The 55,489-nt window shown below is 70.4% G+C and carries 52 protein-coding genes, 4 tRNA genes and 1 pseudogene (1 of these 57 cut by a window edge); 23 read left to right on the top strand and 34 right to left on the bottom strand.

Annotated elements, in window-relative coordinates; all coding sequences use genetic code 11:
* Positions 1–143, top strand: the 3' end of a protein-coding gene (locus AC3E6M_RS14450) for a cyclase family protein (protein ID WP_490530335.1). The gene continues 871 nt to the left of window position 1, outside the view; the window shows 143 of its 1,014 coding nt (coding positions 872–1,014); its start codon lies beyond the left edge, outside the window; the stop codon is at positions 141–143.
* Between the two features lie 21 nt (positions 144–164).
* Entirely contained in the window at positions 165–911 is a 747-nt protein-coding gene (locus AC3E6M_RS14445) for an IclR family transcriptional regulator (RefSeq protein WP_138173132.1), read from the top strand.
* Positions 912–1,025: 114 nt separating this feature from the next.
* On the opposite strand, the gene AC3E6M_RS14440 is transcribed toward AC3E6M_RS14445, so the two are convergent.
* The gene (locus tag AC3E6M_RS14440; RefSeq protein WP_490530334.1) at positions 1,026–2,084 is read right to left on the bottom strand and encodes a zinc-dependent alcohol dehydrogenase; all 1,059 of its coding nucleotides are present in this window, start codon (positions 2,082–2,084) and stop codon (positions 1,026–1,028) included.
* Positions 2,085–2,222: 138 nt separating this feature from the next.
* Between AC3E6M_RS14440 and AC3E6M_RS14435 the strand changes: the two genes are divergently transcribed.
* Entirely contained in the window at positions 2,223–3,059 is an 837-nt protein-coding gene (locus AC3E6M_RS14435; protein WP_138173136.1) for a universal stress protein, read from the top strand.
* A gap of 67 nt (positions 3,060–3,126) precedes the next feature.
* Here the strand turns inward: AC3E6M_RS14435 and AC3E6M_RS14430 are convergent, their stop codons facing one another.
* Positions 3,127–3,663, bottom strand: coding sequence for a pyridoxamine 5'-phosphate oxidase family protein (locus tag AC3E6M_RS14430; RefSeq protein WP_490530333.1), 537 nt, complete (start codon positions 3,661–3,663; stop codon positions 3,127–3,129).
* Positions 3,664–3,825: 162 nt separating this feature from the next.
* On the opposite strand from AC3E6M_RS14430, the gene AC3E6M_RS14425 reads away from it, so the two are divergent.
* From AC3E6M_RS14425 to AC3E6M_RS14415, 3 genes are all read left to right on the top strand, one after another.
* Complete coding sequence (locus AC3E6M_RS14425; RefSeq protein ID WP_490530332.1) at positions 3,826–5,505, top strand: sensor histidine kinase; 1,680 nt, start codon at positions 3,826–3,828, stop codon at positions 5,503–5,505.
* Entirely contained in the window at positions 5,502–6,137 is a 636-nt protein-coding gene (locus tag AC3E6M_RS14420; protein WP_490530331.1) for a response regulator, read from the top strand. Before AC3E6M_RS14425 ends, AC3E6M_RS14420 begins: the two co-directional genes overlap by 4 nt.
* Positions 6,138–6,208: 71 nt before the next feature.
* Positions 6,209–7,039 carry a universal stress protein gene (locus AC3E6M_RS14415; RefSeq protein ID WP_490530330.1) on the top strand — a complete coding sequence of 277 codons (831 nt, stop codon included), beginning with the start codon at positions 6,209–6,211 and terminating at the stop codon, positions 7,037–7,039.
* Between the two features lie 66 nt (positions 7,040–7,105).
* Here the strand turns inward: AC3E6M_RS14415 and AC3E6M_RS14410 are convergent, their stop codons facing one another.
* The 4 genes and pseudogenes from AC3E6M_RS14410 to AC3E6M_RS14395 form a co-directional block, all read right to left on the bottom strand.
* Positions 7,106–7,570 (bottom strand): hypothetical protein, encoded by a 465-nt coding sequence (locus AC3E6M_RS14410; protein ID WP_490530329.1) that lies wholly within the window; start codon positions 7,568–7,570, stop codon positions 7,106–7,108.
* Positions 7,567–8,412 carry a universal stress protein gene (locus tag AC3E6M_RS14405; protein ID WP_490530401.1) on the bottom strand — a complete coding sequence of 282 codons (846 nt, stop codon included), beginning with the start codon at positions 8,410–8,412 and terminating at the stop codon, positions 7,567–7,569. The genes AC3E6M_RS14410 and AC3E6M_RS14405 overlap by 4 nt, the downstream gene beginning before the upstream one ends.
* Positions 8,413–8,505: 93 nt before the next feature.
* Positions 8,506–8,631: pseudogene (locus tag AC3E6M_RS14400) on the bottom strand (L-lactate permease); the annotation flags it as partial.
* A 141-nt stretch (positions 8,632–8,772) separates the two neighbouring features.
* A tRNA-Ser gene (locus tag AC3E6M_RS14395) sits at positions 8,773–8,863 on the bottom strand.
* A 125-nt stretch (positions 8,864–8,988) separates the two neighbouring features.
* Here AC3E6M_RS14395 and AC3E6M_RS14390 point away from each other — a divergent pair.
* Positions 8,989–9,942, top strand: coding sequence for an L-lactate dehydrogenase (locus AC3E6M_RS14390; RefSeq protein ID WP_490530328.1), 954 nt, complete (start codon positions 8,989–8,991; stop codon positions 9,940–9,942).
* Positions 9,943–10,101: 159 nt separating this feature from the next.
* Positions 10,102–11,469, top strand: coding sequence for a DNA repair protein RadA (gene radA, locus AC3E6M_RS14385; RefSeq protein WP_490530327.1), 1,368 nt, complete (start codon positions 10,102–10,104; stop codon positions 11,467–11,469).
* 633 nt (positions 11,470–12,102) lie between these two features.
* Here the strand turns inward: radA and AC3E6M_RS14380 are convergent.
* From AC3E6M_RS14380 to AC3E6M_RS14365, 4 genes are all read right to left on the bottom strand, one after another.
* On the bottom strand, positions 12,103–12,513 hold the full coding sequence (locus tag AC3E6M_RS14380) for a dehydrogenase (RefSeq protein WP_138176101.1): 411 nt from the start codon (positions 12,511–12,513) through the stop codon (positions 12,103–12,105).
* Between the two features lie 128 nt (positions 12,514–12,641).
* Positions 12,642–13,298 carry a hypothetical protein gene (locus AC3E6M_RS14375; protein ID WP_490530325.1) on the bottom strand — a complete coding sequence of 219 codons (657 nt, stop codon included), beginning with the start codon at positions 13,296–13,298 and terminating at the stop codon, positions 12,642–12,644.
* Between the two features lie 45 nt (positions 13,299–13,343).
* Positions 13,344–13,853: an amino-acid N-acetyltransferase gene (locus AC3E6M_RS14370; RefSeq protein ID WP_138176103.1), complete on the bottom strand. Its 510-nt coding sequence runs from the start codon at positions 13,851–13,853 to the stop codon at positions 13,344–13,346.
* Between the two features lie 76 nt (positions 13,854–13,929).
* Complete coding sequence (locus AC3E6M_RS14365; protein WP_138176105.1) at positions 13,930–16,455, bottom strand: ATP-dependent Clp protease ATP-binding subunit; 2,526 nt, start codon at positions 16,453–16,455, stop codon at positions 13,930–13,932.
* Positions 16,456–16,645: 190 nt separating this feature from the next.
* Here AC3E6M_RS14365 and AC3E6M_RS14360 point away from each other — a divergent pair, with 190 nt between their 5' ends.
* From AC3E6M_RS14360 to AC3E6M_RS14350, 3 genes are read left to right on the top strand one after another with little or no spacing between them, the layout of a single operon-like run.
* A complete protein-coding gene (locus AC3E6M_RS14360; RefSeq protein ID WP_490530324.1) occupies positions 16,646–17,272 on the top strand; it encodes a hypothetical protein in 627 nt (208 codons plus the stop codon).
* Positions 17,272–17,886, top strand: coding sequence for a hypothetical protein (locus tag AC3E6M_RS14355; protein ID WP_490530323.1), 615 nt, complete (start codon positions 17,272–17,274; stop codon positions 17,884–17,886). Before AC3E6M_RS14360 ends, AC3E6M_RS14355 begins: the two co-directional genes overlap by 1 nt.
* On the top strand, positions 17,883–18,116 hold the full coding sequence (locus AC3E6M_RS14350; protein ID WP_138176111.1) for a helix-turn-helix domain-containing protein: 234 nt from the start codon (positions 17,883–17,885) through the stop codon (positions 18,114–18,116). Before AC3E6M_RS14355 ends, AC3E6M_RS14350 begins: the two co-directional genes overlap by 4 nt.
* A 1-nt stretch (position 18,117) precedes the next feature.
* Here AC3E6M_RS14350 and AC3E6M_RS14345 read toward each other — a convergent pair whose 3' ends face one another.
* From AC3E6M_RS14345 to AC3E6M_RS14335, 3 genes are all read right to left on the bottom strand, one after another.
* The gene (locus tag AC3E6M_RS14345) at positions 18,118–18,840 is read right to left on the bottom strand and encodes a hypothetical protein (RefSeq protein ID WP_490530321.1); all 723 of its coding nucleotides are present in this window, start codon (positions 18,838–18,840) and stop codon (positions 18,118–18,120) included.
* A 40-nt stretch (positions 18,841–18,880) separates the two neighbouring features.
* Complete coding sequence (gene cls, locus AC3E6M_RS14340; RefSeq protein WP_490530400.1) at positions 18,881–20,344, bottom strand: cardiolipin synthase; 1,464 nt, start codon at positions 20,342–20,344, stop codon at positions 18,881–18,883.
* A gap of 67 nt (positions 20,345–20,411) precedes the next feature.
* On the bottom strand, positions 20,412–20,597 hold the full coding sequence (locus AC3E6M_RS14335) for an olfactory receptor family 2 protein (RefSeq protein ID WP_138176116.1): 186 nt from the start codon (positions 20,595–20,597) through the stop codon (positions 20,412–20,414).
* Between the two features lie 138 nt (positions 20,598–20,735).
* On the opposite strand from AC3E6M_RS14335, the gene AC3E6M_RS14330 reads away from it, so the two are divergent.
* Positions 20,736–21,893 carry a DUF4192 family protein gene (locus AC3E6M_RS14330; RefSeq protein WP_490530320.1) on the top strand — a complete coding sequence of 386 codons (1,158 nt, stop codon included), beginning with the start codon at positions 20,736–20,738 and terminating at the stop codon, positions 21,891–21,893.
* Here AC3E6M_RS14330 and lysS read toward each other — a convergent pair.
* From lysS to tilS, 13 genes are all read right to left on the bottom strand, one after another.
* Positions 21,844–23,370, bottom strand: coding sequence for a lysine--tRNA ligase (gene lysS / locus AC3E6M_RS14325; protein WP_138176120.1), 1,527 nt, complete (start codon positions 23,368–23,370; stop codon positions 21,844–21,846). The genes AC3E6M_RS14330 and lysS overlap by 50 nt on opposite strands.
* Before the next feature lie 90 nt (positions 23,371–23,460).
* Entirely contained in the window at positions 23,461–24,315 is an 855-nt protein-coding gene (panC, locus tag AC3E6M_RS14320; RefSeq protein ID WP_490530319.1) for a pantoate--beta-alanine ligase, read from the bottom strand.
* Complete coding sequence (locus tag AC3E6M_RS14315) at positions 24,312–25,043, bottom strand: DUF2520 domain-containing protein (protein ID WP_138176124.1); 732 nt, start codon at positions 25,041–25,043, stop codon at positions 24,312–24,314. Before AC3E6M_RS14315 ends, panC begins: the two co-directional genes overlap by 4 nt.
* Positions 25,040–26,560 carry a PH domain-containing protein gene (locus AC3E6M_RS14310; RefSeq protein WP_490530318.1) on the bottom strand — a complete coding sequence of 507 codons (1,521 nt, stop codon included), beginning with the start codon at positions 26,558–26,560 and terminating at the stop codon, positions 25,040–25,042. The genes AC3E6M_RS14315 and AC3E6M_RS14310 overlap by 4 nt, the downstream gene beginning before the upstream one ends.
* Before the next feature lie 245 nt (positions 26,561–26,805).
* Positions 26,806–27,405 (bottom strand): PH domain-containing protein, encoded by a 600-nt coding sequence (locus AC3E6M_RS14305; protein ID WP_490530317.1) that lies wholly within the window; start codon positions 27,403–27,405, stop codon positions 26,806–26,808.
* Positions 27,347–27,844 (bottom strand): DUF3180 domain-containing protein, encoded by a 498-nt coding sequence (locus AC3E6M_RS14300; protein WP_138176128.1) that lies wholly within the window; start codon positions 27,842–27,844, stop codon positions 27,347–27,349. Before AC3E6M_RS14300 ends, AC3E6M_RS14305 begins: the two co-directional genes overlap by 59 nt.
* Positions 27,841–28,368 (bottom strand): 2-amino-4-hydroxy-6-hydroxymethyldihydropteridine diphosphokinase, encoded by a 528-nt coding sequence (folK, locus tag AC3E6M_RS14295; RefSeq protein ID WP_490530316.1) that lies wholly within the window; start codon positions 28,366–28,368, stop codon positions 27,841–27,843. Before folK ends, AC3E6M_RS14300 begins: the two co-directional genes overlap by 4 nt.
* Complete coding sequence (gene folB, locus AC3E6M_RS14290) at positions 28,365–28,733, bottom strand: dihydroneopterin aldolase (RefSeq protein WP_490530314.1); 369 nt, start codon at positions 28,731–28,733, stop codon at positions 28,365–28,367. Before folB ends, folK begins: the two co-directional genes overlap by 4 nt.
* Positions 28,733–29,524, bottom strand: coding sequence for a dihydropteroate synthase (gene folP / locus AC3E6M_RS14285; protein WP_490530313.1), 792 nt, complete (start codon positions 29,522–29,524; stop codon positions 28,733–28,735). Before folP ends, folB begins: the two co-directional genes overlap by 1 nt.
* A complete protein-coding gene (gene folE / locus AC3E6M_RS14280) occupies positions 29,521–30,111 on the bottom strand; it encodes a GTP cyclohydrolase I (RefSeq protein ID WP_490530312.1) in 591 nt (196 codons plus the stop codon). Before folE ends, folP begins: the two co-directional genes overlap by 4 nt.
* A gap of 6 nt (positions 30,112–30,117) precedes the next feature.
* A complete protein-coding gene (gene ftsH / locus AC3E6M_RS14275; protein WP_138176138.1) occupies positions 30,118–32,121 on the bottom strand; it encodes an ATP-dependent zinc metalloprotease FtsH in 2,004 nt (667 codons plus the stop codon).
* Positions 32,122–32,269: 148 nt separating this feature from the next.
* Positions 32,270–32,821, bottom strand: a complete 552-nt coding sequence (gene hpt, locus AC3E6M_RS14270; RefSeq protein ID WP_490530311.1) for a hypoxanthine phosphoribosyltransferase — start codon at positions 32,819–32,821, stop codon at positions 32,270–32,272.
* 23 nt (positions 32,822–32,844) lie between these two features.
* The gene (tilS, locus tag AC3E6M_RS14265; RefSeq protein WP_490530310.1) at positions 32,845–33,846 is read right to left on the bottom strand and encodes a tRNA lysidine(34) synthetase TilS; all 1,002 of its coding nucleotides are present in this window, start codon (positions 33,844–33,846) and stop codon (positions 32,845–32,847) included.
* A gap of 219 nt (positions 33,847–34,065) precedes the next feature.
* Here tilS and AC3E6M_RS14260 point away from each other — a divergent pair, with 219 nt between their 5' ends.
* Positions 34,066–34,599 (top strand): inorganic diphosphatase, encoded by a 534-nt coding sequence (locus AC3E6M_RS14260; protein WP_138176144.1) that lies wholly within the window; start codon positions 34,066–34,068, stop codon positions 34,597–34,599.
* 55 nt (positions 34,600–34,654) lie between these two features.
* On the opposite strand, the gene AC3E6M_RS14255 is transcribed toward AC3E6M_RS14260, so the two are convergent.
* Positions 34,655–36,094 (bottom strand): peptidoglycan DD-metalloendopeptidase family protein, encoded by a 1,440-nt coding sequence (locus AC3E6M_RS14255; RefSeq protein WP_490530309.1) that lies wholly within the window; start codon positions 36,092–36,094, stop codon positions 34,655–34,657.
* Positions 36,095–36,309: 215 nt separating this feature from the next.
* Here AC3E6M_RS14255 and AC3E6M_RS14250 point away from each other — a divergent pair.
* The 3 genes from AC3E6M_RS14250 (at position 36,310) to AC3E6M_RS14240 (ending at position 36,619) form a co-directional block, all read left to right on the top strand.
* Positions 36,310–36,382 (top strand) — tRNA-Glu (locus tag AC3E6M_RS14250).
* A 26-nt stretch (positions 36,383–36,408) separates the two neighbouring features.
* Positions 36,409–36,482, top strand: a tRNA-Asp gene (locus AC3E6M_RS14245).
* Between the two features lie 64 nt (positions 36,483–36,546).
* A tRNA-Phe gene (locus AC3E6M_RS14240) sits at positions 36,547–36,619 on the top strand.
* A gap of 73 nt (positions 36,620–36,692) precedes the next feature.
* On the opposite strand, the gene AC3E6M_RS14235 is transcribed toward AC3E6M_RS14240, so the two are convergent.
* The 3 genes from AC3E6M_RS14235 to AC3E6M_RS14225 form a co-directional block, all read right to left on the bottom strand.
* Positions 36,693–38,276, bottom strand: coding sequence for an AMP-binding protein (locus AC3E6M_RS14235; RefSeq protein WP_490530308.1), 1,584 nt, complete (start codon positions 38,274–38,276; stop codon positions 36,693–36,695).
* Between the two features lie 102 nt (positions 38,277–38,378).
* Positions 38,379–39,572 carry a chromate efflux transporter gene (chrA, locus tag AC3E6M_RS14230; RefSeq protein ID WP_490530307.1) on the bottom strand — a complete coding sequence of 398 codons (1,194 nt, stop codon included), beginning with the start codon at positions 39,570–39,572 and terminating at the stop codon, positions 38,379–38,381.
* Positions 39,573–39,616: 44 nt separating this feature from the next.
* Positions 39,617–40,573, bottom strand: coding sequence for a Gfo/Idh/MocA family protein (locus AC3E6M_RS14225; RefSeq protein ID WP_490530306.1), 957 nt, complete (start codon positions 40,571–40,573; stop codon positions 39,617–39,619).
* A 106-nt stretch (positions 40,574–40,679) separates the two neighbouring features.
* Between AC3E6M_RS14225 and AC3E6M_RS14220 the strand changes: the two genes are divergently transcribed.
* The 7 genes from AC3E6M_RS14220 to AC3E6M_RS14190 all read left to right on the top strand — a co-directional run bounded on the left by AC3E6M_RS14220 (position 40,680) and on the right by AC3E6M_RS14190 (position 48,029).
* Entirely contained in the window at positions 40,680–41,837 is a 1,158-nt protein-coding gene (locus AC3E6M_RS14220; protein ID WP_490530305.1) for a polysaccharide deacetylase family protein, read from the top strand.
* Between the two features lie 147 nt (positions 41,838–41,984).
* The gene (locus AC3E6M_RS14215) at positions 41,985–43,112 is read left to right on the top strand and encodes a glycosyltransferase (RefSeq protein WP_490530304.1); all 1,128 of its coding nucleotides are present in this window, start codon (positions 41,985–41,987) and stop codon (positions 43,110–43,112) included.
* Between the two features lie 60 nt (positions 43,113–43,172).
* The gene (locus AC3E6M_RS14210; protein ID WP_138176550.1) at positions 43,173–43,427 is read left to right on the top strand and encodes a glutaredoxin family protein; all 255 of its coding nucleotides are present in this window, start codon (positions 43,173–43,175) and stop codon (positions 43,425–43,427) included.
* Between the two features lie 7 nt (positions 43,428–43,434).
* Positions 43,435–44,370 (top strand): amidohydrolase family protein, encoded by a 936-nt coding sequence (locus AC3E6M_RS14205; RefSeq protein ID WP_490530302.1) that lies wholly within the window; start codon positions 43,435–43,437, stop codon positions 44,368–44,370.
* A complete protein-coding gene (locus AC3E6M_RS14200; protein WP_490530301.1) occupies positions 44,360–45,607 on the top strand; it encodes a kynureninase in 1,248 nt (415 codons plus the stop codon). The genes AC3E6M_RS14205 and AC3E6M_RS14200 overlap by 11 nt, the downstream gene beginning before the upstream one ends.
* 46 nt (positions 45,608–45,653) lie before the next feature.
* A complete protein-coding gene (locus AC3E6M_RS14195) occupies positions 45,654–47,399 on the top strand; it encodes a cation:proton antiporter (RefSeq protein WP_490530299.1) in 1,746 nt (581 codons plus the stop codon).
* 156 nt (positions 47,400–47,555) lie between these two features.
* A complete protein-coding gene (locus tag AC3E6M_RS14190; RefSeq protein WP_230005972.1) occupies positions 47,556–48,029 on the top strand; it encodes a dehydrogenase in 474 nt (157 codons plus the stop codon).
* A gap of 176 nt (positions 48,030–48,205) precedes the next feature.
* On the opposite strand, the gene AC3E6M_RS14185 is transcribed toward AC3E6M_RS14190, so the two are convergent.
* The 4 genes from AC3E6M_RS14185 to AC3E6M_RS14170 all read right to left on the bottom strand — a co-directional run bounded on the left by AC3E6M_RS14185 (position 48,206) and on the right by AC3E6M_RS14170 (position 55,375).
* On the bottom strand, positions 48,206–50,551 hold the full coding sequence (locus AC3E6M_RS14185) for an ATP-binding cassette domain-containing protein (protein ID WP_490530297.1): 2,346 nt from the start codon (positions 50,549–50,551) through the stop codon (positions 48,206–48,208).
* Between the two features lie 232 nt (positions 50,552–50,783).
* Positions 50,784–52,328, bottom strand: a complete 1,545-nt coding sequence (locus AC3E6M_RS14180; RefSeq protein WP_138176540.1) for a DEAD/DEAH box helicase — start codon at positions 52,326–52,328, stop codon at positions 50,784–50,786.
* A 182-nt stretch (positions 52,329–52,510) separates the two neighbouring features.
* The gene (locus AC3E6M_RS14175; RefSeq protein ID WP_138176538.1) at positions 52,511–53,083 is read right to left on the bottom strand and encodes a DNA-3-methyladenine glycosylase I; all 573 of its coding nucleotides are present in this window, start codon (positions 53,081–53,083) and stop codon (positions 52,511–52,513) included.
* Positions 53,084–53,272: 189 nt separating this feature from the next.
* Complete coding sequence (locus tag AC3E6M_RS14170; protein WP_138176536.1) at positions 53,273–55,375, bottom strand: acyl-CoA dehydrogenase family protein; 2,103 nt, start codon at positions 55,373–55,375, stop codon at positions 53,273–53,275.
* Positions 55,376–55,489 lie beyond the last annotated feature (114 nt).

The following is a 55,489-nucleotide window of genomic DNA, read 5'->3' as shown; positions in this document are numbered from 1 at the left end:
TGGCCATGGGGGAGCTCTGGCGACTCGACGAGCTCGCCGCGGACTGCGCAGCAGACGGCCGATACGAATTCCTCCTGACCGTGAAGCCGCTCCATCTCGTCGGCGGCGTCGGCTCACCACCGAATGCGATCGCCATCAAGTGATGCGGATGATTGACTTGGCCCATGCGCAGCAGCACCACCCCGAATGCGGATGATCGAGGACCGATCCAGTCGATCGACCGCGCCGCGGCAGTGCTCGCCCTCTTCGACGAGAACACCCACGCCCTCACTCCCGCACTCGTCGCCGACCGCCTCGGGCTGAACCGTTCGACCGCTCATCGCTATTTGCACGCGCTGCAGACGGCGGGGTTTCTCTCCGCGGGAAATGGGCTGGGGCCGCTCGTGGACCAGCTCGCGGCCCTGGTCTCCACCCGGCAGCAGCTGGTCACTCTCGCGCCGCCCGTGCTGCGCCGGCTCTCCGACCGCGCCGGCCTGACAGCGGTGCTCAGCCTGCCGGGGCGAGGCGGGGCGATCGCCACACTCGTCGAAGAGGCCCCCGACGACACCATCCTGCTCACCGTGCGCCCGGGCACCGTGCTCGAACCCCGCGCCGCACAATCCCGCATCCTCCTCGCGTACCAGACCGACCCGAACGCCGTCGCGCGCGCGCTCGCAGCTTTGCCCCCCGCCGAGGCCCGAACGGAACAGGCCGAGCTCGCCAAGGCACGCCGGGACGGGCTGGCGTGGGCCGATCTGCGGCGCCCCGGGCTGGAGTCGGTGGCCGTACCCGTGTTCGGCGGTGGCCATGACGCCGTGGCCGCGATCGGCCTCATCGGCACGACCGCGCTCCTCGTCGGCGACGAAGCAGCTCCGAGAATCGACGCCCTCCGTGCCGCCGGAGAGGAATTGAGTTCTCTGCTCGCCCCCTGAGTCCGTGCGCATCCGATTCGTGGCGCACGGTGCTCACTCTGTTCCTCGACGCGGCGCGTTCGCCGGGCTCTCGCGTCGTGGGGTCGCGACCGACGCCCGTATGAAGCCCCTGCTCTACTCGGCGGCGTCCGCAACCTTCGCGACGGGTACGAGATCGGCCGTGTGGTAGGCGAAGACCAACCGGGCGGGCACGCTTCCTGCCAGCACCTCGTCGACCGAGCGGTTGACGTCCGCGAGGTCGCGGGTCTCAGTGATCACGCGGGTGCGTCCGAGCGCGTGCAGGGCGAACACCTCGGCGAGATCCTGACGGGTACCCACGATCGAGCCGATGATGCTGATGCCCTTGAGCACGGTGTCGAAGATCGGGACGGTCAGTTCGCCGCCCGCAGGCAGCGACACCAGCACGAGTCGCCCTCCGCGGTTGAGCGAGTCGAACGCCTGCCGGAACACCGCGGGAGCGACGGCCAGAACGATCACGGCATCCGCTCCTCCGTACTGCCGGATCGCCTCCACCGGATCCGTGGTGAGTGCGTTCACCACGTGATCCGCCCCCAGTTCGGAGGCGAGCCGCAGCTTGTCTTCGGTCACGTCGACGGCGATCACCTTCGCCCCCACGAGACGCGCGTACTGCACGGCCAGGTGACCGAGCCCGCCGACGCCGAACACCGCGACGGTCTCGCCCGGCGTGATCCGGGCGTTCTTGACGGCTGCGTACGTCGTGACGCCAGCGCAGGTCAAGGGCGCAGCGTCGAGAGGAGTCACACCGTCGGGCACCGGGACGGCGAAACGCGCGTCGGCGAGCATGTATTCGGCGTACGCCCCATCGACGCCGTAGCCGTTGTTGAACTGCTGCTCGCACAGGTTCTCCCGCCCGTCGACGCAGTAGCGGCACTCACCGCACGCGTGGCCGAGCCAGGGCATCGCGACGCGCTGCCCGACCGTGCGCGAGCTCACCCCGGCGCCGAGCTCCTCGATGATGCCGACGCCCTCGTGCCCGGGAACGAGCGGGAGACCGGGCTTGACCGGCCAGTCCCCGTTCATCGCGTGGATGTCGGTGTGGCACAGCCCGCAGGTCTCCAGCCGGACGAGCACCTGTCCCGGACCGGGGTGCGGGATCGGCCGCTCCTCCACTGCCGCGGGCGAACCGAACTCTTGGACGACTGCTACTCGCATGACCTCTCCTTCGATCGTGGCCTCCCTCGAGTCTTCGCGGTCGGGGACCCCGTCGGCGGGTCGAAGGTCCCGCCGGACGCGATCGGCCGGCGGCAGAGTGGGGCGTAGCCGACGAGCGGCACGAGCAGAGGAGCGATCATGAGCGAGACCATTGCGGTCGGTGTGACCGATGCATCGGGAGCCCGGAGGGCCCTCCAGTGGGCGATCGAGCGTGCGGTGGCACGACGGGAACGGCTGTTGCTGGTGTCCGTCGTGGGGTCCGGAAGAGGGGTCGGTGGCGAGGAGCCGCTCCTCGACCATGCGACGCAGGTGACCGAGGCGATGCTGGAGTCGGCGGCGGCGCAAGCGCGCTCGGCCGGGGCGACGACCGAGACACTGCTCGAGCGGGGCGATCCCGTCGCCCGGCTCCTCGATGTCTCGCAGCGGGTCGACCTGCTCGTCCTCGGCAGCGACTTCGCGCACGGCGGCTCTCACCTGCGCGGCGTGCGGGGCGTACGGATCACCGCCGCGGCGCACTGCCCGGTAGTCGTCGTTCCCGACGACGCCGGAGACGGACGCACCGGAGTCGTGGTGGGGGTCGACGGGTCGGAGTCGTCGGAGAAGGCCGTCGCTTTCGCCGCAGCGGAGGCGGATCGTCTCGACGAACCCCTGACCGCGGTGATGACGTGGTCGCCCGTTCCCGTGCCGTTCGAGATGGAGACCTATCCGCCGGGATATCTCGAGCGCATGCAGGACCTCACGGCGGAGGCTCTCGCGATCTCCCTCGCCGGGCTCCGGCAGGACTACCCCGACCTCACGGTGCACACCGTGGTCGAGTCCGGATATCCGGCGGCGGTCATCGCCCGCACGGCTCACCGCGCGCGGCTGCTCGTCGTCGGGAGCCACGGGCGCGGAGCGATCGCTCGCTTCCTCCTGGGCTCGACCAGCCAAGCGCTTCTGGATCAGTTGCCCACGGTCACCGCCGTCATCCGGTGAGCGCCTCGGCGATCCGCCGGCGAGGGCCCCACGCCCCGCCGGCGGATCCGTAGTCTTCCCGCGCCGGTCAGTCCTCGTTCAGCGGCGTGAAGCTCGGGATCGGGTGCGGGCGTCGCCCGGCAGGGGGAAGCGACTCGGCCGTCGGAACGATGATCCGCGCACGCATCGGCGCCTCCGATTCATCGCTGCCGCGCTCCGGGAATCGGCGCCCCGTCACGCTGCGCGGATGGAGTCGGATGACGTAGGGCTTGGGCGTCGGGCTCATCGAACGCAGATCGGTCTCTCTGCTGGTGCGGATCTCCGCGTCCGCATCGACCCGGGCCGCTTCTCCGCGCAGCACGACGCTCCACCGTTCGTCGCCGTCCTGCCCATCGACTTCGAACGCGACCGTCGGGCGCGCCCGCAAGAAGCGCAGCTTCGCGTCGTTCGCGCTGCGGATGTAGAGGACGCCGTCGCGACTGGCGAAGTTCACCGGGTAGATCCGCGGCTCCCCGGCAGCGTCGATGAGCGCCAGTCGTCCCAGGCGCTGGGTCTCGAGCAGCCGCCAGCACTCGGAGGTGCTCAGGGTCGCGACGGATGAGGCGTCGGTCGGCTCGTGGCTCATGATGGCCCTCCTTCCTCGAGTACACCGCGGAAGGTGGCATCCGGGCGGGTCGAAGGTCCTGCTGTCCTGGTCAGCAGGCGAACTCGGTCGTAGATTGGACTCCGGAAGAGGGGGCCTCCGATGACGCGCGAAGACCACCTATCGTTTCCCGACGCACCTCGGGTGGAACTGGACGAAGCGATAGCGGAGCTGATCGCCCAGGCCGAGCGCGTGCGGTCTTCGCAGGGACGTCTGCGCGGGCTCTTGCGCGCCGTGGAGACAATGGTCGGCGAGATCGAGCTGCCCGTCGTCCTGCGGCGTGTCGTGGAGGCAGCGGTCGAGCTGGTCGATGCCGAGTTCGGCGCACTCGGCGTCATCGGAGCCGATCGGTCCTCCCTCGATCAGTTCATCCACGTCGGGCTCGCTGCGGGGGACGCTGCAGCCATCGGTCATCTTCCCCGCGGCCACGGCGTCCTCGGGGCGCTCATCGCGAATCCCAAGCCGATCAGGCTCGTGCATCTCGACGCCGATCCGCGCGCCGCGGGATTCCCGAGCCACCATCCGCGGATGGACTCGTTCCTCGGGGTGCCGATCACGGTTCGCGGCGACGTGTTCGGCAACATCTATCTGACCAATGCGCGTCGGGGGTCCTTCTCCGCCGAGGACGAGGAGCTGCTCCGGGCCTTGGCGTCGACGGCGGGATTCGTCATCCAGAATGCGCGCCTCTTCGACGAAGCACGCACCCGCGCGGCGTGGATGACGGCGACGGCGGAGTTGTCCGCGGCCATCCTCTCGACCCCACCGGACAAGGTCTTCGACCTGATCGCGGGACGCGTCGTGGACCTGTCGGCGGGCACGCGGGTGACGATCGTCGTCCCCACCGACGAGGTCGAGGTGCTGCGCGTCGCCGCCGCCCGCGGGCCCCACGAACTCGACCTGCTCGGCACGACGTCGATCGACTCCGGCAGCATCGCGGCGAGGGCGATGGAAGACGGCGGCGTCCGAGTCGCGACCGCGCCGCACGTGTCGAGCCGACCGGATCCGACCTTGCTCACCGTGGATCAGGAGACCGGACCGGCCATGGCCGCGCCGATGCGCGCGCGCCAGCGGACGTGGGGTGCGCTCACCGTCGCTCGCGCACCCGGCGAGCGCGAGTTCACCGCGCTCGAGCTGGAAGTGCTGGGCGATCTGTCCTCCCAGGCGAGCATCGCGCTGGAACTCTCGCGCGCGCGCAGCGAACAGCACAAAGCGATCCTCAGTGACGAGCGTGCGCGGATCGCACGGGATCTGCACGACCATGTCATCCAGCAGATCTTCGGATCGGGTCTCACTCTGCAGTCGGTGGCGCTCACTCTGGACGACCCCCGCGACCGGAGCCGCGTCGATCAGGTCATCGGCCAACTGGACGATGCGATCGCCCAGATCCGCACCGTGATCTTCGCGATCTCCACCCGAGACGGCAGTTCGCTTCGCCATCGACTCATCGATGTCGTCGCAGAGCTGTCGGGGGCGCTTCGCCGACCGCCCGCCCTGCGATTCGCCGGCCCTGTCGACAACACCATCACCGGGCCGCTGGCGGAGGATGTCGTGGGGGTGGCTCGCGAGCTCCTGTCCAACAGCGTGCGGCACGCGCGGGCGCACACCATCTCGCTCGATGTCGGCGTCACGGAGCGGGAGGTGTCGATCATCGTCACCGACGACGGCACGGGCATCCGCAGCGACCGCCGGAGCGGTCTTCACAACCTCGCCGAGCGCGCGGGCGCCCGCGGCGGTGCACTCACGCTCGATACAGGCCCGGACGGTACCCGCGTACAGTGGCGGGTCCCGCTCGACGGACACGACACGGAGGAGTCAGCGCCATGACGCGTGTTTTTCTCGTCGACGACCATGAGATCGTGCGGAGGGGGCTCGCCGACCTCATCGACGACGCCGCCGATCTGGAGGTGGTGGGCGAGGCGGGCACCGTCCGCCATGCGCTGGCCCGCATCGAAGCCGCTCGACCCGACGTGGCCGTCCTCGACGTCCGGTTGCCCGACGGCAGCGGAATCGACCTGTGCCGGCAGATCCGCTCGTCGATGCCCGAGGTCGCGTGCCTGATCCTCACGGCGTACGACGACGACGCCGCGACGTACGCCGCCGTCGTCGCGGGGGCGGCGGGGTACCTGCTGAAGGACATCGCCGCCATGCGCTTGCTCGAAGACATCCGCGCCGTCAGCGCGGGCCGCTCGCTAATGCGCACCGCCGCGGCCGCCCGCGCGGCGTCGAGCCTGCGCGAGCGCTCCCAAGACGAGGATCCGCGACTGGGCTCCCTCGGTCTCCGCGAACGTCAAGTGCTCGCCCTCATCGCGGACGGGCTGACCAACCGTCAGATCGGCGAACGACTCGGCCTCGCGGAGAAGACCGTCAAGAACTACGTGTCGTCGTTGCTGACGAAGCTGGGGATGGAATCGCGCACGCAGGCGGCCGTCTTCCGACTGGGGCACCCCGAGCTCTGACCGCGGGACCTTCTGCCCACCGTCCGCTCAGCGGCCCTCCTACGCTCGAGGCATCCGGAGGGAGTGAGGCCATGGAACGGGTGGTTCTGGGGTATGACGGCAGCCCCGCGTCGGATGCCGCGTTGGAGTGGGCCGCTTTCCGAGCCCGCTCCGAGCAGACAGAGGTCACGGTCATCCTGGTGACCAACATGTTCTCGTCCGACCGCAAAGAAGCGGACAGGGTCCTGGATGCCGCGGCCCGGCGGTGGCACAGCCTGGTTCCAGGCATCCCGGCGAATGTGACGCGCGTCGACGGGCTCATGCCCACCACCCTGACGAAGGCCGCGCGTGACGCGGACCTGCTCGTCCTCGGGGTTCATCCGGGATTCCGGATGCGGACGATACTCAACGGGTGGGCGCCCCTCCGCATGGCCGCCCGCTCCCGGATCCCCACGGCACTCGTTCCGGCCGAATGGTCCGCGAACGACGACCCCGTGACCGTCGGCGTGGATGACGATGACTCGTCGACGACGGCTCTCCTGTTCGCAGCCGAGACCGCCGTTCGGCTCCGTGTGCCGCTTCGCGTGATCCACTCCTGGCTCATGGGCAGTCCCGAAGGAGGCCGGCACTCCGCCGTGCGGCTGAGCCCGCACCAGGTCGCCGCGGAGCACGAGCGGATCCTGGAAGCCGCTGTCGCCCGCGTCCGCGAGCGGTATCCGGACGTCGCCGTCTCTGCGGAGCTGGTGAGGGACAACCCCACGTCGGCGCTGACCCGGGCCGCTGAGCGCAGCAGCACGATCGTCATCGGCACGCACGGGCGCGGCATCGTCGCGGGCGGATTCCTCGGATCCATCGGGTTGGATCTCGTCGGCGCCCTCCGCCGCCCGATCTGCGTCGTGCCGGGCGCCCGCCCGTCGATGTAGCACGGCGAATCGTGCTCGTACAGCAGGGGCGGCCGTCGCGCCGCGTCCGCGAAGAGAAGCGGCGGGTCAGCCGCGTTGCGCGCGTCGCGCCCGGGGCGGGGTCCGGATCAGCCCCGGGACGCAGGCCCGCGTGAGCACATCGGAGTCGATGAGCACCGCCGCCACCTGGACGAGCGCGATCACGAAGTAGACCGCTTGCAGGACCGAGAAGGGGATGTACATCATCTGCACGAAGATCCACACGAACATCACCAACCCGGCGACCGCGGACACGAGGGGTGCCCCTCTCGACGCGCGCAGCTGCATCACGGAGGCCAGTCCCTGAAGCCCTCCGAGGAACAGGACGAGCACGAGGCCGGGAACGAGATACGAGGAGAAGGGCGAACCCTCGAGGTAGTCCGCCGCCGGCTCCCACGTCGAGGCGAAGCCCGAGTCGAGAGCGCCGAGGACGAGGACCGTCCCGCCCGCGATCGCCGTCAGCGAGACCATCGCGTGCAGAACGACCAGCAGCCAGCGCACGGCGCGGTTCACCGTCCGGCGCCCTTCGCCGGAAACCCCGCCGAGGGTGCGACCACGATGGGGCACCCCGCGCGCCAGAGGATGTCCTGAGCGACGGACCCGAGGTACCCGCCGGCGAGAACCCCTTCGCGGTGGGTACCGATCACGATCATCGTCGCGGTCGGGGCGTGCTGCAGAAGAGCGTCGGCCGGGTGCGAGCGCACCAGATCCGATTCGACGTGCACACGCGGGAAGCGGCTCTGCACAGACCTCGTGGCGGCGTCGAGCGCGTCGCGATGCTCCTGAAGGAGCCGGTCCGGCCTCACCAGCAACGCCGCGGAGCCGTCGATCTCGGGCTCCGGCAGGTGCCAGGCGTGCACGATCCGCAACCGGCGCGACGTCTCATCCGCTTCCCTCGCCGCGAACGTCAGCGCCTCCTCCGACGACGAATCGTCGTCGAGGCCGACCGTGACACTGCCGTCTCGTGGCGCCCATCCGACGGGCACGATGCAGACGGGAGGCACGGTGCGCGCGATGACACGGACCGGAAGCCACCCGCGGAGTGCCGTCCGCAGCGGATGATCCGGGTCCACACCGATGACGAGGAGATCCCTGCCGGCGGACAGCTCGCCGAGCGTTCGTGCGACCCCGCCCTCGGCGGCATGGAACCGCACGTTCTGCTCCGGCGCGGCCGAGCGGAAGGACCGCTCCGCGTTCGCGAGAACGTCCTCGACGGACTGGCGGTGGGCCGTGGCATCCGACACCACGTGCACCACGTCGACATCGGCGGCGTGGGCCGTCGAGCGGTGCGCCACCCAGGCGAGCGCGGAACGTGCCGCGGCACTGTCATCCACGCCCACGACGATGTTCTCCATGGGAGCCTCCTCGAGCCGTGCCCTTGCTCCGCACTCTACGAGCGACCCGCGGACGGGTGCGGGTCGAAGGTCCCACCGGGCGATTGCCCGGTCCGGAGACACCACCTTGGCGGTCGTTCCGCCCGCGGTGTTGGCGGCGACCAGGAGTTCGGGCTGCACCCCGATCCGCTCCGCCGTGGCGACCTGAAGGGGGCCGAAGAGGGTGTTGTTGTTGACCACAATATTCTGATGAGCGGATGCCGACATGCCTCCGCACCTGCGCGGAATCCGCGGCCGTTCGCGCGACTCGAGACACCTCGCCAGGTGGCAGAACGAAGGCCCCGAGTCCCTGCATTTCTGCGGGATTCGGGGCCTTCGTGGTGGCGGTGACGGTGGGATTTGAACCCACGGTAGGGGGTTACCCTACACAACTTTTCGAGAGTTGCACCTTCGGCCGCTCGGACACGTCACCGCCGACCAGCTTACGACACTCGGCGGGATGCCGCGAATCGATGCGGGCAGAGGCCGTGGCATCCGGTCGTCCATCGTCGAAAGACCACCCTGGTCGAACCCCGGTGACGGTGCCAGGATCGAGACATGAGCGTGATCGAGAACTCCAAACTGACCGTCGTCGGCGCGGGGAGCGTCGGGGCCAGCGTCGCGTACGCTTCCCTCATCCGCGGCTCGGCCCGGCACGTCGCCCTGTACGACATCGCCGAGGCGAAGGTCGAAGCCGAGGTGCTCGATCTCGCCCACGGCACGCAATTCACCGGATCCAGCGACATCACCGGCGGCAGCGACGTCTCGGTCGCCGAAGGCTCGCACGTCGTCGTGATCACCGCCGGCGCGAAGCAGAACCCCGGCCAGACCCGCACCGAGTTGGCGGCGACGAACGCGGGCATCATCCGTCGCATGATGCCCGACCTGCTCGAGGTCGCCCCGAACGCGATCTACGTCATCGTCACGAACCCGTGCGACGTCCTCACCGTCCTCGCGCAAGAAGCCACCGGCCTGCCCACGCAGCGGATCTTCGCGTCGGGCACCGTGCTCGACACGTCACGGCTGCGCTGGAAGATCGCGCAGCGCGCGGGCGTGGCCACCTCGAGCGTGCATGCGTGGATCGTCGGCGAGCACGGCGACACGGAGTTCCCCCTGTGGTCGACCGCCACGATCGGGTCGGTTCCCATCACCGAATACGACCTCCCGGACGGCACGCGCTTCGACGAGGCCGAACTGGATGCCATCGCGGTCGACGTCCGCGACGCCGCCTACAAGGTCATTCGAGGGAAGGGCGCGACGAACTACGCGATCGGGCTCTCCAGCGCCCGCATCGTCGAGGCGATTCTCCGCGACGAGCACGCGATCCTCCCGGTCAGCACCGTGCTGCAGGACTTCCACGGCATCACCGGGATGGCGCTGTCGGTACCGTCCATCGTCAGCGCGAAGGGCGCGAGGCCGGTCGCCGGCACGCCGTTCTCCGAGCGGGAGTTGACGCTCCTCCGCCGCTCCGCCGACGCGCTCACGACCGTCGCCGACTCTCTCCGCGACTGAGCCCGGGCGGGTGCGGAGACCGCGCGATCAACGCTCGTCGTGGTGAGGAACGCCCTGACGCCGCGTGTCTCGACAGGAATGGCGTTTGTCGGGCACGGGCAGCACCGGATGCCACGACCCGGAGCCAGCGATGTCGGAGGCCCCGCGTAGCCTGGGCCCATGGCATCCCGTCGCCCCGCTCCCGCTCCCGCCCCATACCGGTGCACCGAGTGCGGCTGGACGACCCTGAAGTGGGTCGGCCGATGCGGCGAGTGCCAGTCGTGGGGCACCGTGGTCGAGGCCGCCGAGCAGACGGGCATTGTCCGCTCGATCGTGCCGGTGGCCCCGGGCGCCGCTCGTGCGGCCCGGCGCATCACCGAGATCGACACGCAGGACGCCCCGCGCCGCACGAGCGGAGTCGGCGAGTTCGACCGGGTGCTGGGCGGCGGCATCGTCCCCGGTGCGGCCATCCTGCTCAGCGGTGAGCCGGGCGTCGGCAAGTCGACGCTGCTGCTCGAGGTCGCCGCACAGAGCGCTCACGCTGGTCGCCGCGTGCTGTACGCGAGCGGGGAGGAGTCCGCGGCGCAGGTGCGCTTGCGCGCCGAGCGCACGGGGGCGCTGCACGACGAGCTGTTCCTCGCCTCCGAGACCGATCTCGCCACCATCCTCGGCCACGTCGACCAGGTCGAGCCGGGGCTCCTCATCGTCGATTCGGTGCAGACGATCTCGTCGGCACACAGCGACGGGGCCGCCGGGCAGCCGGCGCAGGTCCGCGAGGTGGCATCCGCGCTCATCCGCGTGGCCAAGGAGCGAGGACTGCCGATCATCCTGGTCGGTCACGTGACCAAAGACGGTTCGATCGCCGGACCCCGCATCCTCGAGCACCTCGTCGACGTGGTCTGCCACTTCGAGGGCGACCGACAGACGTCGCTGCGCTTCGTGCGGGCGCTCAAGAACCGCTTCGGCCCGACCGACGAGGTGGGCTGCTTCGACATGACCGGCACCGGCATCGCCGAAGTGACCGACCCGAGCGCACTGTTCCTCGGGCAGGGCGAGCCCGAGCCGGGCACGTGCGTCACCATCGCGATGGAGGGGCGGCGTGCGCTGCCCGTCGAGATCCAGGCACTCGCCGTCCGCCAGACGGCTCCCAACCCCCGACGCATCGTGAACGGGGTCGACGCGTCGCGCGTGGCGATGGTGCTCGCCGTCCTCGAGAGCCGCATGGGCCTGACGCTGTCCGACCGCGACGTGTACGTCTCGACCGTGGGCGGGGTGCGCCTCATCGAGCCCGCCGCCGACCTCGCGATCGCGATCGCGGTCGCCAACGCGGTCAAGAACCGCAAGGTGTCCAAGCGGCTCGCCGCGATCGGCGAGCTGACGCTGACCGGAGAGATCCGCAACGTCACGCAAGCGGCGCAGCGTGCGTCCGAGGCGAAGCGCCTCGGCTATCACACGGTGCTCGACGCCTCGTCACGCAAGCTGGCCCAGGCGCTGAACGAGCTGCAGGTCCGCGGGGCGCCCCGCGACGACAGCGAACCCGGGTTCTGATCGGTCGGGAACGCCCGAAGCACGGAGTCCGATCGAACGGCGGCTCAGCGGCCGGGAGGTGCGGACCGACGACGGCGGTGCGGCGACGTGAAGCCGAGCACAGCGGGGATGACAAGCCCGGCGGCGCACACGGCGCCGGCGATCAGGTACTCCATGCCCCGAGTCTTGCACGGGCGCCTCACCCGCGCGAGCCGGGCAGCTCACCCGTGGAGTGTCGCGCCGCGTGGGGCGCCGCGGTCGCGGCATCCACCGCCCGTCCAGCCACCGCCCGGCGGCGCACAACTCCTGCAGAACCGGCCTGCCACCCACCCCACCTGAGCCGAGGGGCGAGAGAGCAGGAGTTGTGTCGGCGAACAGCGGGCGGCGCCGCATCCACCCGCCCGTCCAGCCACCGCCCGGCGGCGCACAACTCCTGCAGAACCGGCCTGCCACCCACCCCGCCGAGGCTGCGGGGCGAGAGAGCAGGAGTTGTGTCGGCGAACAGCGGGTAGCGCCGCATCCACCCGCCCGTCCACCCACCGCCCGGCGGCGCACAACTCCTGCAGAACCGGCCTGCCACCCACCCCACCGGAGCCGAGCGGTCAGCGAGCAGGAGTTATGCCCGCCCGCAGCAGCCGGCCCCGCCGGGAGCCGTCAGGCGTCGAGTGCGGCGAGCACGTCCGCGGGGCTCGCCTGGATCGGGTGCGGACCCGCGATATCGATGAAGACCGTCGTGATCTCATCGCGGTGACGGTCGAGGAAGGCGCGCAGCCACTCCGGGGACTGCAGTGCGACGTGCGGCGGCAGCGTCTCGGGCTTGTGCGCCGCGTCGCTGAAGAGCAACAGCGCGATCTGGCCCGTGTTCGGGTCGCGGTACGTCCATACTTCGCCGACATCGAGCGGGTTGTCGGCGTCTCCCGCGCGCATGAGCGGCACGACCGTCGGTCCGTGCCGCAGCGCGAAGGCGATGGCGGCCATGTCCTGGGTCTGCAGAGCGTCGGTGAGGGCGGTGTTCTTGAAGTCCACGTCGAGCTTCTTCCCCTTGCGCTTCTTTCCACCGGCCATCCCCCGAGCCTATCCGCGACACCACTCCGCCCGGACGGGCCGGCGGGGCCCGGCTGACCCTCGGTGGGGTGGACACCGCGCAGACCGAAGGAAGGGGCGGATGCCATTCGGCATCCCCCCTCCTCGAGTCACCGGAGGATGAACGAGGCCGTGCCGGCCGAGGGGATGCCACCGATCGACACGCTCAAGTGGTACGTCGCGCCGCCGCCCGGGGCGAACGGACGCTCGCTGTCGCACGAGCCCACCGATGAGCGCGTCCGGTCCCACGTCAACGGAGCCGCACTGGTCACCTGCTGACCGGCGGTCAGCGTCACCTCCATGTCGCTCGGCTCGGACTGGCAGTCGGTCGAACGCCACCACACGTCGGATCCGCTCGTGACCGTGAACGACTGGGCGCTCGTGCCGACGTTCATCGTGCACGGGTTCGCCGAGGTGTTGGTCAGACGGATCGAGAGCTGCGGGTTCTCACCCTGGCCGTACTCGGCCTTGTCGGAGAGAGCCTCGACGGTGATGTCGGCGGGCGCGCACTCGACCGGTCCGGCGGGCGCGCTCGGCGACGGGCTCGCCGTCGGACTCGGCGAGGGCACGACGTCCGTTGCTGACGGCGCGGGGGCCGCGGAACTTGCGACCGGGGCAGGATCAGCGGCGGGAGCGGAACGCCACGGCGGCGCCGCGACGAGCCACACGACGAGGCCGATCACGAGCAGCGCGAGGAGCGCAGCGGCGAGACGGCGCCGACGGTAGACCGCCGGGGACGGCCGCCGCCTGCGGGGGGCATCGGTCATCGTTCCAGCGTAGGCGGCGCGGCTGTGCGCCCACGCCATCCGCGCTTACAACTGCTTGAGCATCCGTGTGTTGCCGAGCGTGTTCGGCTTCACGTGCGCGAGGTCGAGGAATTCGGCCACTCCCTCGTCGGGGCTGCGCACGAGCTGCGAGTACACGTCGGGGTCGACGACCTGCTCACCGATCGGGGCGAAACCCCGACGCGTGAAGAAGTCGACCTCGAAGGTGAGGCAGAACAGGCGACGGACGCCGAGGTCGCGCGCGTGGCCCTCGAGCTTCTCGACGATGGCGCGACCGATTCCGTGGTGCAGCCAGTCCTCGTGCACGATGAGCGTGCGGATCTCACCGAGGTCCTCCCACATCACGTGAAGGGCACCGCAGCCGATGACCACGCCGTCGACCTCCGCGACGACGAACTGCTGCACCGAGCCGTACAGCACCACGAGGTCTTTGCCGAGCAGAATTCGCTTCTGCACGTACGGCTCGAGCAGCGCGTGGATGCGTGCGACGTCGGCGGTTCCGGCGGGGCGGACGACGAACGGCGCGGGGGAAGTCATCGTCCCAGGGTACGCCGCGACGACGAAGGGGGCCCGGATGCCATGGCATCCGGGCCCCCTTTCGGACCGTTGGTCGTCAGCTGCCGGCGACGATGTCGGGAGTGGCCGAGATCTCTCCGGCCGTGCCGACACCGATCGCGACCTTCTCGCCGCGCGGCGCGCTCTCGAACGTGAACTGACCGTTCTCGACGGCCACCTTCACGTGGTCACCGGGCTCGAGCTCGCCGTGCAGGATCTTCTCGCTCAGACGGTCCTCGACCTCGCGCTGCATGGCGCGGCGCAGGGGGCGAGCACCGAGGGTCGGGTCGAAACCGATCTCGATGAGCTTGTCCTTGGCGTCATCCGACACTTCGATGGTCATGTCGCGATCGAGCAGACGGTCGGCCAGACGCTTGGTGAACAGCCCCACGATCTGGCGGAGTTCGTCCTTGTTCAGCTGCGGGAAGACGATGACGTCGTCGACGCGGTTGAGGAACTCGGGCTTGAAGTGACGCTTGAGCTCTTCGTCGACCTTGCCCTTCATCCGCTCGTAGGAGGTCTGCGCACTGCCCTCGACCTGGAAACCGACCGGTCCACCGGCGATCGCCGACGAACCGAGGTTGGTCGTCATGATGATCACGGTGTTCTTGAAGTCGACCACACGGCCCTGACCGTCGGTCAGGCGACCCTCTTCGAGGATCTGCAGGAGCGAGTTGAAGATGTCGGGGTGGGCCTTCTCGATCTCGTCGAAGAGAACGACCGAGAACGGCTTGCGGCGCACCTTCTCGGTGAGCTGGCCACCCTCCTCGAACCCGACGAACCCGGGAGGGGCACCGAACAAGCGCGAGACGGTGTGCTTCTCACCGAACTCCGACATGTCGAGCGAGATCAGCGCACCCTCGTCGTCGAAGAGGAACTCGGCGAGCGCCTTGGCGAGCTCGGTCTTCCCGACGCCCGTGGGGCCGGCGAAGATGAACGAGCCCGAGGGACGCTTCGGGTCTTTCAGGCCCGCGCGCTGACGGCGGATCGTGCGCGAAAGCGCCGCGATCGCCTGCTCCTGGCCGATGACGCGCTGGTGCAGCGCCTTCTCCATGAACATGAGGCGGCTGGTCTCTTCCTCGGTGAGCTTGAACACCGGGATGCCGGTCGCCTGAGCGAGCACCTCGGCGATCAGGCCCTCATCGACCACCGCGTGCGAGGCGACGTCGCCCGAACGCCACTGCTTCTCGAGACGCAGACGCTCCGCCAGGAGCGACTTCTCCTCGTCGCGCAGGGATGCCGCCTTCTCGAAGTCCTGCTCCTCTGACGCCTGCTCCTTCTGCTCGCGGACCTTGGCGATCTTCTCGTCGAACTCGCGCAGCTCGGGCGGGCTCGACAGGATCGACAGGCGCAGACGCGCGCCGGCCTCGTCGATCAGGTCGATGGCCTTGTCGGGCAGGAAGCGGTCGCTGATGTAGCGGTCGGCGAGGTTCGCCGCGGCGACGATCGCGCCGTCGGTGATCTGCACCTTGTGGTGCGCCTCGTAGCGGTCGCGCAGCCCCTTCAAGATGTTGATCGCGTGGGGCAGGCTCGGCTCGGCGACCTGGATCGGCTGGAAGCGGCGTTCGAGAGCGGCATCCTTCTCGAAGTGCTTGCGGTACTCGTCGAGAGTCGTCGCACCGATGGTCTGGAGCTCACCACGGGCGAGGAGGGGCTTGAGGATCGACGCGGCATCGATCGCGCCCTCGGCGGCACCGGCACCCACGAGGGTGTGGATCTCGTCGATGAAGACGATGATGTCGCCGCGCGTACGGATCTCTTTCGTGACCTTCTTCAGGCGCTCCTCGAAGTCACCGCGGTAGCGGGACCCGGCGATCAGCGAACCGAGGTCGAGCGAGTAGACCTGCTTGTCCTTGAGCGTCTCGGGAACGTCGCCCTTGACGATGGCCTGAGCGAGCCCCTCGACGACGGCCGTCTTTCCGACACCGGGCTCGCCGATGAGGACGGGGTTGTTCTTCGAGCGACGCGAGAGGATCTGCATGACCCGCTCGATCTCTTTCTCGCGCCCGATGACGGGGTCGAGCTTGTTGTCGCGCGCGGCCTGCGTGAGGTTGCGACCGAACTGGTCGAGCACGGCCGAGCCACCCTGAGCGGCACCCTGGCTCTGCTCGCCGGCGCCGGAGGCGACACCTGCGGGCTCTTTGCCCTGGTAGCCCGAGAGGAGCTGGATGACCTGCTGACGGACCTTGTTCAGGTCTGCGCCGAGCTTGACCAGCACCTGCGCGGCGACACCCTCGCCCTCGCGGATGAGGCCGAGCAGGATGTGCTCGGTGCCGATGTAGTTGTGTCCGAGCTGCAGCGCTTCGCGCAGCGACAGCTCGAGGACCTTCTTCGCCCGCGGCGTGAAGGGGATGTGACCGGTGGGCTGCTGCTGGCCCTGACCGATGATGTCCTGCACCTGCTCGCGGACGGCGTCGAGCGAGATGCCGAGGGACTCGAGCGCCTTGGCGGCGACACCCTCTCCCTCGTGGATGAGGCCGAGGAGAATGTGCTCGGTCCCGATGTAGTTGTGGTTGAGCATCTTCGCCTCTTCTTGGGCGAGCACAACCACGCGACGGGCACGGTCGGTGAATCTCTCGAACATCCTCAGTCCCTCCAGGAATGGGCTGACAGGCACGCCTCCGCGCGCCGTACATCGAGAGTAACCAGCGCCCGGATGCCGCGGACCCGTGTTCGCCGTGGGCATAGCCGTCGCGACGCCGGACTTGCGTGGGGCATCGACAATCGATACTTTATCGAAAGTCAATAACAACGATCATCGATAAGGAGTCGTCATGGCATCCCCCCGTCCGACCTCCAGCTCCCTCTCGCGCGGCGACACCGTCAGCCTGCTGCTGTTCCTCGCCGCCGGTGTCGGGCTCGCCGTCTGGGCCGTCGTGCACAGCGTCGTGACCATCGTCGACGCCCTCCCCAACCGCGACGTCCGCGTGGCGATGCCTTTCCTCCACACCGCGGCGCAGGCCCCGCTCGGCCCCGACGGTGCACCCGTCTCCGTCGAGCTCGGCTCGGGCGTCGTCGTCGCCCCCGAGCTCCCGCTCGCGTCGCTGTGGGCGCTCGTGATCGCGGAGGTGCTGTTCGCGGTCGTGGTCGCGACCGTCGTCGCCCTCCTCCTGGTGTTGACGATCGGCATCCTCCGCGGGCAGATCTTCAGCAGGCGCAACACCGCGATCGTCACGACGGTCGGAGCCGTCACCCTCGTGGGGCTGGCCGGCGTGCCGTTCTTCCAGAACATGGTCGCCAACGGCGCGCTCGCCCGGATCTCGGAGTACGGCTACGACCGCGGACTCGTGCAGACGATCGACCTGCCGGTCCTCCTGGGCGCGGCGTTCGTCGCCGCGGTCGCCGGCACCGTGTTCTCGGTGGGCGACCGTCTGCAGCGCGATACGGAAGGACTCGTGTGATGACGAATCGCCCCGAGGTCTCCCCGCGCATGGAGCGCGGAATCGTCCTCCTGTTCGTCGCGGCAGGGCTCGTGATGGGCCTGGCCCTCGCTCTCCCCGCCGTGCGCGCGGCCATCGGGATCGCGATGGGCGACGGCGGATTCAGCCTCCTCACCGAGGCCCCGGTCCCGGTGACAGCCGCGGAGAGCGAGCCGGTCATCGTCTCGGCGCGATACGAATCGGCGTGGGTCGTGGCAAGCGGGCTGAGCGTGTCGGCGCGCACTCTCCTCGTCCTCGGTGCCGCGTTCGGGGCCCTGACGACCTTGCTGACGGTCGGGGCGCTGAACCTCTTCTTCCTGCTCCTGCTGTGGAGACGCCCCTTCCACTCGGCACTGGTAACCGCCACGCGGGTGGCGGGCGCAGCCCTGCTGATCGGCGGCGTCTTCGCGGCGGGCCTGGGCGGGCTGGGGCGGATGATGGCCGCCGACGAGCTGAACCCCTCCGCCGGAGGCGTCTTCCTGGTCGGCTCTGCCTTCGACCCGGCCTGGGCGCTCGTCGGTCTCGGCGTCCTGGCGATGTCCGTCGTGTTCTCGTACGGCATCCGCCTGCAGCGCGACACGGAAGGACTCGTATGACCCCGGCGGCCGAGGACGACGGACCCAGCGGCATCCACTGCCGACTCGACGAGCTGCTCGCCGAGCGGGGCATGACGCTGACGCGCTTGAGTGAGCTGGTCGGGGTGAGCATCGTCAACCTGTCGGTGTTGAAGAACGACCGCGCCCGCGCGATCCGCTACTCCACGCTGGCCGCGATCTGCCGCGCGCTGGAGTGTGAGGTGGGCGACCTGCTCGTGCTGCAGCGCTGAGTCAGCCCTGCCCCAGCACCGGGATCGGACCGTCCGAGGCGATGTTGCCGCCCGACAGGGTCAGCTCGACGGGGTCCTCACCGGCGATGCCCGTGAGGTCGGCGAGCGACACGCGAGGGGCCATGTCGGCGGTGCACACCTGATCGGCGGGCGGCTCGGCGAACGTCACCGCGGCGCCACCCTCGACGGAGGTCACCGCCTCGACCTGGGGGCGGCAGGTGGAGCTGCCCCACGTCAGGATCGCGGCGAGACCGTCGCCGACCCACCCGGCACTGGGGGCGAACTCCGTCACCGCGGCCGGTGGCGTCGCCAGCGCGGCGAGTGACGCCGTGCCCTCGACGGCACCGGTGACGACGACATCGAGCGGACGCGACGGGTCTATCCCGGCGGGAAGCGCGACGTACGTCGCCCGAGGTGCGAAGTCGCGGGTGCACGGACCGTTCTCACGGTCGACCAACTCGATCGTGAGGGTGTCGCTCGCGAGAACGGCATCGCCCGACGCCACCGGGACGCACGACGAGCTTCCTCGCGTCACCACCGCGATGCCGCGGCCGGCGTCGAGCCAGCCCGCGCTGACGTCCGTCGAAGGAGCGGGGGTCGTGGCATCCACGGGCGGCTTCGTCTCGGGCGAGGACGCCGCGCCCGAAGCGCAACCGGCCAGGAGACCGGCTGCGAGGAGGCCGACCCCCAGCACAGCGGCCAGAGAAGCGGGACGGCGAGTCATCGGAACCTCCGGAGGGCTGTGGGGATGGGATGCCGGTCGCTCATTGCAGCGCCGAGGTGAGCCGCGCAAGGTTGTCGAGGATCGTGGAGCGCAGCGGCTGGCGTCGCCATTCCTCGACCGTCAGCTCGCGACTGAGAGTGCGGTACGCGTCTTCGACACGCCGCATGTCGCGGACGAACTCCTCGCCACGCACGAGCATCGAGATCTCGAGATTGAGACCGAAGGAACGCATGTCCATGTTGCTCGACCCGATGACGGCGACCTCGTCGTCGATCGTCAGGCTCTTGCTGTGGAGGATGAAGGGCTTCCGGTACATCCAGATCTTCACGCCGGCGGCGAGCAGCGCCTCGTAGTAGCTGCGCTGGGCGTGGTAGACCATCGCCTGGTCGCCCTCTTCGGAGACGAACAGCTCGACGTGCACCCCGCGCTGGCACGCGGTCGTGATCGCCAGCAGAAGCGCCTCGTCGGGCACGAAATAGGGGCTCACGATGATGATGCGCTCGCGCGCGGCGAAGAGAAGGCCGAGGAACAGCTTGAGGTTGTTCTGGAAATCGAAGCCGGGGCCCGAGGGAACGATCTGGCAGTCGAGGTCGCCGGGGCCGGACTCGACGCTGAACAGGTCGATCTCGTCCGTGAGGGTCTCATCGGTCTCGCTGTACCAGTCACTGAGGAAGACGGCGTTGACGCTCGCGACGACGGGGCCTTCGACGCGGACCATGAGGTCGACCCAGTGGAGGCCCCGGCGGATGTTCTTCTTCAAGTTGTAGGTCGAGTCCGTGACGTTCTGCGAGCCCATGAAGGCCACGCTCCCGTCGATGACCAGCAGCTTTCGGTGGTTGCGCAGATCAGGGCGCTGGTACCGCCCCCGCAGCGGCTGGACGGGCAGCATGAGGTGCCAATGCGCACCCATCTGGTCGAGGCGGTGAAGGGTCTGGCGGTAGTACGGCTTCCCGCGGTTGGCCCAGTGATCGAGCAGGACGCGCACGACCACCCCGCGCGCGGCCACTTCTTCGAGGGCGCGGAAGAAGTTGTCGGTCGCCGCGTCGGCCTGCAGGATGTAGAACTCGACGTGCACGTAGCGGTCCGCCCGTCGAATGGCTTCCGCCATCGCGTCGAGGCTCTCCTGGTAGTCGGAGATCAGGGTCGCCGCGTTGTCGCCCGCGATCGGCATGGCGCCGAGGTTGCGGTTGAGGCGGACGAGCGCGCGGAACCAGTCGGGTGCGTTCGGGCGGAGGGTGCCGAACTCGAGCGACTCGCTCGTGTCGTGGATGTAGCGGTTGATGTCGGCCTGTTTGCGGCGGCGTGTGCGCGGCAGGCGCGGGTTGCCGATCAGCAGGAACAGCAGCACGCCGACGAACGGGATGAAGTAGATCGCCAGCAGCCAGGCCATCGCCGCCGTGGGGCGGCGGTTGCGCGGGACGATGATGACCGCGGCGATGCGCACGACCAGATCGATCACGAAGAGCGCGATGACGAGCCAGCTCGCCTCGAACGTGGTGTCGATCACAGTGCCTCCTGGGCGGAATGTCCCCCCAGCGTAGTGATCGCCCCCGACACGCGGGGCATGCCGCTCAGGGGGTGGTGCCGTCGGAAGCCGGGAGCCCGCGCTTCGCGCGCTCCTGCGCCTCGATGCGCGCGTACGCCTTGCGCTCGGTGCGATCCATCCGGATCACGCTGCGCAAGATGAAGAAGAAGACCGCCGAGACCACGATGGTCGGCAGGATCGACCACAGCACGGCTGCCCACATTTCGTCCACGTCACCAGGATACGGGCAGCGCCTGAGCGTCGGGCGGGAGAGCAGCCCCTCCTCCCCAGGGCGCAACCTCTCCCGCCTCTCCCCAGATCACGGCTTTCCGCCCGCGACACGATCCGCGCCTGCGCCAGTCTCATGGCCATGTCAACGATCGTCCGCGCCGGATCCCCCGCCGAGTTCCTCGCCCTCGTCCCCCACCTGCTCGGGTGCACGCCCCGGCAGAGCCTCGCCGTCATCACGTTCGCCGGAGGCCGCTCCCTGGGCGCGCTCCGCGTCGACCTTCCCGATCCCGCCGTGTCCGAGGTCGACAGCATCGCCTCGACCGTCATCGGGATGGCGTGCAAAGTTCCCCGGACGGATGCCGTGGCGGCCGTCGTCTACACCGATCTCCGTCTCACGGATGTCGAGGACACTCCGCATCGCGCGCTCGTCGAGGCGCTCGTGGCCCGGGCCGACATCTGCGGCCTTCGCGTCACCGATGCGCTGATCGTCGGCCCCGACGGATGGGACGGCTATTTCTCTCCCGCCGCGGACGGGCCGCGGTCGCTCGACGAGATCGCGGCGGATCCGGGCGTGCCCGGACTGCCCGAGGTCGACGGTGACCAGTTCGCGGCCGCGATGCTGCCCTCGGCCCCTCCCTCGGAGGCGAGTGCGGTGTACCGCCTGCTCACCGACATCGAGCATCTGCTCGCCCGATCGAAGGAAGGTCGGCGGCTGCCGGCGCGCCGCCGCGCGGCCGCAGGGCGCGTCCTCGACGACGTGACCGATCCTCCGGCCGTGTTCGAGAGGTTCGTCGCTCCGGGGATTCCCCTCGACGCCGACGCGATCGCCGCGGTGTCGTTCTGCCTGCAACGACCCGCGCTGCGCGATGTCGCCCTCATGCAGTGGGTCGGGGACATCACGACCGGCGACGCCACCTACGGTGCGCAACACGCCTACGGGGAAGGGCATCCGTTCCCCGCAGACCTCGCACGCCCGATGTGGGGCGAAGGGGCGCACCCGGATCCCGCCCGCCTCCTTCGCGCGCTCGATCGCTGCCGATACGTGGCCGCGGCCACACCGCGGGAGGGACGCGCGGGCCCCCTCGCCGCCTGCGCATGGCTCGCCTGGGCGACCGGTCGGTCGACCCACGCGTCCGCCTACGTCGCACAGGCGCTCGAGATCGACGCACGTCACGGCCTCGCCGACATCGTCCGGACATTGACCGACCGGGGCCGGCTGCCCGAGTGGGTGTTCGAGCGCGAGTCGGTTACTTCACCAGGGGGAACAGGATCGTCTCTCGGATCCCGAGACCGGTGATGGCCATGAGCAGGCGGTCGATGCCCATGCCCATGCCACCCGTCGGGGGCATGCCGTGTTCGAGAGCGCGCAGGAACTCCTCGTCGATCGGCATCGCCTCGTCGTCACCGCGCGCAGCCAGCTTCGCCTGCTCGGTGAAGCGCTCGCGCTGGATGACCGGGTCGACGAGCTCGGAGTACCCCGTCGCGAGCTCGAAGCCGCGCACGTACAGGTCCCACTTCTCGACGACGCCCGTGAGGGAACGATGCTCGCGCACCAGCGGGCTCGTGTCGACCGGGAAGTCCATGACGAAGGTGGGGCGGGTCAGGCCGCCCTTGACGAAGTGCTCCCACAGTTCTTCGACCCACTTGCCGTGCGTCTCGTGAGCGGGTGCGTCGACGCCGGACTCGGCTCCGAACGCGCGCAGCTCGTCGAGAGTCGTCTCGGGCGTGATCGTGCGACCGGCGGCCTCCGACAGCGAGCCGTACATCGAGATACGGTCCCATTCGCCACCGAGGTCGTACTCGGTGCCGTCTGCCCACGTCACGGTCGTGGAGCCCGCGACCGCGATGGCGGCATCCTGGATGAGGGTCTGCGTCAGGTCGGCGATGCCGTTGTAGTCGGTGTACGCCTGGTACGCCTCGAGCATCGCGAACTCAGGGCTGTGCGTGGAGTCGGCGCCCTCGTTGCGGAAGTTGCGGTTGATCTCGAACACCCGGTCGATTCCACCGACGACGGCGCGCTTGAGGAACAGCTCGGGGGCGATGCGCAGGAACAGCTCGGCGTCGAAGGCGTTCGAGTGCGTGATGAACGGACGGGCGCTCGCGCCGCCGTGCTGCACCTGCAGCATCGGCGTCTCGACCTCGACGAAGTCGCGCTCGGCGAACGTGCGCCGGAGGCTCGCGTTGACCTTCGCCCGAGCCAGCACCGTCTCGCGTGCCCGATCTCGCACGATCAGGTCGAGGAAGCGGCTGCGGACGCGGCTCTCCTCGCTCAGCTCGGAGTACATGTTGGGAAGGGGAAGGACGGCCTTCGCGGCGATCGTCCACTCCGACACCATGATCGACAGCTCACCCCGGCGGCTGGAGATCACCTCACCCGACACGAACACGTGGTCGCCGAGGTCGACGAGCTCCTTCCAGGCCTGGAGCGACTCGTCACCGACGTTGGCGAGCGAGACCATCGCCTGGATCCGACTGCCGTCGCCGGCCTGCAGCGACGCGAAGCAGAGCTTGCCGGTGTTGCGACTGAACACGACACGACCCGCGACGCCCACCGTCACGCCCGTCTCGGCCCCGGCTTCGAGGTCGCCGTAGCGAGCGCGCAGCGCGGGGATCGTGTCGGTCACGGGCACGACGACCGGGTAGGGGCCGCCCGCGGCGTCGGCGCGCTCGTCGAGCAGACGCTCACGCTTGGCGAGACGGACCGCCTTCTGTTCGAAGACGTCGTCCTCGGTCGGTTCGGCGTCGTTCGCGGGCGCAGCGGGCGCGTCAGTCATCGGGAGGGCTCCTCGGGGTCGCATCGAGTTTATCGGCGGCACGACGGGCGTTTCCCCCGAGCCGCGACCGCGTCCGGTCGCCACCGCGCGTCAGCTCAGCGAGATCTCGGCGTTGTCGATGAAGCGGTGTCCGCCTACCGTCGCGGCGATGAGCGCGATTGCCCGGCCGCGATGGCCGTCGTCGACGGGCAGGAACGTCTCGGGATCGACGACCGAGAGGTACTCCAGGCCGATGCGCGGCTCCCCCATGAGCGAGGACTGCGCCGCCGCGATGCAGGAATCGACTCCGAGGTCGGCATTGGATGCCGCGGCCTCCAACGCCAGCGGGAGCTTCGCGGCGGCACGGCGGTCGGCGGCATCCAGCAGGCCCACCCGGCTCGAGATCGGGAGCCCGTCCTCGGCGCGCACCGTCGGGACCAGCGCCGTGTCGATGTCGAAGTCCAGGTCGCGGATCATGCGCCGGACCAGGAAGGCACGCTGCAGATCGCGCTCACCGTAGACGGCGAGGTCGGGGCGGACGACATGGAACAGCTTCGCCTCGACCGTGAGCACCCCGTCGAAATAGAACGGCCGCGCGCGCCCCTCGTACCGGAGACCGAGGTCGCCCGCCGAGACCCGGGTGGTCGCGGTACCGGCGGGGAGGAACTCCGCAGCCGTGGGCGCGAACACGAGATCGACGCCGAGCTCGCCCAGAAGGTCGGCGTCCGCGTCCGGGGTGCGGGGATACGCCGCCGTTTCCTCCGCTGTGCGGAAGCGCAGCGGATTGACGAAAGTCGACACGACCACGAGGTCGGCCCGCTCGCGTGCGGCGCGGATGAGGTCGACGTGGCCGTCGTGGAGGGCCCCGAGCGTCGAGACGAGCGCGACGCGCGCAGCACCGCCCGGGCGATCTGCGCTTCTGGCCTCGGCCAGTCGGGTACGCAGATCCTCGATGGTGCGGATCATCCGTCGATCGTAGCGTCCGGTGGCACACCGTCCGCGCCGGCCGGACCTGTCCCCTCGACGAGCGCCTGATCGACGCTCGACCGTACGAGGGCGGACAGATACGCTCCCGTGTTCTCGACCCCGACGCCCGCGAGCAGCGTCGCCGACTGACGCACGATCGATCGGGAGAACTGCGTCGCCGTGGCCACCGCCTCGGCGTACGCCGGCCGATCGGTCTCGGCGATCACGACCGGCTCGCACCCCAACTCGACGGCCAGCGCCTGCGCGATCGGCAGCACCGGGGCGGGGGCCGTCACGGCCGCGTACGCCTGGGCGAGCTGGCGCAGATCGATCGACGAGGCACCCGTGAACACGATCGCCGGATGGACCGCCAGGGGGATGGCCCCGCACCGCAGGGCCGGAGCGAGCACCTCGACGCCGTAGACCGGGTCGGTGTGCAGCACCAGCTGCCCCGGTTGCCACGCACCGACGTCGGCCAGACCCGCCACGAGCCCGGCCAGCTGATCGTGCGGCACGGCGATGACCACGAGCTCGCTGCGGCGCACGACCTCTTCGGGCGGCAGCACCGGAAGCCCCGGCAGGATCGCCTCCACGCGGTCGTCGTCCGACCCCGACGTGATGCCCGTGAGCGCGTGTCCCGCGCCCGCGAGCGCCGCCCCCACGACCGGACCCACGCGCCCCGCGCCGATGATGCCGACGCCGAGCCGACCGTCGCGACCGCCGTTCATCGGGCCCACCGGTGGCTGCGATCGTCGGCCGCGGCGGCGACGGTGGCGCGCGCGGTGTCCTCGAACAGTGCGACCGCGGCATCCCGATCCAAAGCCCCCACCGACGTCTGCACGGTTCCCGCAATCACGTGGGCGGCGAGGGTCGCCGTGCGTGTCGCGCGAGCGACCGGCCCCTGCCGCAGCCCCACCGACTGCAGTCGCGCCAGCGGCACGACCGTGAGCGTGCGGCGCGCCCACCCGCGCCGCAGGAACAGCGCGTCGGCCGTGAGGACGGCGCCGTTGCGCCGCCAGGAGAAGGGCCGCAGCAGGCGCGCTCGCGACGGCGTGATGACGTACGGGTCGTCCTCGACCGGCCCGAGGATGCCATGACGGAAGACGTAGGTCCACTCCTCCGGCGGCAGCGCCGGGGCGAGGATCCGCAGCACCTTCTCGACGTCGTCGCGCGTACCGATGGGCAGGACCGCGGCGAACGGGTCGGTGCTCGCATCGGTCGACCCGCGCCCCGACAGCCGGTTCACCGAGACGCTCCACCAGCCGAATGGACGCCACAGCAACGGCTGGTGCACCTCGATCGCGTGGACGCGCCCCGGGGGCACCACTTCGCTGATCGTCGTGAACAGCCCGAACGTCAACCGCACGCCGTCGGAGCTGGGCGCGATCGAGTACCGCAAGCCTCGCGCGATCGAGCGCACGTAGTACGCACCGAAGCCCAGGAACGCCGGGACGATCGTGAACAGCACCCACAGCGTCGACATCGACGCCGCGATCCCGATGGCCACGATGAGCACCACGAGCATCAGGGTCGATCCGCTGAGCACCCGCGAGGCGACGAGCCGGCCGAAGGGGATCCGCACGATGCTCTCGGGCTCGGCATCCGAGAAATCCTCGCCGTCGACGATGTTCTGGATGCCGGCTCCCACAGCCCCGGCCGCCTGCTGCACGAGCGACCCCCCGGTGACACCGACGGCGCGTTCGGCACGACGGCGTCCCGACGCCAGACGCAGGATGTCGCCGCGCACGGTCTCCGCGGCACCGGCCGAGAGATACTCCAGCTTCACGTTCGAGTCGAGGCCGGCACCGACCACCTCGAGCTTGGCGAGTCCCAGCAGGCGCGCCACCATCGGCCGCGTGAGGTTGACGCCCTGAACACGGTCCAGGGGCGCGCGCCGGTGCGTGCGGAAGAGCACGCCCGAGCGCACCTCGACATCGTCATCGCTGATGCGGAACGTGTGGAACCGCCAAGACAACCGGAAGGCCACGAGGAGCACGATCAGCACCGCCAGGGCACCACCGGCGGCGATGAGGATCAGGTTGTTCGCGAAGAGGAAATCGACCGGGTCGGGAGGCAGGACCCCCGGGGGCAGATCGGTCACGGACGGCAGGAACAGTTCGAGCAGACGCTCGCGCATGTTGGCCACGATCACGCCGATGACCACGAGAAGGAACAGGCCGCCGCGCAGCAGCGGCGTCAGCGGATGCAGCCGCTGCCACTCGCCGTCGCTCAGCGGCGAGCGCACGACCGTGCGGGGCGGGGCGTCGTCCGAGGCCGCGGCAGCACCCGCAACCCCCTCCGCAGCCGCAACCCCCGAGGCCGCAGCCCCCTCCCCCGCAGCCCCCTCCCCCGCAGCACCCGCCGACGCAGCACCCGCCGACGCAACACCCGCCGGCGGCGGGCCCCACGCCGGATCCGGCGCCGAGTGGCCAGGAGCCGACGCATCGGGTCCCGGCGCAGGGTTCGACGCGTCGGGGATCGAGGGGTCGGTCACAGTCCGGTCCGTCGGGTCTCGGCGACGTCGATGAGCGTGTCGCGCAGATGCTCGGCCGCACCCTGCGTCAGGCCGGGGATCGTCACGCCCGTCGAGGCAGCGGCGGTGACGAGCTTGAGTTGCGCGATGCCGAAGCCGCGGTCGAGCGGCCCGTGCGTGATGTCGACGAGCTGCATGCGCCCGTAGGGCACCGCGACGACGCGCTGCCAGAGGATGCCGCGGCGGAAGACGAGATCGTCATGGCGCAGCTGATAGCCGAAGGACCGGGCCTGTCGCGGCGTGATGATCATGCCGATCGCGGTCACCAGGAGCACGACGCCCGCCGGGATCCACTGCCAGGCCACGCCCGTGATCGCCTGCGCCACGCCCGCCGCAGCGAGCACGAGCACGAATACGGCGCCCTGCGAGATCATCTGCACCCGGACGTACGCGCGGGCGAGCTGGTGCCACGTACCGTCGCCGAGCGGCAGTCGGCCGGGTCCTCGGGGCTCGAGGACGCGCGAGTACGTGGCGTCGTCGAGGACGGATGCCGCCGGCTCAGGCCGCGGGGGCACCGGAGTCGGGGCGCGCTCCGGGAGATCCGGGGTGTTCGTCATCGTCGTCCTTCCGGATGGTGCACAACTGCTCGGCCACGAGTCCCGCGACGACGAGGACGGCACCGCACACGGCCGTCGCGATGATCGATCCCCACGAGCCTAGCGACGGAGTGAACGGACGGGTGGAGACGAAGGCGAGAAGCCCCAGGGCGAAGCCGGTCGCCGCGGCGCCTACGAGCGACGAGGCCTTGGCGAGCATCGCGATACGCAGGGCCCGGAACGGATCGATGCGACGGCCGATGCGCCCCCGGGACGCGCGGAAGATGGGAACGGCGACCGCGACCACGATCGCCCCCAAGAGCACGAGCACCGTCGGCAGACTCGCCGCCGGCACGAACGTCGGCCGTCCGGCGGCCGTGAGACCCATGTCGAGGAGGAACCCGATCACGCCCCCGGCGAGCGCTGCGACGATGAGGATCGTCGCTCCGGTACGCTTCACGATCCGTCTCCGCGCAGCGCGACCAGCAGGGCGTCCACCCGGCCGCGGCCGGGGATCTCGGCATCCGGATCGATCTGCAGCCACGGGGCCAGCACGAACTCCCGCTCGTGTGCGCGCGGATGCGGCACGGTCAGACGCTCGTCGTCGATGCGCGCGTCGCCGTAGACGATGAGGTCGAGGTCGAGCGTGCGATCGCCCCACCGCTCGCGGCGGACGCGGCCGTGGTCGGCCTCGATGCGGTGCAGCTCGTGCAGCAGCGTCGATGGCGCCAGCCGCGTCTGCAGCAGCGCCACGGCGTTGAGATAGCGCGGCGCGGTCTCGTCCGCGCCGGCGAGGGTGACGGCTACCGTCTCGATGGGTTCGGACACCCGCACCTCCGTCGTCAACGGGAGCCGCTGCAGCGCGGAGACGGCGGCGGCGAGGGTCTCTGCGCGCGCGCCGAGGTTGGTGCCGAGAGCCACCACCGCGGCCACGGGACGATCGGCAGGAGGATCGCCGATCCCGTGGGCCAGCCGAACGCTCATCCGCGCCCCCGCCGGATCGTGACCGACACGTCGCCGAAGGGCACCGTGATCGGAGCGTGCGGCTTGTGCACCGTCACCGTCACGAGGACGACACGCTCGTCCGCGAGCACGTCGTCCGCGATGCGCTGGGCGAGCGTCTCGAGCAGGTCGGCCGCGTCGCCCTGGACGATCGCGACGATGCGTTCGGCGAGCTCGCCGTAGTGCACGGTGTCGACGACGTCGTCCGTCTCGGCGGCGGGCCGGAGCGAGAGCTGCAGGACGACGTCGACGACGAACTCCTGCCCCTCGCGCTTCTCGTCGGGGTACACGCCGTGGAATCCGTGGGCGCGCACCCCCGTCAGCGTGATCTCGTCGGCGAAGTCCATCAGGCCTCCCAGGCGCGGGCGACGGCGAGCGCGTCGCGGGTGGTCGAGATGTCGTGCACGCGTACCGCCCACGCCCCGGCGCGGGCGGCCAGGACGCTGGTGACGGCGGTGGCGAGGTCGCGGCGCGAAAGGTCGGCGTCCTCGCCGAGCGCGTCGGCGAGGAAGCGCTTGCGGCTGGTGCCGACCAGCACGCGGCAACCGAGGGCCGTCAGCCGCGGCAGGGCGCGCAGCGTCCGCCAGTTCTGGACACCGCGCTTTCCGAAACCGATGCCCGGGTCCAGCACGATGCGCTCGCGCGGGATGCCGGCCGCCTCGGCCGCACGGAGTCGCTCCGCGAGCTCGCCCGCGACCTCCGCCGCCACGTCGTCGTAGTCGGCGTGGGCGTACATCTGCGACGACGGTCCGCGCCAGTGGCCGAGGGCGATGTCGGCATCCGTGTCGGCGACCGCGGCGAGCATGTCGGGATCGGCCAGACCGCCCGAGACGTCGTTGACCAATCGCGCCCCCGCGGCGACGGCCGCGCGCGCGGTGGACGCGTTCATCGTGTCGATGCTCACGAAGAGCCCCGCGGATGCCAGCGCCTCGACGACCGGCAGGACGCGCTGCTGCTCGATACGCGGCGCGATCCGGTCGGCCCCGGGTCGCGTGGACTCGCCGCCCACGTCGAGCAGGTCGGCGCCCTGCGCACTCAGCGAACGCGCGTGGGCGATCGCGACGTCGGGGTCGAGGAACCGGCCGCCGTCGCTGAACGAGTCGTGGGTGACGTTGACGATCCCCATCACGAGGGTCACGGGCGCCCCCGGCCGATCAGAGCCACCAACTCGGCACGAGCGACGGGGTCGGTGTAGACCCCGCGCGCGGCGATCGTGACGGTCGAGGCGTCGGGCTGGCGGCCACCGCGCATCGTGACGCACTCGTGCGTGGCATCCAGGACGACCAGCACGCCGCGCGCGTCGAGCGCACCGGCGATCGTGTCGGCGACCTGCTCGCCGAGGCGCTCCTGCACCTGCGGACGGGCGGCCAGGATGTCGATGACCCGCGGCAGCGCGCCGAGGCCGACGACCTCTTCGCCGGGGAGATACGCCACGTGCGCCCGCCCGCGGAAGGGCAGCAGGTGGTGCTCGCACATCGAGCGGAACGCGATGTCGCGCAGCATCACGGCGCCGGAGGGCAGGGTGTCGGGCGCCGGCCCGCGGCTCACCGAGATCGTGTGCTGCAGCGGGGCACCGGCATCCTGCCCCACTCCCCCGAAGAACTCGCTCCAGGACTCCGCCACCCTCGCCGGGGTCTGCCGCAGGCCCGGGCGATCGGGGTCTTCTCCGATCGCCTCGAGCAGCTCGCGTACGAGCGCGGCCACGCGCTCCCGGTCGACGGCCACGGCGCCTTAAGCGGTGGCCGGACGCGTCTGCCCGCTCGGCCGCCGCTGCGGCTGGGTCGCGGTCTGGGCGTCGGCCTCGACGGACGCGGCGACGCCGGCCGTGTCAGGGCGGCGGGGGACCTCGACCGGCGGCAAGGTCGACACCGGACGGTCGCCCGACGACAGCCACTGCGGGCGCGGGGGCAGGCGCTTGACGTCCGTGAAGATCTCGGCGAGCTCGATGTGGTCGAGCGTCTCTTTCTCGAGCAGCGCGAGCGCAAGGCGGTCGAGCACCTCGCGGTTGGCGTTGATCACCTGGTAGGCCTCGTTGTGCGCCTGCTCGATGAGACCGCGCACCTGCGCATCGACGCGCTCGGCGATCCGCTCCGAGAAGTCACGGCCGTGACCCATGTCGCGGCCCATGAAGACCTCGCCGGACGACGAGCCGAGCTTGACCGGCCCGACATCCATGGTCATTCCGTACTCGGTGACCATCTTGCGGGCGATGCTCGTGGCCTTCTCGATGTCGTTCGAGGCGCCGGTCGTGGGGTCGTGGAAGACGATCTCTTCCGCCACGCGGCCGCCCATCGCGTACGTGAGCTGGTCCTGCAGCTCATTGCGCGTCACGGAGTACTTGTCGTCCAGGGGCAGGACCATCGTGTAGCCGAGGGCCTTGCCGCGCGGGAGGATCGTGACCTTGGTGACGGGGTCGGTGTGGTTCATCGCCGCCGCCGCGAGCGCGTGTCCGCCCTCGTGGTAGGCCGTGATGAGCTTCTCCTTCTCGCGCATCACGCGCGTGCGGCGCTGCGGCCCCGCGATTACGCGGTCGATCGCCTCGTCCAGCGCACGGTTGTCGATGAGCTGCGCGTTCGAGCGCGCCGTGAGCAGCGCGGCCTCGTTCAGCACGTTGGCGAGGTCTGCACCGGTGAAGCCGGGCGTCTTGCGCGCCACGACCTCGAGGTCGACGGACTCCGACAGCGGCTTGCCGCGACCGTGCACCTCGAGGATGCGCTGGCGCCCCTTGAGGTCGGGGGCGTCGACGCCGATCTGCCGGTCGAAACGGCCCGGGCGCAGCAGCGCCGGGTCGAGGATGTCGGGACGGTTGGTCGCGGCGATGACGATGACGTTGACCTTGGGGTCGAAGCCGTCCATCTCGACGAGCATCTGGTTCAGCGTCTGCTCGCGCTCATCGTGCCCGCCGCCCATACCGGCGCCGCGGTGGCGGCCGACGGCGTCGATCTCGTCGATGAAGATGATCGCCGGCGAGTTCTCTTTCGCCTGGTTGAACAGGTCGCGCACACGGCTCGCGCCGACACCGACGAACATCTCGACGAAGTCGGAACCCGAGATCGAGTAGAAGGGCACGCCGGCCTCACCGGCGACGGCACGCGCGAGAAGGGTCTTGCCGGTTCCGGGAGGGCCGTACAGCAGCACACCCTTGGGGATGCGGGCACCGACCTCTTCGAACTTCTTCGGGTCCTTGAGGAAGTCCTTGATCTCTTCGAGTTCCTCGATCGCCTCGTCGGAACCCGCGACATCCTGGAAGGTCACGGTGGGCGTCTCTTTTGTCACGAGCTTCGCCCGCGACTTGCCGAACTGCATCACCTTGCTGCCGCCGCCCTGGGCGCTCGAGAGCAGCCACCAGAAGAGCAGACCGAGCAGCACGAGGGGGAGCATCAGCGAGAGGAAGCCGTCGAACCAGCCCGGTCGTGGAACCACGTCGTTGAAGCCGTCCGAGGGCGCGGCGGTGTCGATCGCGGTGGCCACCTCGGACGCGCGAGCCTTGCCGTAGTAGAACTGCACGGTGTCGGCGCCCTCGAAGGGCTGCGAGAGCTTCAGATCGACGCGCTGGTCGACGTCATTCGTCGTCGACGAGGTCACCGTGCCGCCCTTGAGCAGCTCCAGACCCTCTTGCGTGGAGATCTGGCGTGCTCCGCTCAGGTTCGAGATGAGCGAGAAGCCGATGACCAGAAGCAGACCGACCAGCAGAACGTAGATGATCGGATTGCGCGTGATCTTCTTGAAATCCATGGTGGGCGAGCCCAGCCCTTTCGTGATCCGCCGGGAAAAAGCGGTGCAATCAGGCTAACGCCCGCCGGCTATGCCGAGACTGTGCGTTCGTCGTGGGCGTACGCGGGTGATGGATGCCACGCCCCGGCGCCCGGCATCCCCGCCGTCGTCAGGAGTAGACGTGTGGCGCGAGCACAGCGACGTCGCGCAGGTTGCGGTACTTCTCGGCGTAGTCGAGGCCGTAGCCGATGACGAAGTCGTTGGGGATGTCGAAGCCCACGTAGCGGCAGTCGACCTCGACCTTCATGGCATCCGGCTTACGCAGGAGCGCGAGGACCTCGACCGACTCGGCCCCGCGCGAGGCGAAGTTCTCGAGCAGCCAGCTGAGGGTCAGGCCCGAGTCGATGATGTCCTCGACGATCAGCACGTGCTTGCCGGTGATGTCGGTGTCGAGGTCCTTGCGGATCTGCACCACGCCGCTGGAGCGCGTGCTCGCACCGTACGAGGAGACCGCCATCCAGTCCATCGTGACGTGCATCGGCAGATGCCGGGCGAAGTCGGCCATGACCATGACCGCACCCTTGAGCACGCCCACCAGTACGACGTCGCGACCGGCGTAGTCGGCCGCCACCTGGGTGGCGAGTTCGGCGAGCTTGCCGTGGATCTGCTCCTCGGTGAGGAGGACTTCGCTGATGTCGTCGGAGATGTCGGCCGCGCGCATTGGGCAAGTCTACGCAGGCGGATTCAGGATGCCGCGCGCGCGACGATCTCGATCCGGCCGCCGACCCGACGTGCCAGGCAGCCCGGCAGGTCGATCGGCCCCTGGCCGCGCCAGTCGGTGGCGAGGCGCGCGACCTCGAGGGTCTGCGTCCGGGTGAGGGCGACGCCGAACTCGCTGTCGACCACGTACCGCACGATGCGGTTGCGCAGCGCGGAGGGGTTGGCCGCCAAGGCCGCGACCGACACCGAGATGCCCGCCTCGGCGTGCTCGACGATGTCCTCGATCGTCTCGTCGATCATCTCCTGGAACGCCGCGGCGTCCTCGCGCAGCTGATCGGCGGTGCGCGCGAGGGCCTCGGCGACGCCGGGGCCGAGCTCGGCCTCCAGCACCGGCAGCACGTTCTCGCGCACCCGCACCCGCGCGAACGCGGGGTCGGAGTTGTGGGGATCCTGCCACGGATCGAGCCCCTGCGCCTCGCACGCGGCGACCGTGGTGGCTCGCCGCACGGAGAGGAGGGGTCGCAACAGGACCGTTCCGGTGGCATCCAGACGCTCGGGCGCCATGCCCGACAGGCTCACCGACCCCGACCCGCGCGCGAGGCCGAGGAGCACCGTCTCGGCCTGGTCGTCGAGAGTGTGGCCGAGCAGCACCGCGTCGGCTCCGACCTCGGCGGCCGCGCGCGCCAGGGCCGCGTATCGCTCCGCGCGGGCCGCAGCCTCGGGACCGCCCCCCGCGCGCACCTCGACCGCGACCACCCGGGCCGGCAGCCCGAGCCCGCGGGCCGCGTCCGCCGCCCGCTCCGCGATCACGGCGGAGCCCGGCTGGAGCCCGTGGTCGATCACGACGGCCTCGGCCCGGATGCCGTGCCGCGGCGACTCGAACGCGGTCGCCGCCGCGAGCGCGAGCGAGTCCGCACCGCCCGAGAGCGCGACCACGATGGCACCACTGCGCCCCTCGAGGCTCGCCCGCACCGCGCGCCGCACCTCCGCGACGGCGGGGTCGAGTCCGGGTCGCCGCTCCTGCATGGCATCCACGCTATCCGTCGACGCCCGGGCGCGCGCACTCACGGGCCCCCGCGGACACAACGCAGGAAGTCCGTCGTCCGAGCACGGCGGGCGGCCGGGAATCCGCGGGCCCCTCGCAGATCTCCTTCGTCGTGTCGCGGTGAGCGGCGAAGCCGACGGCGGCGGGAGCGCCACGGCTAGGCTGGGCGGCGGAAAGCCACCGATCTAAGGAGCACACGTATGGGCGCGTACGACGCCGTCATCGAGATCCCGCGCGGCAGCCGCGTGAAGTACGAAGTCGACCACGGCACCGGCCGGGTCTTCCTCGACCGCATCCTCTACACGGTGTTCGGCTACCCGGCCAACTACGGCTTCTTCGAGAACACCCTCGGCGAGGACGGCGACCCGCTCGACGTGCTGGTCCTCCTCGACCGCGACCTCTACCCCGGCATCCTCGCGAAGGTGCGCCCCGTCGGCGTGCTGAAGATGAGCGACGAGGCCGGCGGCGACGACAAGGTCGTCGCGGTCCTCGCGAAGGACCCCCGCTGGGACCACATCCAGGACGTCGGCGACATCGACGAGTGGACCAAGAAGGAGATCTCGCACTTCTTCGAGCACTACAAGGACCTCGAGCCCAACAAGTGGGTCAAGGTCGACGAGTGGGCGGATGCCGCCGAAGCCGAGCGCCTGGTCGACGAGGCGTTCGCGCGCTTCGAGGAGCACGACGCCCAGACCAAGACGCAGGGTGAGGGCGAAGCCCCCAACACCCTCTGACCTCTTTGGTCACGACGAAGCCCCCCGGTCCTGGACCGGGGGGCTTTCGCGTTGCTCAGACCCAGATGCCGCGATCGCGGAGCCACGGGGCCGGGTCGGTCGTCCCGCCCCACGGCGGGTAGACCTCGAAGTGGAGGTGGCAGCCGAAGGAGTTTCCGGTCTGCCCGGTCGCGGCGATCTGCTGACCGGCCGAGACGCGCTGACCGTTCGAGACGTAGATGCCGCCGTTGACGATGTGCGCGTATCCGGTTCCCGACCCGTCGTCGTGCTGGATGCGGATGTAGTTGCCGTAGCCGCCGTTGTAGCCGGCGTAGGTCACGCGGCCGCTCGACGCGGCGTAGATGGGCGACCAGCATCCGGCGCCGAAGTCCAGGCCGAGGTGCCACGTGCTCGCGCAGTAGCTGGAACCGCACTGGCCGGTCCGAGGACCGTAGCCCGAGGTCGTCCCGGCCGAGGAGGGCCGAGCCCACCCGGACCCGCCCACATTGCCGCCGCCGCCCCCGCCGCCGGAGTTACCGCCGCCACCGCCCCCGCCACCACCGCCGGAGTTGCCGGCGTTCTGACGGTCGCGCTCCTCCTGCTCGCGCTGGGCGCGCGCACGGGCCTCGGCCTCTTCGCGAGCACGACGCTCGCGTTCTTCGCGAGCCTTGCGTTCGGCCTCGACACCGGCCTGGTAGTCGGCGACGGTCTTGGCCGTCGTGTCCTGCAGCGCGGCGAGCTGGGCCTCGAGCACGACCTGGTTCGCCTGCTGCGCCGCGAGGGCCGCTTGCGCGGCATCGGCGGCCTGCTGGGCGGCGACCATCTTCTCTTCGGCGATCGTCTTCAGCCGATCGCGCTCGGCGCGGGCATCGTTGGCCTGATTGCTGAGCTGCTTGGCGTTGTCACGGGCGACCACGGCGGCGGTGTACACCGAGCGGTTGCGCTCGATGAGCTTGTCCATCGTGCCGAGCTTGGCGAGCAGGTCGTCCGCGGTCGCCGCCGAGCCCGAGAAGAACAGGTCGAGCGACGTGTCGTCACCGCCGCTGCGGTACAGCTGCGCCGCGACCTTCCCCGCCTTGGTGGCGGCATCCGTCGCCTTGGCCGCTTCGGCGTCGGCCTGCGATTGGATCTGCTGGGCGCGGTAGTCGGCGTCGAAGTACGCCTGCTGGGCCGCGTAGTACTCGTCGGAGCGGGCGACGACCTCGGCTTGCGTGCGCGCCACCTCGGACTGCAGGCCCGCGATCAAGCCCTGGATGCGGGCGATCTCGGCGCCCTTGGCGGCCTCGTTGGCACGTGCGGCCTCGACATCGGCCCAGGACGGGTAATCGGCCGCGAACGCCGGCGACGACGACGAGAGAGAGGGCACGGTGGCGCCGAACGCACCGAGCGCGACGGCACCGAACGCACCGAGCTTGAGGGCGCCGCGACGGTCCAGCGCGGGCCAGAGACGTGACTGCTCGGCGGGTGTGGGCGCGCAGCCGCAGTCGTCCGCGCCGTCGGGGGGTTCAGGCGTCACGGGAATACCTCATCTCACCGGTTCGCAACTCGCACCACAGTAGCAACACGAATCACACGAACAACAGGGCGAGTTCCCACTGCCCGGCCCAGTCTGAACCCCCGACACGCCGGAACGACGGAGCGCCACGCCCTCGATTGGCAATCTGAAAGATCATGAAGTAGGCTCGGTCGTCGGCAAGTGAGCACGGAATCGCAAGGTTTCAGGGTTCATCCGGCCCCATCGTTTAGCGGCCTAGGACGCCGCCCTTTCACGGCGGTAGCACGGGTTCGAATCCCGTTGGGGTCACTCGCCGAATACAATTGAACAATCATGGCCCTGTAGCGCAGTTGGTTAGCGTGCCGCCCTGTCACGGCGGAGGTCGCGGGTTCAAGTCCCGTCAGGGTCGCTCCATAGCGACGGGCCTTCTTTCGAGGAGGCCTTTCGTCTAGGAAGCGGCAGACATGTCGCTCGGCTCTGTAGCTCAGTTGGTAGAGCGTTCGACTGAAAATCGAAAGGTCACCGGATCGATGCCGGTCGGAGCCACACGGGTGACCGTTACAGTCACCCCAGGAACCCTCGCGTAGCTTCTACATCGCGGGGGTTTCGCTTTTCCCCCTCACCCCTCGCGCGCGCGCAGGTCCTTCCGCAGGATCTTCCCCGAGGCGGACTTCGGGATCACGTCGATGAACTCCACGCGCCGCACCTTCTTGTGCGGGGCGACCTGGGCGGCGACGAAGGACATGACGTCCTCGGCACGGAGCTCCATCCCCGGCGCCGCGACGATGAACGCCTTCGGGATCTCCTGCTTGTCCTCGTCGAGCACGCCGACGACGGCGGCATCCTGGATCTGCGGGTGCGACAGCAGTAAGGCCTCCAGCTCGGCCGGGGCGATCTGATACCCCTTGTACTTGATCAGCTCCTTCAGCCGATCGACGATCGTGAAGTAGCCGTCGACGTGGTGCGTGGCGATGTCGCCGGTGTGCAGGAAACCGTCGTCGTCGATCGTCTCCGCGGTCGCGTCGGGGCGGTTGAGGTAGCCCAGCATCACGTTCGGACCCCGCACCCACAGCTCACCCGGCGCGGTCAGTCCGCCCTCGCCGTGCGCCTCGATCTCGGCACCGGTCTCAGGATCGACGAGCTTGGCCTCGACGTTGGGCACGAGCACACCGACGGAACTCACCGGGATGTCGTCGCGCTCGGGCGGGATCGCGTGCGAGACGGGGCTGAGCTCGCTCATGCCGTAGCCCTGGAAGAAACGGGCATGGATGCGTCGCCCGGCGGTCTCGGCGGTCTCACCGTCCAGCGGCGCGGCCCCCGAGAACACGGTGTGCACGCTCGAGATGTCGACCTCGTCCACGACGGGGTGCTTGGCCAGCGCGACCGCGATGGGCGGCGCGATGAACAGGAACGTGCACCGGTGCTCCTGGATGCCGCGGAGGAACGCCGACAGATCGAACCTCGGCATCGTCACGAGCGTCGCACGCTGGCGCAGCGCGAGGTTGAGCAGCACGGTCATGCCGTAGATGTGGAAGAACGGCAGCACGGCGAGCACGCGATCCTCGCCGCCCAGCCGAATGCTGACGCGGCACTGCTCGACGTTGGACACGAGGTTGCGGTGCGAGAGCATGACCCCCTTCGGCACGCCCGTCGTCCCCGAGGAGTAGGGCAGCACCGCGACGTGCGTCGCCGGGTCGAAGGAGACCGCCGGCGGCGTCCGCCCCTCGGCCAGCAGCGACCCGAGGTCGGGGTGCCCGGAGGCCCCGTCCAGCACGATCACCCGATCGTCGGGGAGGCCGACGGCGCGCGCCGCCTCGACGGCGGGACCGAGCAGCGGTGCGACGGTCACGAGCCACGTCGCACCGGCATCCCTCAATTGCTTCTCGATCTCCTGGGCCGTGTAGAGCGAGTTGACCGTCGTGACGATGGCGCCCAGACGCAGGATGCCGTGGAACACCGTCGCGAACGCGGGCACGTTGGGGCACAGGACGGCCACCACGGTCCCGGCGTCGACGCCCCGGTGAGCCAGCGCTCCGGCGAAGGCGTCGACCTGAGCGCGCAGGTCGCCGTACGTCGTCTCGCCCCCGGTCGCGGCGTCGATGAGGGCGACCCGGGAGAGATCGGCGTCGTCGAGCGAGCCGAAGAGGTGATCGTAGACGCTCTGCGATGGGATCTCGATGCGCGGGTACGGGCTGTGGAACACGGTGATCTCCTTCGATACCGACGCGGCGACGATGCCGTGAGCTCATCCTGCCAAACCCGGAACCCGGTGTCACGCACCCTGACACGCAGGCTCAGGCGAGTCTCAGACGAAAGCGAGCACGATCCCGCCGAGCGCCCCGACGATCACGACCGCCCACGCGGGGGTTCGGAACGCCGTGAGCAGCACGAATCCCGCCACGGCCAGGACGAACGGTCCGGGCCCGGTCACGGCCGCGGTGAACACCGGAGTGTAGAGCGCCGCTCCGAGGATGCCGACGACCGCCGCGTTGGCACCGCGCATCGCCGCGCGCACGCGGGGCCGTCCGCGGAGCGCGTCCCAGAAGGGCAGTACCCCGACGAGCACGAGGAACCCGGGGAGGAAGATCGCGCCGAGGGCGATCGCCGCGCCGGCGAGACCGCCGGGCCCGACCGACGAGATGTCCCCCAGGTAGGCGGCGAACGTGAACAAGGGGCCGGGCACGGCCTGCGCCGCGCCGTAGCCCGCGAGGAACGCGTCCGGCGAGACCCAGCCGGTCTGGACGACCTCGGCCTGCAGGAGCGGGAGCACGACGTGCCCTCCCCCGAACACCAGAGCCCCGGACCGGAAGAAGGCGTCGGCGAGCGCGATCGCCCCCGAGCCGGTCACCGCCGCCAGCGCGGGAAGCCCGATCAACGCGAGGGCCGCGACGGCGAGGCATCCGATCGCGACCACCCGGGACACCCCGAACGACGCCACCGGCTCCCCCGGCGGCTCGGATGCACCCCGCAGCAGCACGAGCCCCGCCACGACGCCGACGACGAGCGCACCGAGCTGCCCGAACGCGCCTGGGATGAACAGCGCCGACGCCGCCGCGACCACCGCGATCCCGGCGCGCGGCGCGTCGGGCGTGAGCGAGCGGGCCATCCCCCACACGGCTTGGGCCACGATGGCGACCGCGACGATCTTCAGCCCGTCCAGGATGCCGCCACCCACCCGACCGCCGAACAGCGACGCCCCGGCCGCGAACGCCACGAGCAGCGCCGCCGAGGGCAGGGTGAAGCCGAGGAAGGCCGCGAGGGCGCCGAGAAAGCCGGCTCGCTGGAGCCCCATTGCGAACCCGACTTGACTGGACGCGGGTCCGGGGAGGAACTGGCACAGGGCGACGAGGTCGGCGTAGGCCCGGTCGTTCATCCAGCGGCGGCGCGTGACGAGGTCGTCCCGGAAGTAGCCGAGGTGCGCGATCGGACCGCCGAACGACGTGACGCCGAGGCGGAGGAAGGCGACGAACACCTCTGCGGCGGTGCCGGCTCGTGTCATCCGGTCTTCCTACCCCTTCAGGGGAAACGGTGGGTGAATCGGGGTCACCGCAGGGGCCGCTCGAGCAGCAGGTCGACCAGCCGCAGCGTCTGGCCCGTGCGATCCTGATCGGCCGTGACGTCCGCGCCGTGGACGGCGTCGCGGAAACGTTCGACCTCTCCGACCATCGGGTTCCCGGGCGCGGCGACGTCGATGACCTCCGTATCGCCCGCGCGCGGGGTGAGGACGAGTCGGCGCGGAGAGTCGATGGCGTCGATCGTCAGCGAGCCCTCCTCCCCCTGGATCTCGCTCGGCAGCGCGGTGTCGGTGATCTTCGACCACGCCACATCGGCGACGAACCCGTCGAACTCCGCGATGGCACTGCCCAGCCCGTCGGTCTGCGCGGCGATGCCCATGCGCGACCCGAGGATCTGCCGGGGCGCGCCGAACAGCAGAACCAGCGCGTGCAGCGGGTAGACGCCCAGGTCGCGCAGCGCGCTCCCCCCGAGGGCCGGATCGAAGATGTTCGTCTGCTCACCGGCGAGCACGAGGTCGTACCGCGCCGACCGCTTCTCGTAGCGGAACGAGACCCGGCGGATGCGGCCGAGCCGCGGCAGCAGGCCCTCGATCGCCCGGATGCCGGGGTCGTACGCCGTCCGCATCGCCTCCAGCAGCACCGTCCCGCGCTCCCGCGCCCGCGCGACGAGGTCGAGCCACTCGTCGGCGGTCAGCACCGCGGGCTTCTCGACGAGCACCGGGATGCCGGCATCCACCGCTGCCCGCACCTGCTCGGCGTGCACGGCGTTCGGGCTCGCGAGGTACACGGCATCCACGTCGTCCGCTGCGAGCAGTGCGTCCAAACCCTGCGCGGTACCCGGAGCGCCGACGCGTTCGGCGAACTCGGCCGCGCGTCGTCCGTCACGCGAGGCGACGCGACCGAGCGCGACGCCCTCGACCTCACCGACGGCGTCCGCGAGGCGTTCGGAGATGGAGCTGGTGCCGACGATTCCGAGACGGATCATGTCCCCATCATGGCGCGCCCGGCCCGCCGCTCTTCCCTGGAGCCGCGATCGGTCCCGCTAGGATCGCCCTGATCGTGGGGACGATCGTCCGGACCCGGGGAGCACCATGACGACGACGCGCGCACAGCAGCGCCGGCGGGCGACGCGGCGAATGCGGCTGCGGCGCACGATCGCCGTGGTGATCGCGGTCGCCGTGGTCGCCGGCGGCGTGACCGTGTTCGCCGTCGCCCGCGGGTCATCCTCGCCGCCTGTCGCCGACTCCGACTCCACGATCGCCCCGACGCCGTCGGACACACCCACGCCCACGCCGACTCCCCTCACCCCGGCGCAGGCGCTGCTGGCCACCACCACCGACCCGAAAGCCTGCGCCGTCTCCTTCGCCGGAGACGGGATCGTGCTCGATCCGCAGCTGCAGACCCAGGACGTGCGCTACGAGAAGCTGCCCCTCCCCCGCGCGGAGGGCCGGGTCTTCGCCGGGTGGTACGACACCGCCGCGAACGCGAGCGCCCTGTCCCTGCCGGCACGGATCAACGGCGCCGACCTCGTCACGTGCACCGACCGGCAGCGGACGCTCCACGCGGCGTGGACGACGCCCGAGGCGAACGCAGCGGAGGATGCCGGCATCCCGATCCTCATGTACCACCAGTTCACCCGGAAGCCCGAGGGCGAGGACGGCTGGCTGCGCGGGAACTACGCCTACGTCGGTGACTTCGACGCGCAGATGGCCTACATCCAGGAATCGGGGTTCTACCTGCCGACGTGGGACGAGGTGAGCGCGTTCATCGACGGGGCGCTGTTCCTGCCGAAGCGCTCCGTCGTCATCACCGACGACGACGCGGACAGCTCGTGGCTGGAACTGGCAGCCCCCATCGTGGACGGCCGGAACCTGCTCACCACCTCGTTCGTCATCACCTCCGCGCGCTCCGAGGGCACTCCCAACCGCTTCGTCCTGCAGCGCTCGCATACGCACGACATGCACCGCGCCGGCGCGAACGGGAAGGGCCGGATGGTCAACGACGATGCCGACACCATCGCCGCCGACCTCGAGCAGTCCGCCGCGATCCTCGGGGCGAAGGAGGTCGTCGCGTACCCCTTCGGGCACTACGACGACACCACCAAAGAGGGGCTACGGCGCGCCGGTTTCGAGCTCGGCCGCACGATCGAGCCCGGCTACGTGCGCATCGGCACCGACAAGCTCGCGCTGCCGGTGATCCGCATCAATTACGGCATGTCCGTCGACGATCTGAAGGCCGCGATCGGCTGAGGTCCGAGCGTCCGAGCGCGCGCGGACACCGCTCGCGTGTGGTGAACATCCCGCTAGCTCCCAGCTAAATGATCCACAATCCTCATTTGGGCACGCGTCGGCCGGTCTACGCTGTGTACTTCTGGATTCACCGAAACGCGAGCACCCATGGACCTATCCGTCATCGTTCCGACCTTCAACGAGGGTCCGAACGTCGCCGAACTCGTCCGTCGAACGGTCGCCGCTCTCCCCGGCCGAGCCATCGAGATCCTCTTCGTCGACGATTCCACCGATGACACCCCCGACATCATCCGCGCCGTGGCGGCACACGCGTCGGTGCCGGTACGACTGCTCCACCGCGACCAGCCGGTCGGCGGTCTCGGCGGCGCCGTCGTCGACGGCATCCGCGCGGCGGCGTCCGACTTCTGCGCCGTGATGGACGGCGACCTCCAGCACCCGCCCGAGGTCATCGCCGATCTGCTCGCGCGCGCCGAGGTGGGCGACGCCGACGTCGTCGTGGCCTCGCGCTACATCGCCGGCGGCACGTCCGACGGACTGGCCAACGCCGTGCGCACGCTCGTCTCCCGCGGCTCGACGCTCCTGACGAAGTCGATGTTCCCGCGCAAGCTGCACAACTGCTCCGACCCGATGACGGGCTTCTTCCTCGTCGACCGCCGCTCGCTCGACGTCGAGGGCCTGCGTCCGCGCGGCTTCAAAATCCTGCTCGAGATCCTCGCCCGCAAGCAGATGCGCGTCGCCGAAGTGCCGTTCTCCTTCGCCGCGCGCTTCGCGGGCGAGTCGAAGGCCTCCTTCAGTCAGGGCATGCGCTTCCTGACCCAGCTGACGATGCTGCGGTTCGGGCGCATGTCGGCCTTTGCCCTCGTCGGGGGCCTCGGCGCCGTGGCGAACCTGCTCATCATGTGGGGCCTCACCACCGTCGGGGTGCAGTACCTCGTGGCCGCGGTGATCGCCAGCGTGGTGACGATCGTCGCGAACTTCCTCGCCCTGGAGTACCTCGTCTTCGCCGACATGCGCGAAGAGTCGGGGCTCATGCGCCACCGGTTCGTGAAGTCGTTCGCGTTCAACGGCATCGAGGCGATCGTGCGCATCCCGGTGATCTGGCTGCTGGTGAACCAGGCGCACATCCAGAGCGTCGTCGCCGCGGCCCTGACGCTCGTCGCCGCGTTCGTCGTGCGCTTCGTGTTCCACGCCCTCGTGGTCTACGCGCCCAAGAAGACGCGCAACGCCAAGATCGCCGCGATCTCCGAGCCGCTCGAGGACGAGCTGGCGGCCTGACGCCGTCGGCGGCCCCCATCGCACGGGGCCGCGTCCGCCTCGGCGGCGTACGCTGGACGCATGTCCGACGCATCCATTCGCATGTTCGGCGCCGACTGGTGCCGTGACTGCATCCGCACGAAGAAGCAGCTCGACGACCTGGGCATCGCCTACGAGTACGTCGACCTGGTGGCCGACCCCTCCGCCGCAGACGTGGCCAAAGAGATCTCCGGCCGCACGAACATCCCCGTCGTGGTCTACCCCGACGCGTCGCACCACGTCGAGCCCACCAACGCCGACGTCGAGGCGAAGCTCCGCGAGCTCTCGCTGATCTGACGCGCCGATGCTCACCGCCGCGTGGCCGGTACGCCGTCACGCGAGCGGTGAGACCGGCACGGCTCTCCCCGCCTTCGTCGACCACCACGTCCACGCGCACCTCATCGACGTGCACGCCCTCCCCGGGCGGGGGATCGCCGGGGCGATCGACCTCGGGGGCGATCCCACGGCGCTCCGACACCTGAGCCCCGGACTCCCCCGACTCGCGTTCGCCGGAGCGTTCCTCACCGTCCCCGGAGGCTATCCGAGCGGGCGGTCCTGGGCCCCGGATGCCACGGTGCACACCGTCACCGACCCCTCGGCCCATCCCGGTGTCCCGGGCGGAGCGAGGACGGCGGTCGATGCGCAGGCCGACGCCGGGGCGTCCGTCATCAAGGTGGCGCTCAACGCCGACGCGGGTCCGGTCCCCTCGGATGCCGTCCTCTCGGCGATCCTGCACGCCGCACGCGAGCGCGGGCTCCCGGTCGTCGCTCACGCCCAGGGCGCGGGGCAGGTCGAACGGGCGGTCGAGGTCGGCATCGCCGCCCTCGCGCACACCCCGTTCGACGCCTCCCTGTCCCGGCGGCTCATCGCGCGCGCGGTCGAGACCGGTCAGATCTGGATCTCGACGCTCGACATCCACCGCGGCGCGACCCGCCAGCGCGCGATCGCCCACCTCGGCGCCTTCCACGCCCGCGGCGGGCGCGTGCTGTACGGCACCGACCTGGGCAACGGACAGCTCCCCGTGGGCGTCAACCGCCGCGAGCTGCTCGCGCTGCAGCAAGCGGGTGTGCGCGGCGACGCGCTGGTGGCATCCCTCACCGATCCCTGGCCGGCGCACACCGGCACCGACGCGGTCCGCAGCTTCCTCGCCGGGCCTGCCCCGACCGACCCCGATGACCTGGCGACGTGGCTGTCACGGGCGATCGTGGTCCCGACCGAGGAGCTCACGCGTGTCGACTGATCCCACCACCGTGTTCGACGACGAGGCTCGCGCCCTCGACGCGGCCGACCCCCTCGCCGCACACCGTGACGCCTTCGTGGGGGCAGAGAGCTCGCTCGTGTACTTCGACGGCAACTCTCTGGGTCGCCCGCCGCGCGCAACCGCCGAGCGCCTCGCGGAGTTCGTCACCACCGAGTGGGGCGGGCGTCTCATCCGCGGATGGGACGAGTCATGGATGGAGCTGCCGTTCCGCATCGGCGATCGACTCGGACGGCTGGCGCTCGGGGCCGCGGCAGGGCAGACGGTGATCGGCGACTCGACGACCGTGCTGCTGTACAAGCTGCTGCGAGCTGCGCTCACGGAACGCTCGACCGCCGACCCCGAACGCGTCGAGATCGTGGTGGGCCGCGACGACTTCCCCACCGACCGTTACCTCGTCGAGGGCATCGCCGCCGAACGCGGCGCACGGATCGTCTGGGTCGAGGTCGACACCGCGCGCGGGGTGGATGCCGACCTGCTCCGGGCCGCGGTCGGACCCCGCACCGCGGTCGTGCTGCTCAGTCACGTCTCGTATCGTTCGGGCTACCTCGCCGATGCCCGGACCCTCACCCGCATCGCTCACGACGCCGGCGCGCTCGTGCTGTGGGACCTCTGCCACTCCGCCGGTTCCGTGCCGGTCGACCTCGACGGCTGGGGGGTCGACCTCGCGGTCGGCTGCACCTACAAGTACCTCAACGGCGGCCCGGGCGCCCCGGCCTTCGCGTACGTCGCCGCACGGCACCACGCGACGCTCACCCAGCCGATCCAGGGCTGGATGGGGGCCGCCGACGTCTTCGCGATGGGACCTCAGTACCGCCCCGCCGAGGGGATGCGCCGATTCCTGTCGGGCACCCCGCCGGTGCTGGCGATGCTCGCGATGCAGGACACGCTCGACCTGATCGAGGGTGCCGGCATCGACGCGATCCGCGACAAGTCCGTGGCGCTCACCGAGTTCGCGCTGCGCGTGAGCGATGGCATCCTGAGCCCCCTCAGTGTCACGGTGGCCTCGCCGCGCGACCCGGCCGAGCGGGGTGGCCACGTGACGCTTTCGCACCCGGCGATGCGGGCGGTCACGGCGCGGCTGTGGCAGGACGACGTGATCCCCGACTACCGCGACCCGGGTGGTCTGCGCATCGGGCTCGCGCCGTTGTCGACGAGCTTCGCCGAGACGCTCACGGGGCTGCGCGCCGTGGCGGAGGCCGTCCGCGCCGAGAGCTGAGCCGCCGCCGTCGTCAGCGTCGCGGTCACGGGTCTAGCCTCGGAGGGTGATCGACCCCCTCCTCATCGTCGTCGTCGGCATCGTGGTGGTCGCGCTGGTGACCGTGATCGCGCCGCGTTTCAACATCGCCGGCCCCCTGGTCCTCCTGGCCATCGGGCTCGGTGTGAGTCTGCTGCCGTTCGTCCCGGCCATCGCCATCGACCCCGAGGTGATCCTCATCGGCGTCCTGCCGCCGCTGCTGTACTCGGCGGCGGTGCAGCTGCCCGCCATCGAGTTCCGGCGCGACTTCGCGCCCATCGCCGGGCTGTCGGTGCTGCTGGTGGTGGCGAGCTCGCTCGGCCTCGGCCTGTTCTTCGCCGCCGTGATCCCCGGCCTCGGGCTCGCGCTCGGCGTGGCACTGGGCGCGATCCTCAGTCCGACGGATGCCGTGGCCACCTCGATCGCCAAGCGGCTCGGCATCGAGCCGCGCGTGGTCACGATGCTCGAGGGCGAGAGCCTGCTCAACGACGCCACCGCCCTGGTGCTCCTGCGCACGGCCGTGGCCGCCGTGGCATCCGGATTCGCGTTCGTCGACGCGGTCGGCAACTTCGCCTGGGGCGTGCTGCTCGCGCTGCTGCTCGGCGCGCTCGTCGGGTGGGGCAACCTGCGGCTGCGCGAGCGGGTGACCAACTCTGCGGCGAACACCGCGCTGAGCTTCACGGTGCCGTTCATCGCGTACCTCCCCACCGAGCACTTCGGCGGCTCGGGTCTCGTCGCCGCCGTGGTCGCGGGCATCGTCACCGGCCAGGGCGCCGCCCGACGGTTCACGCCCGAGCAACGCCTCAGCGACCGGCTCAACTGGCGCACGATCGAGCTGATCCTCGAGGGCGGGGTGTTCCTCGTCTTCGGTCTCGAGCTGAAGGACGTCGTCCGCAGCAACCTCGAGGAGAACGAGGGCCTGTGGCACGGCGCGTGGCTCGCCCTCTCCGCGCTCGGCATCGCCCTGGCGGTCCGCGCGATCTACGTCGCCGGGCTCATCTGGTTGCAGGGGCGACGCAGTCGGCGGAACACGGGGCAGCGCGAACGGACCGCGCTGCTGAGTCAGCGCGTCGACGAGATGGAAGAGGCGTACCACGCCGATCCCGAGCGCTTCCATCGCCGCCGGGGCGGCCCCGCCGGCGCCGCGCGGCGATTCGCGTGGGTGCGCCGTCGCATCTCCCGGACGGTGGCCGACCTCGACTACTACCGCGACACTCCGCTGGGCTGGCGGCACGGCACCGTGATCGTCTGGGCCGGGATGCGCGGCGTCGTCACGCTCGCCGCGGCGCAGACCCTGCCGCGCGAAGGAGTGCAGGACCGCCCCCTGCTGATCTTCGTCGCGTTCCTCGTCGCCCTCTTCAGCCTGCTGATCCAGGGACTCACGCTGCCGGCGGTCGTGCGGGCCCTCGGGCTCTCCGGTCGCGGCGGCGAAGGACCCACGCGTGAAGAACAGCACGCCCTGGATGCCGAGCTGCGTGCGGCGGCGGTCACCGCGGTCACGTCGGGGACCCTCGCGCGGCGGAACGGCGAACCCTTCCCGGCCGATCTCGTCGAGCGCGCCGGCGCGCGGTTGACCCGGCCGCCGGACGACGAGGTCACCGCCCGTGCCCGTGATCTGCTGGAGCTGCGACTCGCCTCGATCGAGGCGATGCGCCGAGAGCTCGAACTCGTGAGCCGCGACGGCCGGTACAGCACCGCCGCGCTCCGGCACGCGCTGGCCGAGCTGGATGCCGATCAGCTGAGCCTCGAACTCCGCCTGGACGGCGAGGACTAGGCGGGGCGACGCCCCATCTCCGCGAGACTTCATGCGGCTGACAACTGGGCTGCATGCTGCAGTGGAGTTGTCAGCCGCGTGAAGTCTCAGCGGATGGATGCCGTCCCGGCGGGGGCGCGCGGCGGGACGTGCGGCAGAATGGAGGCGGAGGTGTCCATGAGCGATCCGATTCCGGCGACCACGTCGTCCGCAGATGCCACGATCCCGGCCGCACCGCTCGCTCATACGGCGGCAGAGTGCCCGCAGTGCTTCACCGAGATGCAGGGCGACGGCGCCTGGTGGCGCGCACGTCCCGCCGGTTCGCGACTCGTGGGCCTAGTCGTTTCCCGTGCGGGTCTGCCCTCGGTCGTGCAGCAGCGCGACGATCTCACGCGCTTCGGGGTGCCGATCGAGGGATTCCGTCATCCCGCGCCCGAGACGCTCGAGGACTGGGCGGCGCGTCTCGATCGCTTCTTCGGCACGCTCACCCGCGGAGACGTTCTCGTCGTGACGACGGTCGAGGCCCTCGGCGTCTCACGGGCGGATGCCTCCCGCGCGGTGTCCGACCTGCGGCAGCGGGGCGTCATGGTCAAGGTGCTCGCCCACGGCGACCGTCACCTGCACACGGTCACGGTCGCACCCCCGGCCTGAGGCTTCGGAGCGGGCGACACTCCCCCCGCCGCGCGCGGCGCGTGGTCCGCGACGTCAACGCCCCGACCCGGAGCGCAGCCACCTGACGCCGACGCCCCGACCCGCAGCGCGGACATCAGCCCCCGACGCGAGGCGCGCGGTCGATGACGCCGACGCCCCGACCCGCAGCGCGGACATCAGCCCCCGACGTATCGGGCCAGGTGCTCGCCCGTGAGCGTCGAGGCGTCGGCCACGAGCTGCGTCGGAGTCCCCTCGAACACGACCGTGCCGCCGTCGCGGCCAGCCCCCGGCCCGATATCGATGATCCAGTCGGCGTGGGCCATGACGGCCTGATGGTGCTCGATCACGACGACCGTGTTCCCGGCCTCCACGAGGCCGTCGAGCAGGGCCAGCAGGATGTCGACATCGGCGAGATGGAGCCCCGTCGTCGGTTCGTCGAGGACGTACACCGCGCCCTTCTTGGCCATCGAGATCGCCAGCTTCAGCCGCTGGCGCTCGCCCCCGGACAGCGTGTTGAGCGACTGCCCGAGCATGATGTACCCCAAGCCGACGTCGACGAGACGCCCGAGAACGGCGACCGCAGGGCCGCGGGTCAGGAACGCGGATGCCTCGGCGACGGACATCTCGGGGACCTCGGCGATGTTCTTGCCGTCGAGGGTGTACTCGAGCACCTCATCGGCGAAACCCGACCCGCCGCACAGCTCGCAGACCGTCTCGACGGTGGACTGGAACCCGAGCTGGGTCACGATCGCGCCCAGGCCCTTGCAGGCGACGCACGCGCCCTCGGAGTTCGCGCTGAACAGGGCGGGCTTGACCCCGTTCGCCTTGGCGAAGGCCGACCGCACGGCATCCAGGATGCCGGTGTAGGTCGCCGGGCTGCTGCGCCGTGAGCCCTTGATGGGCGACTGGTCGACCACCACGACGTCGTCGAACGCGGGCAGGTTGCCGTGGATGAGCGACGATTTTCCCGATCCGGCCACCCCGGTGACCACCGTCAGCACGCCGAGGGGGACGTCGACGTCGACGTTCTTCAGGTTGTGCTGCGACGCGCCCCGGATGGGCATCGCTCCGGCGTGCGGACGCACCGCCGGCTTGAGCCGCGCACGATGGTCGAGGAAGCGGCCGGTCAAGGTATCCGAGGCGCGGAGTCCCGCCACATCGCCCTCGTACTGGACCGTCCCGCCGTCGCGGCCCGCGCGCGGCCCGAGATCGACGACGTGATCGGCGATCTCGATGACCTCGGGCTTGTGCTCCACCACGAGCACCGTGTTGCCCTTGTCGCGGAGTTGCCGCAGGGTGTCGTTCATCCGCTGGATGTCGTGCGGGTGCAACCCCGCCGTCGGCTCGTCGAACACGTAGGTGATGTCGGTGAGGCTCGACCCGAGATGGCGGATCATCTTGGTTCGCTGGGCCTCACCGCCCGAGAGCGTGCCGCTGGCTCGGTCGAGCGAGAGGTAGCCGAGCCCGATGTGTACGAACGCGTCGAGGGTGTCGCGCAGCCCGTCGACGACGGGCGCGACCGAGGGGTCGTCGAGGGTGGCCACCCAGGCGGCGAGATCGGTGATCTGCATGGCCGCGGCATCCGCGATGTTCACCTCGCCGATGCGCGACGAGCGCGCTCCCTCGTTCAGCCGCGTGCCGCCGCACGCCGGGCACGAGACGAAGGTGACCGCGCGGTCGACGAATGCGCGGATATGCGGCTGGAGACCGTCGCGGTCCTTCTGCAGCATGCTCTTGGTGACCTTGGGGACGAGACCCTCGTACGTCATATTGGTGTTGGCGATGCGGACCTTGGTCTGCTCGCCGTAGAGGAAAGCCTGACGTTCCTCGGCCGTGAAGTCGCGGACCGGCTTGTCGGCATCGACGAAGCCCGACTCGGCGTAGATCCGCACCATCCACCCGTCGGCGGTGTAGCCGGGCACGCGGATGGCGCCGTCGTTGAGCGACTTCGTCTCGTCGACGAGCTCGGCGATGTCGATGTCACTCACCTGCCCGAGCCCCTCACAACCGGGGCACATGCCGCCCGTGATCTCGAACGAGCGTCGTTCTTTCTGCCCCGCGCGCGCCCCGGTCTTGATCTCGACCGCTCCGGAGCCCGAGAGGGACGGGACGTTGAACGAGAACGCCTGCGAGGCTCCCACGTGGGGCTGCCCGAGCCTGCTGAAGAGCACGCGCAGCATCGCGTGCACGTCGGTCGCGGTTCCCACCGTCGACCGGGCGTTGGCCGCCATCCGCTCCTGATCGACGCGGATCGTGGCGCTGAGGTTCTCGAGCGCGTCGACCTCGGGACGAGAAGGCTGACCCATGAACTGCTGGACGAACGTCGGGTACGTGTCGTTGATGAGTCGCTGGGATTCGGCCGCGATCGTGCCGAACACGAGCGACGACTTGCCCGAACCGCTCACGCCGGTGAACACCGTCAGCCGCCGCTTGGGCACGTCGAGGTCGACGTTCTTCAGGTTGTTCTCGCGGGCCCCGCGCACGCGGATGACGTCGTGGGCATCGGCGGGATGACGGGTCATGGCGGCTCCTCGGCTGGGTCGATCCTCAGTGTGCCGCAGACCCCCGACATCCGCGACGCTTCGTGCACACGCCCGCGCCGTCCCGCGAAGATCTCACCCGGCACGCCGTGTCGTGGCATCCGGGATCGGCGTGACGGCCAGGTTCTCCGCAGGCCCGTAAAGCCGCGTGAAGGCCCCGGAGAACGACGATGCCCCCGCGGACGGATCCGCGGGGGCGTCGAGAAGGCGTGCGTCAGCCCTGGGCGCGACGGTTCGTGCGCGGGCTGCGGGAGCCGACGACCATCCCGGTCGTGGGAGTGCCGGATGCCGAACGCCCGGCGCCCTGCGGACGGCCGGTGCCCCCGCCGATGCGGGCGTTGCCGCCCGCGCCCTGGCCACGGCCCGAGCCCGAGCGCTGGCCCTGGCGTGCGGGCTGCGCCGCATCGGTCGCGCCCGCACCCTGCCCGGCGCCGCGGCCGCGACGACGGCGACCCTCGCCCGGAGTGGAGGTGCGGGAAGCGGCATCCGAGGATCCCTGGCCACGGGCGGCACGCTTGCGCTGCGCGTTGGCACCCTGCGAGCGTCCGCTGCCCTGCGGCTGAGCCACCACGGGCTCGGGCTTGACGTACGGGGCGACCTCGCCGACGAGGGCGACGACCTCGGGCGAGGTCGGGGTGACCGGCTGCGGGGTGACCGAGATCTTGGCCTTGCGGAGGATGTCGAGGGTGTCGCGACGCTGCTCGGGAAGCATGATCGTCACGACGTCTCCTGCCGAGCCGGCACGCGCGGTGCGGCCGGAGCGGTGGAGGTACGCCTTGTGCTCGACGGGCGGGTCGACGTGCACGACCAGCTCGATGCCGTCGACGTGCACACCGCGGGCGGCGACGTCGGTGGCGACGAGGACCTTGGCACGACCGTCACTGAACGCGGCGAGGTTGCGGTCACGCGCGGGCTGCGACAGGTTGCCGTGCAGGTCGACCGAGGGGATGCCCGCGGCGGTCAGCGCCTTCGCGAGCTTCTTGGCCTGGTGCTTCGTGCGCATGAAGAGGATGCGGCGCGCGCTGCCCGAGGCGAGGGTCTCGACGAGCTGCTTCTTGGCATCCGCGTCGGCCGGAACGAAAACGTGGTGGGTCATCGCCGCGACGTGCGAGTGGGCCTCGTCGACGGAGTGCAGCACCTCGTTGCGGAGGAAGCGCTTGACCAGCTTGTCCACGCCGTTGTCGAGCGTCGCCGAGAACAGCAGGCGCTGGCCGTCGGCGGGCGTGCGCGAGAGCAGACGCGTGACACCGGGCAGGAAGCCCAGGTCGGCCATGTGGTCGGCCTCGTCGAGGACGGTGATGTCGATCGCGTCGAGGCTCGCGAAGCCCTGACCGATGAGGTCTTCGAGGCGGCCGGGGCACGCGACGAGGATGTCGACGCCCGCGGCGAGGGCGTCGACCTGACGCTTCTGGTTCACGCCGCCGTAGACGGTGGTCGTGGTGAGGTCGTAGGCCGCGGCGAGGGGCTTGATGACCTCGTCGATCTGGTTGGCGAGCTCGCGCGTCGGGGCGAGCACGAGCGCGCGGGGCTTGCGTCCGCGGCGGCGGTCGGTCTTGGCCGCGAGACGGGCGACGAGGGGCAGCGAGAAGGCGAGGGTCTTGCCCGAGCCCGTCTTGCCGCGGCCGAGCACGTCGCGCCCGGCGAGCGTGTCGGGCAGGGTGTCGGCCTGGATCGGGAAGGGCTCGTTCTTGCCCTGCTCGGCGAGGACGGCGATCAGCGGCGCGGGCACGCCGAGGTCGGTGAAAGTCTGGGACGTCATGAAGTCTCCTGCCGGCGCGCGAGCACGCACGGCGGTTCGGGATGCCGCAATGCTGCGGCTGCAATGGGCGAAGGCGCCGGGCGGCGCATCCGTTCGCCGTGAAGGTCAAAGGCCCACGCAAGGGGGCCGGTGCGTTCGACGACGCTGGGAGCGAGAGCTCCGTCGTCCAGTCTAGCGGTGCGTCAGACCGCCGCGCGCCAGCACCCCGCGACGTGGTCGTCGACCATGCCCGACGACTGCATGAGGGCGTACATCGTGGTCGGTCCGACGAAGCGGAAGCCGCGGCGCCGGAGTTCTTTGCTCATCGCGGTCGATTCGTCGGTGACCGCGGGAACCTCGGCGAAGGACGACGGCGGGCGATGCTGCTCTGGGGCGAAGGACCACATCAGTGCGTCGAGCTCGCCCTCGGCCATGCCCGCGACGATCACGGCGTTGCCGATCACGGCCTCGATCTTGCCGCGGTGCCGGATGATCCCGGCATCCTGGAGCAGGCGTTCGACGTCGTCGGGGCCGAAGGCGGCGACGGACGCCGGCTCGAACCCCTGGAAGACCTCGCGGAAGCGGGGGCGCTTGCGCAGGATCGTGATCCAGGACAGCCCCGCCTGGAAGCCCTCGAGGCTCATCTTCTCGAAGAGCGGGCGGTCGCCGTGGAGTGCCGTGCCCCACTCCTCGTCGTGGTACCGCTGGTACTCGGCATCCGCGCCGGCCCATGCACAGCGCGCGACACCGTCGTCACCGGTCGTGAGGTCGCTCATGCGTCCAGGGTAGGCGCGGGGTCCGACACCGGCCCGCGCGGCCGTCCGAGAACAGGGGGTGCACCCGGAACGGGCCGATCCCCGCGGAATCGCCCTGTACTGGCCGCATCCCCTGTTCTCGTGACGCACCCGGGCCCAGGACACGCCGAAGGGCGGCGGCCCCCTCGGCCGCCGCCCTCCGCCGCCGTCTTACTTGCCCGGCTTCTTCTCCGGAACCGGGGCATCGCCCGAGGCCCGCAGCGCCGCGTAGTAGGACGCGGCCTCGTTCTGCCGGTCGTCCTCGACACCCGTGGCGATCGCGGCGCGGATGTGCTCGGGGCCGTACCCGAACGCGTCGACCAGATCCTGAGCGTGAGGCCGCAGCCGCACGCAGAGTCGGTCGATGTAGCTCGACACCGCCGCCGCGCGCTGCGTCGACAGGCGTCCGTTGATCAGGTACCAGGCCAGGTGCTTCTCGATGAGCTGGAGTCCGAACAGGTCGCGCAGCCACGTCAGCACCTGTCGCGTCCCCTCATCGGCCACACCGTTGAGCGCGTCGGTGAACGCCTCCCACTGCAACAGCTCGCCGTGCGCCCGCGCGGCCTCGATCAGCTCGGCCTGGTTCTCGTTGAACAGCGCCGCGGCGTCTTCGCGGGGGAGCTTGGATGCCGGGCGCAGCCGCCCCGCGATGTCGGCGATCATCTGCTGCACGCGGTCGGCGAGGAGTTCGTGCTGCTGCTGTGCCCGCAGCCCCTTCTCGACGGAGCGCGCGGTGGACCCCAGGTCGGTGACGGCCTGACCGAGCTGCCGCATACCCGCACCGTGGAACAGCTTTCCGGCGGTCTGACCGACGGCGAAGGCGGCGAGGGCCTTGGCATCCTTGCCCTTGAACTGCTTGGCGTAGTCGGCGAGCAGGCGCTTGCCGACGAGTTGCAGCAGCACGTTGTTGTCGCCCTCGAAAGTGACGTAGATGTCGAGGTCGGCGCGGAGCCCCACGAGGCGGTTCTCGAAGAGGAAGCCCTGCCCCCCGCACGCTTCGCGCGACTCCTGCAGGGTGTCCAGCGCGTGCCAGGTCGACAGGGGCTTCAGTGCAGCGGCCAGCGTCTCGAGGTCTTCGCGGTCGGCGTCGGTGTCGAGGCGGCCACTGAAGACGCCGTCGAACTTCTGCAGGAACTCGTCGTGCGCGAAGATCTGGGCGTAGGTGGTCGCCAGGCGCGGCAGCAGACGGCGCTGGTGCTTGCCGTAGTCGAGCAGGGTCACCTCGGGGGTGCCGCTGCCGGAGTCGAACTGACGACGCTGGTTGCCATACGTGATCGCGATGGTGAGGCCGATCGCGGACGCCCAGGCGGCCGCGCCGTCGAGCGACACACGCCCTTGCACGAGCGTCCCGAGCATCGTGAAGAATCGGCGACCCGGGCTCGCGATGTCGCTGGAGTACGTGCCGTCCGCGGCGACGTCGCCGTAACGGTTCAGCAGGTTCTCGCGCGGAACGCGGACCTGGTCGAAGTGCAGACGCCCGTTGTCGATGCCGTTCAGGCCGCCCTTGAGGCCGTCGTCCTCGCCGCCGATGCCGGGCAGGAAGTTCCCCTCGTCGTCGCGCAGCGGCACATAGAAGCAGTGCACGCCGTGGTTGACGCCGTTCGTGATGAGCTGCGCGAAGACCGTGGCGGCCTTGCCGTGCAGAGCGGCGTTGCCGAGGTAGTCCTTCCAGGCGCCGCGGAACGGCGTGTGGATGACGAACTCCTCGGTCTCGGCGTCGTAGGTCGCGGTCGTGCCGATCGCGGCGACATCCGACCCGTGGCCGGTTTCGGTCATCGCGAAGGCACCCGGGATGTCGAGGCTCATGATGCCCGGCAGCCACTTCTCGTGATGCTTCTCGGTGCCGAGCTGGAGCACGGCCGATCCGAACAGCCCCCACTGGACGCCCGACTTGATCTGCAGGCTGGGGTCGGCGGCCACGAGCTCCTCGAAGCCGGCGATGTTCGCGCCGTTGTTCTCCTCGCCGCCGAATCGCTTCGGGAAGGCACGGTGTACGGCCTTGCGGGCGACGAGCTCGTGGAGCTGGCCCAGGGTGCGCTCCCGGTGGGCGTCCATGCCGAGGCTGTCGTCACGCCAGAACAGCGGATCCTTCAGCATCTCGCGCGCCTCGCGGCGGGTATCGGCCCACGTCCCGAGCAGCAGATCGGTCACCCGCTCGATGTCGATGCGGTTCTCGGCGGCCTCGGCGGCGGAATGCGCAGCGGTGGGCGCACCCCCGACGGGCGTGCGCGTGCTTGTGGCGGGCGTGGCGGGACGGACGGCGGCGTCGGTCATTTCGGCACCTTTCGACGTTGCAAAGGGATGCCATCCACGGTAGGAGTCCCACAACGCTGGATCAAACATTGTGTGAGGTCTACACAAGGGGGCGGGCCGACGTCGGCGGCAGTG

The sequence above is a fragment of the Microbacterium sp. SCPM-O-B-15248 (M128) genome (assembly GCF_058214835.1).
Note: the sequence above shows the minus strand (reverse complement) of the source record. Positions and strands in the feature narration are given on the sequence as shown.

What these genes read in the sequence shown, in the direction of transcription:
- AC3E6M_RS14445 (WP_138173132.1), top strand. Translation starts at nt 165, where the DNA reads ATGCGCAGCAGCACCACCCCGAATGCGGATGATCGAGGACCGATCCAG.
- AC3E6M_RS14440 (WP_490530334.1), bottom strand. Translation starts at nt 2,084, where the DNA reads ATGCGAGTAGCAGTCGTCCAAGAGTTCGGTTCGCCCGCGGCAGTGGAG.
- AC3E6M_RS14435 (WP_138173136.1), top strand. Translation starts at nt 2,223, where the DNA reads ATGAGCGAGACCATTGCGGTCGGTGTGACCGATGCATCGGGAGCCCGG.
- AC3E6M_RS14430 (WP_490530333.1), bottom strand. Translation starts at nt 3,663, where the DNA reads ATGAGCCACGAGCCGACCGACGCCTCATCCGTCGCGACCCTGAGCACC.
- AC3E6M_RS14420 (WP_490530331.1), top strand. Translation starts at nt 5,502, where the DNA reads ATGACGCGTGTTTTTCTCGTCGACGACCATGAGATCGTGCGGAGGGGG.
- AC3E6M_RS14415 (WP_490530330.1), top strand. Translation starts at nt 6,209, where the DNA reads ATGGAACGGGTGGTTCTGGGGTATGACGGCAGCCCCGCGTCGGATGCC.
- AC3E6M_RS14405 (WP_490530401.1), bottom strand. Translation starts at nt 8,412, where the DNA reads ATGGAGAACATCGTCGTGGGCGTGGATGACAGTGCCGCGGCACGTTCC.
- AC3E6M_RS14390 (WP_490530328.1), top strand. Translation starts at nt 8,989, where the DNA reads ATGAGCGTGATCGAGAACTCCAAACTGACCGTCGTCGGCGCGGGGAGC.
- radA (WP_490530327.1), top strand. Translation starts at nt 10,102, where the DNA reads ATGGCATCCCGTCGCCCCGCTCCCGCTCCCGCCCCATACCGGTGCACC.
- AC3E6M_RS14380 (WP_138176101.1), bottom strand. Translation starts at nt 12,513, where the DNA reads ATGGCCGGTGGAAAGAAGCGCAAGGGGAAGAAGCTCGACGTGGACTTC.
- AC3E6M_RS14375 (WP_490530325.1), bottom strand. Translation starts at nt 13,298, where the DNA reads ATGACCGATGCCCCCCGCAGGCGGCGGCCGTCCCCGGCGGTCTACCGT.
- AC3E6M_RS14370 (WP_138176103.1), bottom strand. Translation starts at nt 13,853, where the DNA reads ATGACTTCCCCCGCGCCGTTCGTCGTCCGCCCCGCCGGAACCGCCGAC.
- AC3E6M_RS14365 (WP_138176105.1), bottom strand. Translation starts at nt 16,455, where the DNA reads ATGTTCGAGAGATTCACCGACCGTGCCCGTCGCGTGGTTGTGCTCGCC.
- AC3E6M_RS14360 (WP_490530324.1), top strand. Translation starts at nt 16,646, where the DNA reads ATGGCATCCCCCCGTCCGACCTCCAGCTCCCTCTCGCGCGGCGACACC.
- AC3E6M_RS14355 (WP_490530323.1), top strand. Translation starts at nt 17,272, where the DNA reads ATGACGAATCGCCCCGAGGTCTCCCCGCGCATGGAGCGCGGAATCGTC.
- AC3E6M_RS14350 (WP_138176111.1), top strand. Translation starts at nt 17,883, where the DNA reads ATGACCCCGGCGGCCGAGGACGACGGACCCAGCGGCATCCACTGCCGA.
- AC3E6M_RS14345 (WP_490530321.1), bottom strand. Translation starts at nt 18,840, where the DNA reads ATGACTCGCCGTCCCGCTTCTCTGGCCGCTGTGCTGGGGGTCGGCCTC.
- AC3E6M_RS14330 (WP_490530320.1), top strand. Translation starts at nt 20,736, where the DNA reads ATGTCAACGATCGTCCGCGCCGGATCCCCCGCCGAGTTCCTCGCCCTC.
- lysS (WP_138176120.1), bottom strand. Translation starts at nt 23,370, where the DNA reads ATGACTGACGCGCCCGCTGCGCCCGCGAACGACGCCGAACCGACCGAG.
- panC (WP_490530319.1), bottom strand. Translation starts at nt 24,315, where the DNA reads ATGATCCGCACCATCGAGGATCTGCGTACCCGACTGGCCGAGGCCAGA.
- AC3E6M_RS14315 (WP_138176124.1), bottom strand. Translation starts at nt 25,043, where the DNA reads ATGAACGGCGGTCGCGACGGTCGGCTCGGCGTCGGCATCATCGGCGCG.
- AC3E6M_RS14305 (WP_490530317.1), bottom strand. Translation starts at nt 27,405, where the DNA reads ATGACGAACACCCCGGATCTCCCGGAGCGCGCCCCGACTCCGGTGCCC.
- folK (WP_490530316.1), bottom strand. Translation starts at nt 28,368, where the DNA reads ATGAGCGTTCGGCTGGCCCACGGGATCGGCGATCCTCCTGCCGATCGT.
- folB (WP_490530314.1), bottom strand. Translation starts at nt 28,733, where the DNA reads ATGGACTTCGCCGACGAGATCACGCTGACGGGGGTGCGCGCCCACGGA.
- ftsH (WP_138176138.1), bottom strand. Translation starts at nt 32,121, where the DNA reads ATGGATTTCAAGAAGATCACGCGCAATCCGATCATCTACGTTCTGCTG.
- hpt (WP_490530311.1), bottom strand. Translation starts at nt 32,821, where the DNA reads ATGCGCGCGGCCGACATCTCCGACGACATCAGCGAAGTCCTCCTCACC.
- tilS (WP_490530310.1), bottom strand. Translation starts at nt 33,846, where the DNA reads ATGCAGGAGCGGCGACCCGGACTCGACCCCGCCGTCGCGGAGGTGCGG.
- AC3E6M_RS14260 (WP_138176144.1), top strand. Translation starts at nt 34,066, where the DNA reads ATGGGCGCGTACGACGCCGTCATCGAGATCCCGCGCGGCAGCCGCGTG.
- chrA (WP_490530307.1), bottom strand. Translation starts at nt 39,572, where the DNA reads ATGACACGAGCCGGCACCGCCGCAGAGGTGTTCGTCGCCTTCCTCCGC.
- AC3E6M_RS14225 (WP_490530306.1), bottom strand. Translation starts at nt 40,573, where the DNA reads ATGATCCGTCTCGGAATCGTCGGCACCAGCTCCATCTCCGAACGCCTC.
- AC3E6M_RS14220 (WP_490530305.1), top strand. Translation starts at nt 40,680, where the DNA reads ATGACGACGACGCGCGCACAGCAGCGCCGGCGGGCGACGCGGCGAATG.
- AC3E6M_RS14215 (WP_490530304.1), top strand. Translation starts at nt 41,985, where the DNA reads ATGGACCTATCCGTCATCGTTCCGACCTTCAACGAGGGTCCGAACGTC.
- AC3E6M_RS14210 (WP_138176550.1), top strand. Translation starts at nt 43,173, where the DNA reads ATGTCCGACGCATCCATTCGCATGTTCGGCGCCGACTGGTGCCGTGAC.
- AC3E6M_RS14205 (WP_490530302.1), top strand. Translation starts at nt 43,435, where the DNA reads ATGCTCACCGCCGCGTGGCCGGTACGCCGTCACGCGAGCGGTGAGACC.
- AC3E6M_RS14190 (WP_230005972.1), top strand. Translation starts at nt 47,556, where the DNA reads ATGAGCGATCCGATTCCGGCGACCACGTCGTCCGCAGATGCCACGATC.
- AC3E6M_RS14185 (WP_490530297.1), bottom strand. Translation starts at nt 50,551, where the DNA reads ATGACCCGTCATCCCGCCGATGCCCACGACGTCATCCGCGTGCGCGGG.
- AC3E6M_RS14180 (WP_138176540.1), bottom strand. Translation starts at nt 52,328, where the DNA reads ATGACGTCCCAGACTTTCACCGACCTCGGCGTGCCCGCGCCGCTGATC.
- AC3E6M_RS14175 (WP_138176538.1), bottom strand. Translation starts at nt 53,083, where the DNA reads ATGAGCGACCTCACGACCGGTGACGACGGTGTCGCGCGCTGTGCATGG.
- AC3E6M_RS14170 (WP_138176536.1), bottom strand. Translation starts at nt 55,375, where the DNA reads ATGACCGACGCCGCCGTCCGTCCCGCCACGCCCGCCACAAGCACGCGC.